The organism is Sabulicella flocculans (genome assembly GCF_045449635.1).
Classification (GTDB): Bacteria; Pseudomonadota; Alphaproteobacteria; order Acetobacterales; family Acetobacteraceae; genus Roseococcus.
Window position 1 is genome coordinate 54,566 of record NZ_JBJJBR010000009.1, and the last position, 54,082, is coordinate 108,647.

Here is a 54,082-nt window from a genome sequence, read left to right on the forward strand (position 1 = left end):
GCCATCCTCGCCCGCCCCGCCACGGAGGAGCGCCGCATGGCCGACGCCATCCGCGCGCTGGCGATGGATGCGGTGGAGGCGGCGAAGTCCGGCCACCCCGGCATGCCCATGGGCATGGCCGACGTGGCGACGGTGCTGTGGACCAAGTTCCTGAAATACGACGCCGCCGACCCGCGCTGGCCGGACCGCGACCGCTTCGTGCTGTCCGCCGGCCACGGCTCCATGCTGCTGTATTCGCTGCTGCACCTGTCCGGCCATGCCGGCATGGGGATGGAGGAGCTGCGCCGCTTCCGCCAGCTGCATTCCCCCGCCGCCGGCCACCCGGAATTCGGCGAGCACCCGGCCATCGAGACCACCACCGGCCCGCTGGGGCAGGGCATCTCCACCGCCGTCGGCATGGCGCTGGCCGAGCGCATGCTGGCCGCGCGCTTCGGCAAGTCGCTGGTGGACCACCGCACCTGGGTCATCGCCTCGGATGGCGACCTGCAGGAAGGCATCTCTCACGAGGCGGCGGCGCTGGCCGGGCACCTGAAGCTGGAGAAGCTGACGGTGCTGTGGGACGACAATCACATCTCCATCGACGGCGACACCGCGCTGAGCTTCAGCGAGGACGTGCTGAAGCGCTTCCAGGCCTATGGCTGGGCGGTGCGCCGGGTGGACGGGCATGACCAGCAGGAGCTGGCCGGGGCGATGTCCCAAGCCATGCGCTCCAAGAAGCCGACGCTGATTGCCTGCCGCACCATCATCGGCTTCGCCGCGCCGAAGAAGGCGGGCACCGCCAGCAGCCACGGCGCGCCGCTGGGCGCGGACGAGATCGCCGCCGCCAAGTCCGCCCTGGGCTGGAACGCCGAGCCCTTCACCGTGCCCGACGGCCTCAAGGCGCGCTGGGAGGAGGCCGGGCGCCGTTCCGCCGGCACCCGCCGCTCCTGGCTCAAGCGCCTGGCCAAGCATCCGGGCCGCGCCGATTTCGAGCGCGCCATGGCCGGCAAGCTGCCCGAGGGCTGGAGCGACGCGCTGAACGCCCTGCGCCAGCAGCACGCCGAGGGGCGCCCGAAGATCGCCAGCCGCATCGCCGGGCAGAAGGCGCTGGAGGCCCTGGTGCCGGCGGTGCCGGAGATGGTGGGCGGCAGCGCCGACCTCACCGGCTCCAACAACACCAACGTGAAGGGCATCCCGGCGGTCAAGCCGGGCGACTATGCCGGGCGCTTCGTCCATTGGGGCGTGCGCGAGCACGGCATGGCGGCGGCGATGAACGGCATGGCGCTGCATGGCGGCGTCATCCCCTATTCCGGCACCTTCCTGGTCTTCGCCGACTACCTGCGCCCGGCGCTGCGCCTCGCCGCGCTGATGCACCAGCGCGTCATCCACGTGCTGACGCATGACAGCATCGGCCTGGGCGAGGATGGGCCGACCCACCAGCCGGTGGAGACCATCGCCTCCCTGCGCGCCATCCCCAACCTCTACGTGTTCCGCCCGGCGGATGCGATGGAGACGGCCGAGGCGTGGGAGATGGCGCTGCGGCTGGACACCGCGCCCTCCGTGCTCGCGCTGTCGCGGCAGAACCTGCCGGCGCTGCGCGGCGAGGCAGGCGAGAACAAGGTGGCCCGCGGCGCCTATGTGCTGGAGGAGGCCGAGGGCGGCGAGCGGCAGGTGACGCTCCTGGCCACCGGATCGGAGGTGCAGGTCGCCGTCGCCGCGCGCGCCGCGCTGGCGGAGCAGGGCATCCGCGCCGCCGTCGTCTCCATGCCCTGCTGGGAGCTCTTCGCGCGGCAGGATGCGGAATACCGCGCCGCCGTGCTGGGCACCGCGCCGCGCGTGGGCGTGGAGGCGGCGCTGCGCTTCGGCTGGGACCAGTGGCTGGGCGAGCGCGCGGCCTTCGTGGGCATGGCGGGCTTCGGCGCCTCGGCGCCGGCGGACCAGCTGTTCGAGCATTTCGGCATCACGCCGGCCGCGGTGGTCGCGGCGGCGCGCAATCTCGTATCGGGGGAGTGAGCAAGTGACGGTGAAGGTTGCCATCAACGGCTTCGGGCGCATCGGGCGCCTGGTGCTGCGCGCCATGGTCGAGAGCGGGCGCACCGACGTGGAATGCGTCGCCATCAACGACCTCGGCTCGGTCGAGGCCAATGCCCACCTGTTCAAGTATGACAGCGTGCATGGCCGCTTCGACGGCGAGGTGAGCGTCGAGGGCGACAGCATCACCATCGTCCGCAACGGCCGCAAGTACGGGCCGATCAAGGTCTCGGCCTCGCGCGACCCTTCCGCCGTGCCCTTCGGCGGCGTGGACGTGGCGCTGGAGTGCACCGGCATCTTCACCACCAAGGCCAAGGCGGCGCCGCTGATGGCGGCGGGCGCGCGCAAGGTGCTGATCTCGGCGCCGGCCGACGAGGTGGATGCGACGGTGGTCTACGGCGTGAACCACCAGGTCCTCACCAAGGACATGACGGTGGTGTCCAACGCCTCCTGCACCACCAACTGCCTGGCGCCGATGGTGCACGTGCTGCACGGCAAGTGGGGCGTGCTGCGCGGCTACATGGTCACCATCCACGCCTACACGGGCGACCAGAACACAGTGGACACGCTGCACAAGGACCTGCGGCGCGCGCGTGCGGCCGCCGTGTCCATGATCCCGACCTCCACGGGCGCGGCCAAGGCCGTGGGCCTGGTGCTGCCGGAACTGGCGGGCAAGCTGGACGGCACCGCCATCCGCGTGCCGACGCCCAATGTCTCGCTGGTCAGCCTGGACGTGAACCTCGCCACCGATGGCGTGACCAAGGACCAGGTGAACGCGGCGATGCTGGAAGCCTCGCAGGGCGCGCTGAAGGGCATCCTGGGCTACGAGACGGCGCCGCTGGTGTCGGTGGACTTCAACACCAACCCGCATTCCTGCACCTTCGACGCCACCCAGACCCAGAGCCTGGATGGCGGCAAGCTGGTGCGCGTGATGGGCTGGTACGACAATGAGTGGGGCTTCTCGAACCGGATGTCGGACACCGCTGCCCTGTTCGGGAAGCTCTAGTTCACGGCCTAAAGAAGCAGTTCTCAAAAGCAGTCCGAGCCAAAGAAAATATGTAATCTGGCTGAGAGGCCTGTTCATACAGTTCGATGCCGCGATCTCGACCCTGAATAATAAGTTGGTTGAGTTCGCGGCCGATATATCGAGATTCTGCACTAACGCAGTCGCAGTATGATACTGGATCTTTTCCGCGCCTCCGTATTGCTGCGAGCGCTTCCGGTACTCGCATTCGTTGTTCGCATAAGCGTTCTGCTCCGTGTGCTAAGCGATTTCCAAGGTCATCTGGCGTGACCTCACGAGCAGATGATTCTGTAGACGTGGCAACAGTAGAGTTGTTTTGAGAAAGCACATTTTGGTGTGACTCGTTTATGCCTTTCCCCATATTCATTAAGATTATTACGCCTCCGACGACGAAAAAGAATAGCAGTAATAATTTCCATCTCATGTGTTGAACTCCAAGAACTAGGGAGCTTACTATCAATGCCCGCCTTCCGCACCCTCGATGACCTGGACGCGCGCGGCAAGCGCGTGCTGCTGCGCGCCGACCTGAACCTGCCGGTGAAGGACGGGCGCATCACCGACATGACGCGCATCACCCGCCTGGTGCCCACGGTGAAGGAGCTGCTGGAGAAGGGCGCGCGCGTCATCATCTGCTCGCATTTCGACCGGCCCAAGGGCCAACGCGTGCCGGAGATGTCGCTGAAGCCCATGCAGGCCGCGCTGGGCGAGGCGCTGGGCCAGCCCGTCGCCTTCGCCGATGACTGCGTGGGCCCCGAGGCCGAGGCCGCCGCCGCCGCGTTGAAGGATGGCGAGGCGCTGCTGCTGGAGAACACCCGCTTCCACAAGGGCGAGGAGAAGAACGACCCCGCCCTGGCGCAGGGCCTGGCCAAGCTGGCCGATGCCTTCGTCAGCGACGCCTTCTCCGCCGCCCACCGCGCCCATGCTTCCACCGAGGGCGTGGCGCGCCTGATTCCCGCCTATGCCGGCCGGCTGATGCAGCAGGAGCTTGAGGCGCTGGACAAGGCGCTGGGCACCCCGCAGCGCCCGGTGGTGGCGATCGTCGGCGGCGCCAAGGTTTCCACCAAGCTGGACCTGCTGGGCAACTTGTCCGGCAAGGTGGACGTGCTGGTGATCGGCGGCGCCATGGCCAATACCTTCCTGGCCGCCCAGGGCCACGCGGTGGGCAAGTCGCTGCAGGAAGCCGAGATGCACGACACCGCCCGGCAGATCATGGCCGAGGCCCAGGGCAAGGGCTGCACCATCATGCTCCCGCTCGACCTCGTCGCCGCCGATGGCTTCGCTGCCCACAGCCCGCACGAGGTGGTGGGGCTGGACGCGGTGCCGGCGGGGCGCATGGCGCTGGATGTCGGCCCGGCGACGGTGGCCGCCGTGGTGGAGGCGCTGCGCACCGCGAAGACGCTGGTGTGGAATGGCCCCTTCGGCGCCTTCGAGATCGCGCCCTTCGACGCCGCGACGGTGGCGGTGGCGCAGGAGGTGGCACGGCTGACCGAGGCCGGCAGCCTGACCAGCGTGGGCGGCGGCGGCGACACCGTCAGCGCCCTGCGCCATGCCGGCGTGGCGGAGCGGATGAGCTACGTCTCCACCGCCGGCGGCGCCTTCCTGGAATGGCTGGAGGGCAAGGCCTTGCCGGGAGTCGAGGCGCTTCGCGTCTGATTAATTTTTCATTGACATATTAACGAGACATGCCCCAGCCTGGGGCATGTCCGCCAATCGCCTGATCGCCGCCGGATTCAGCAAGCCTTCATCCCTTCGCTGGAGAGTGGCGCGCATGATCAGCAGCAACAGCCTCGCGGCCTTCACGCAAGAGATCTCCCGTGCTCGCCCCGCGCAAGGGGCGGCCCCGGCGCAGCGAGCCGACGCCCCGTTCCAGGCGACGGAGGTGGCGGCCCAGCGCAAGCTGGAAGCCGTGCCGCCCGCCCCGGCCACTCCGGTGCCGCGCGGTTCGCTGCTCGACCTGCGTGTCTAGGGTGTGCCTAGCGCCTGGGCAGATGTGGCAAGAAAGCCACGGTTGCGCGTGATCATGATTTGTCTGTGGGCATGGCCCTGGGCAAGCGGCAAGCTTCGTGGCTCTCTTGTTGCAACGCACCCAGCGTTGGCATCAGCGGAAAGTGACCGGCCCATGCGCAAGTTCCTCCTCGCCTCCACCGCCCTCGGCGCCTTCGCGCTGGCGCAGCCGGCGCAGGCCCAGGTCGCCCTGGGTGACACGGGGCTGACCGCCACCGTCACCGGCACCGCCGCCAGCGACTACCTGTTCCGCGGCATCAGCCAGACGCGTTCGCGCTTCGCCACCCAGCTGAACGCCGAGGTCGCGCATTCCTCCGGCTTCTACATCGGCGGCTTCCTGTCCAATGTCCGCTTCCTCGGCACCGACGCCCGGCAGGAGGTGGACCTGTTCGGCGGCTACCGCTTTACCGCGCTGGACTTCAACTTCGACGTCGGCGGCATCTGGTACACCTACCCGGGCTACGACCGGGCGCCGGGCCAGTTCGGGCTGAACTACGCCGAGGCGCAGCTGAAGGTCTCGCGCGAGGTCGGGCCGGTGAACCTGCTGGGCCAGTTCAACTACTCGCCCAACTTCTTCGGCTCCTCCGGCGACGGCTACTACCTGGAAGGCGGCGCGGACTGGAAGACGGGCATCTGGGACCTGACGCTGGGCGGGCGCATCGGCCACCAGTGGATCCAGCGCAACGTGCGCTTCGGCACGCCGGACTATGCGTGGTGGTCGGTCGCCATCTCGCGTGAGTTCGCCATCGAGGGGATCGGCACCATCTCCGCCTCCGTCGGCTACTATGACACCTCCATCAGCCGCGGCGACTGCGCGGGCCGGCAGGACGTGTGCAACGCCCGCGCGCTGGGCTCCATCTCCTTCAAGTTCTGACCCCGCAGCCCCCGGCGGGGGCTGCCTTTCCTCCGTGCCCTCGCCGCCGCCCGCCCATCGCGGGCGGCATCGAAGGGCGCTCCCTCCCCGTCAGCGCCCCCTCCACCTGGCGGTCGCGCCGGGGCTTCGCCCTGGCGCGGAGCAGGCCCCCCAGGACCAGGCACGGCCCGGAGCGCGCGAAGCCGCGCGGCCGCCCCCCCATCCGGCGGCCACCCTCAGGCGTAGCGTGCGCCTGCCCCCGGGGCCCCCGCCGCGGTTTTCCGCCGCCGCACAGCGGCGACGGAAAACTGCGGTGGGGATTCACCCCCGCGCCACCTTCACCGCCTGCTTGGCGGCGTTGACCATCAGCCCGACCTCGTTGGCGATGGTCACCAGCTTGAAGCCCATGCCGATCATCCGGTGGGCGTACTCGGCGGTGCCGTTGTGCAGCCCGGCCGCGATGCCGCGCTGGCCCGTCTTGTCCAGCAGCATCTTGTAGATGTCGAGGACCTCCGGGTCCTCCACGTCCAGCTTCGGCGTCTTGCCGTAGGAGAAGGACAGGTCGGACGGGCCGATGTAGATGCCGTCGATGCCCTCGACCGCCAGGATGGCGTCGATGTTCTCGATGGCCTGCTTGGTCTCGATCATCGGGATGACCAGGATCTCGTCATTCGCCGTCTGCTGGTAGGCGCCGGCGGAGCCATAGGCCCCGGCGCGGATCGGCCCGTTGGAGCGCGTGCCCTTGGGCGGATACTTGGAATACTGCACCAGGGCGCGGGCCTCGGCCTCGGTGTTCACCATCGGGCAGATCACGCCGTAGGCGCCGGCATCCAGCACCTTGCCGATGATGCCGGGCTCGTTCCACGGCACCCGCACCATCGGCACGGCGCCCGAACCGGAGGCGGCGATGCCCTGGAAGCACGCGACGCAGGACAGGTAGTCCTGCACGCCGTGCTGCATGTCCACCGTCACGCTGTCCCAGCCGCACTGGCTGTACATCTCGGCCACGAAGGCGTTGGGCACCGCCAGCCAGCCGTTCACCACCGCCTGGCCCGCTTGCCAAGCCTGCTTCACCTTGTTCGCCAACGCCGCTTCCTTCCCCGGATGCATGGAGTGAGGCGGCGAGGCTAGGCCCGAAGCCTGGGGCGTCCAAGCCCCGCTCAGGCCGCTTCGACCACGTCCCCGCAGGCGATGGCGCCGCCCACCAGCACCCGGGCGCAGATGCCGCCGCGCATGCGCAGGGCGTTGTAGCCGCCCACCCCCAGCGCCTCCTCCATGCGCGAGCACGGGTGGCACTCGGCGCTCCACTCCAGCAGGGCGGCGCCGATGCGGAAGCGGCGGCCCTTCAGCGCGTGCAGGTTCACCCCCGCCACCAGCAGGTTGCGGCGCACTTCCTCCGGCGCCACGGCGCGGCCGAGGAAGGCGCCCACGGCCGCCAGGTCCTCCGCGGCGATGAGCGTCACCTGCCGGCCGGCGCGGCCGGTGCCGGCGTAGCGGTCGCCCTCCAGCCCGGTGCCGGGCACCAGCAAGGCGCGCTCCACCGCCTGCACCGGGGCGCGGCGGGCCGGGCGCAGGCCGATCCAGCGCAGCGCGCCCGGCCGCATCGGCGCGGCGAACAGGCGCGCCAGCGCCGGGCCGGGCTGCGGCACCCGGCTGGTCGTCGTCTCATCGAGGAAAAATGCGCCCGGTCCCTGGTCCATGCCCCGTCATCCTGAAAATCCCGGGGGTTCTTGCCCATCGCGGCGCATCGCGCAGCCTGGGAATTGCCCATAGCGCCATGCGCCTGTCACATTTCCAGGGCGCGGGCATAGACCTGCTTGCGCGGCAGCCCGGTGGCGGCGGCCACGTGGGCGGCGGCGTCGCGGCGGCTCATGGTTTCCATGGCACGGCGCAGCAGGGCGTCCAGTTCGGCCTCCGGCGGCGCCTCGGGGGGCGGGGCGGGGCCGACCAGCAGCACCACCTCGCCGCGCGGCGGGTCGGCCAGGGCGCCTTCGGCCAGGGCGTCCAGCGTGCCGCGGCGCACTTCCTCGAAGGTCTTGGTCAGCTCACGCGCCAGGGCGGCGGGGCGGGCGGGGCCCAGCCCGTCGCGCAGGGCGGCCAGCGCCTCGGCGGCGCGGTGCGGCGCCTCGTAGAACACCAGGGTGGCGGACAGGCCCGCCCCTTCCAGCGCCCGCAGCCGCGCGACCTCGGCGGCGCGGGCGGCCTCCCTGGCCGGCAGGAAGCCCGCGAACAGGAAGGGGTGGGGCGGCAGGCCGCTCAGGGTCAGCGCCAGCAGGGCGGCGTTGGGGCCGGGCACGCCGGTCACCGGCACCCCGGCGGCGATCGCCGCGCGCACCAGGCGGAAGCCGGGGTCGCTCACCAGCGGCGTGCCGGCGTCGCTCACCAGCGCCAGCCGCGCGCCCTCCTGCATGCGCTTGACGAGGCGCACGGCCTCCGCTTCCTCGTTGTGGTCGTGCAGGGCGTGCAGGCGCGCGGCAACGCCGTGCCGCGCGAGCAGTTTGGCCGTCACCCGTGTATCCTCGCACAGCACGGAGTCGGCCGCGCGCAGCGCCTGGAGCGCGCGGGCCGGAACGTCGTCCAGGTTGCCGATCGGCGTGGCCACCAGGGTCAGGCCGCCGGAAGGGGGGTGGGGTGATGCGTCGTCTGCCATGGCTACTGGGCTTCCTGGCCCTGATCGGCTGCGCGCCGCAACCCCAGGGGCCGGGCTTCCCCGCCACCGGCCCGCAGGCGCGCTGGGCGCCGCCGCCCATGCCGGGCGACGCCGCGGCGCCGCGCAGCCGGGTGGCGCTGCTGCTGCCGCTGTCGGGCCCGCAGGCCCCGCTGGGCGAGGCGATGCAGAACGCGGCCACCCTGGCCCTGTTCGAGGGCGGCGACCGCGGCGTGGAGTTCCTGCCGCGCGACACCCGCTCCTCCTCCGCCGGCGCCGCCGACGCGGCGCGGCAGGCGGTGGCGGAGGGCGCGCGCGCCGTCGCCGGGCCGCTGACCCTGCAGGAAACCGCCGCCGTCTCCGCCGCCACCGGCGGGCAGCTGCCGGTGTTCGCCTTCACCTCGGACGAGGCGCAGGCCGGGCCGGCCACCTGGGTGCTGGGCATCACCCCCACCCAGCAGGCGCGGCGGGTAATGCAGGCCGCCCTGGGCCAGGGCGCGCGGCGCTTCGCCCTGCTGGCGCCGGAGGACGCCTTCGGCCAGCGCCTGGCCGACGCGATGCGCCGCGCCGCCGCCGAGGCCGGGCTGCCGCCGCCCGTCATCCAGTTCACCGCCGCCCGCGGCGGCGACCTGGCCGGCGCCGCCGAGGCGCTGGCGGCGCAATTGCCCGACGCCGTGCTGCTGGGCGGCGGCGGCGCCTTCGCCCGGCAGGCCGCCCCGGCCCTGGCCACCGCCTTCGGCGGACGCCCGCCGCGCCTGCTGGGCACCAGCCTGTGGGCCACGGAACCCGGGCTGGGCAACGAGCCCGCCCTGGCCGGCGCGCTGTTCCCCGGCCCCGACCCTGCCGGGCGGGGCCGCTTCGAGGCCGCCTATGCCGGGGCCTTCGGCGCCGCCCCGCCGCGCACCGCGGGCGTGGCCTATGACGGCGCCGCCCTGGCCGCGCGCGCCGCGCGGGCCGGCGCGCCGCCGCTGGGCGAGCCCTTCATGGGCGCCGACGGCCCCATCCAGCTGCGCGAGAACGGCGTGCTGGCGCGGGGCCTGGCGGTCTTCGCCCTGCGCCCCGGCGCCGATCCGCAGCTGGTCCAGGCCGCGCCGGCCGGCGCGGGCAGCTGATGCGGGCATGAACCGCCGCGCCGCCCTGCTGGCCGGCGCGGCGTTGCTGGCGCCGGCCGCCCTGGGCGCGCTGGGCCACGCGCTGCTGGGCTGGCCGGGGGCGGCCCTGGCCGCCGTGCTGGCCGCCGCCGCCCTGGCGCTGCGCTGGGGCGCCGCCGTGGCGCGGCTGGAGGCGCACCTGGTCGCCGGCCGCGGCGGCCCCGCGCCGCTGCCGACCCTGCTGCCGATGGAAGGCGCCCTGGCGCGGGTGGAGCGCGCCCGCGCCGCCCAGCGCACCGCGCTGGAGCGCGCGCGCCTGGCCGGGGAGGCCACCATCGCCGCCCTGCCGGACCCGGTGGTGGTGCTGGACGGCGCCTGCGCCCCGCTGCGCGCCAACCCCGCCGCCGCCCGCCTGCTGGGCGAGGACCTGCCCGCCCTGCTGCGCCACCCCGCCCTGGCCGGCGCCGCCGACCGCGCCCTGGGCGGCGAGGGCGCGCAGGAGGCCGAGGTGGCGCTGCCGGGCCTGCGCGAATGCCTGGCCCAGCTGGTGCCGCTGGACCCGCCGCTGCCGGATGGCGGGCGGCTGCTGCTGGTGCTGGCGGACCGCTCGGCGCCGCGCGCGGCCGAGCGGCGGCGGGCGGAGTTCGTCACCAACGCCTCGCACGAGCTGCGCACGCCGCTGGCCTCCATCATGGGCTTCATCGAGACGCTGCGCGGCCCCGCCGCCGACGACCCGGCGGCGCAGCACCGCTTCCTGGGCATCATGGCCGAGCAGGGCGAGCGCATGCGGCGCCTGATCGAGGACCTGCTCGGCCTGTCGCGCGTGGAGGCCACCGAGCACCTGCCGCCCACCGCCGCCGTGCCGCTGGACGCCGTGCTGCGGGCGGAGGCGGCGGCGCTGGAACCGCTGTTCGCCCGCCGCGGCATCGCCCTGGCGCTGGAGGTGCCGGACGGGCTGGTGGCCCACCCCGCCGATGCCGACCAGATGGCGCAGGTGGCGCGCAACCTGCTGGACAACGCGCTGCGCCACGCCGCCACCCGGGTGGAGCTGCGCGGCTTCGCCGAGGCGGCGCAGGTGGGCTTCACGGTGGTGGATGACGGCCCGGGCTTCGCGCGGGAGCACATCCCGCGGCTGACGGAGCGCTTCTACCGGGTGGACAAGGCGCGCGGGCGCGGCACCGGCAACACCGGGCTGGGGCTGGCCATCGTCAAGCACATCCTCCAGCGCCACCGCGGCAGCCTGCGCATCGCCAGCGAGCCCGGGGCGGGGGCGGAGTTCCGCGTCGCGGTGCCCGGCTACGCCGGAACCCCCGCCGGGTCGTGAGAGCCGGGCCGGAAGCGGTGGGTGGAGCCGCCGAAGGCCAGCAGCGTCCCGTCCTCGTCGCGCACCTCGCCGCGGGCGAAGAACACGGCGCGCCCAGCCGTCACCAGCGTGCCTTCCGCCACCAGCAGCGCGCCGATGCGGCCCGGGGCGGTGAAGCGCGCATCCAGGTCCAGCGTCACGGCGGAGCGGCGGTGGCCGGGCACGGTGCAGAACAGCCCGGCGAAGGCGTTCACCTGGTCCAGCAGGGCCAGCATGACGCCGCCATGCACGATGCCGCCGCGGTTGGCGTGCTGCGGCCCGGCGCGGCACAGCAGCCGGGCGTGGCCTTCCCGCCATTCGGCCATCTCGATGCCCAGCAGGTCGTGGAAGGGGGAATCCGACTGCCTCAGCAGGTGCGCGTCCATGCGCCGGGGGTGCCCCGGCGCGCGGGCGCGGTCAATCGGCGCGGATGCGCGCCTCGCGGATCAGGGGTTCCAGCACCGCCACCTGCGCGGCGATGAAGGCGGCGAACTGCTCGGGGGTGCCGCCGCCCACCACCGCGCCGGTCTCGGCCAGGCGGGGGCCGATCTCCGGCTCGCGCAGGGCGGCGCTCACCGCCTCGGCCATGCGGGCGACGATGTCGGGCGGGGTGCGGGCGGGGGCGGCCAGGCCGAACCAGGTGCCGAACACGAAGCCGGGCAGCCCGGCCTCCTCCGCCGTCGGCACCTCGGGCAGCACGGGCAGGCGGGCGGCGGTGGCCACCGCCAGCGGGCGCACCGTGCCCTCGCGCAGCTGGGGCAGGATGTTGGGGGTGTTGTCGATGATGAGGTCCAGCGTGCCGGCCACCAGGTCGGTGACCGCCGGCGCGGCGCCCCGGTAGGGGACGTGGGTGATCTCCACCCCCGCCAGCCGGTTCAGCAGCGCCAGGGCGATGTGCAGGGAGGAGCCGTTGCCGGCCGAGCCGCCGCGGATGGCGCCGGGCCGGGCGCGGGCGTCGGCCAGCAGGGCGGGCAGGTCGCGCCACGGGCGGCTGGCGTTCACCGCGATGACCTTGGGCGTGCTGATGAGCTGCACGCAGGGCGCGAAGGCGGTGCGCGGGTCGAAGGGCATGTTGGCGAACAGGAAGGGGTTGGCCGCCAGCGGGCCGATGGACCCCAGCAGCCAGGTGGCGCCGTCCGGCGCCGCCTTGGCCACGGCGTCGGCGCCGATGTTGCCGCCGGCGCCGGGCCGGTTCTCCACCACCACCGGCTGGCCCAGCGCGGATTGCAGCCGCAGCGCCAGTGGGCGGGCCAGCAGGTCGGCCAGCCCGCCGGGCGGGAAGGGCACCACGATGCGGATGGGGCGGGCGGGCCAGCCCCCCTGGGCGGCGGCGAGCGCCGGGGCCAGCAGCGGCAGGGCGAGCAGGGAGCGCCGGTCCATGGTCAATGCGCCTTCGCGTAGAGGTGGGGGATGGCCGGGTCCACCGGCACGTCCAGCAGCAGCGGGCCGTCCAGCGCCAGCCCCTCGGCCAGCGCCGCCTCGACCGCGGCCGGGGTGTCGCAGCGGCGGGCCGGCACGCCGAAGCCGCGGGCGATGTCGGCGAAGCCGACCCCCGGCACGTCGATGCCCGGGGCGCCGGTGACGCCCAGCACGCCGGAGAAGGAGCGCATGGCGCCGTAGCCGCCGTTGTTGACCACGACAACCGTGACCGGCAGCCGCCCCTGCGCCGCGTTCCACAGCGCCTGGATGCAGTAGAGCATGGAGCCGTCGCCGATGACCGCGACGACGCGCCGCCCGGCCAGCGCCACCCCCATGGCGGCGGGCAGCCCGTGGCCCAGCCCGCCAGAGGCCATGGTGAGGAAGCCGCCCCATTCGGTGATGGGCAGGTGGCGCTGGATGGCCGGGCGGTGGGAGGGCGCCTCCTCCACCACCACGGCACCGGGCGGCAGGCGGCGGCGGATGGCGGCGAACAGCCATTCGGCGCGCAGCGGGTCGCCCGCCTCCGGCGCGGGGGCGGGCGGGCGCGGGGCGGGGGGCGGGCGGGTGGCGTCCGGCAGCAGCGCCGCCAGCGCCGGCAGGCCCAGCCGCAGCGAGCCGAGCAGGGCGGTGCCGGCGCCGGCCGCCGCCGCGGACTCGCCATCCGTGGTCATCTGGAAGATTGGGGCGGGGCCGGCGAAGGCCGCGCATTCGCCGGCCACGTGGAAGGTGAACACCGGCGCGCCGGCCACCAGCACCGCGTCGAAGGGGGCCAGCGCCGCGCCGATGGCGCCCGGCGCCGCCGGCAGGAAGCCGGCGAACAGCGGATGGTCCTCGGGGAAGCAGACCCGCGCGGCGAAGGGCGCGGCCAGCACGGGGGCGCGCAGCTTCTCCGCCAGGGCCACCAGGGCGGGGCCGGCGCCCTCGGCGTCCACCTCCGCCCCGGCGACCAGCACGGGGCGGGCGGCGGCGGCCAGGGCGGCGGCGCATTCGGCCAGCCCCGCCGGGTCGGGCGCCATGTCGTTGCGGTGGGTCCGCGGCGGCACGGCGGCGGCGGGGCGCGCCCAGTCATCCATGGGGATGGACACCATCACCGGCCCGCGCGGGTGCTGCATGGCGATGGCGTGCGCCTGGGCGATGGCGCGCGGCACGTCCTCCGCCCGCGCCGGCTCCACCGACCACTTCACGTAGGGGCGCGGGAAGGCGGCGGCGTCGGTGGCGCCCAGGAAGGGGTTGCCCGGCAGCAGGGAGCGCGCCTGCTGGCCCACCGTGACCACCACCGGCGCCTGGTTGCGGAAGGCGGTGAACAGGTTGCCCATGGCGTGGCCGATGCCCACCGCCGAATGGAGGTTGCACAGCGCCGCCCGCCCGGTGGCGCGCGCGTGGCCGTCGGCCATCGCCACCGCCACCGCTTCGGCGAGGCAGAGCTCGTAGCGGAAATCCGCCGGCCAGCGGTCCAGGAAGGGCAGCTCGGTGGAGCCGGGGTTGCCGAACACCGTGGTGAGGCCCAGGCGGCGCAGCAGGTCGAACACCGCCTCGCGCACGCTGGTCGCCGCCGGCTCGCCGTCACGCGGCATCCCGTTTCCTTCCCCGTCCGTTCCGCCCAGGGATGCAACGGGCGGCCGCGCCGCGCAAGGATTATCCGGCCACCCGGCGCTCGATGCGCCGCAGCACCGCGCACAGGCGGGAGAACACCAGCCAGAAGGCGCCGTGCCCCGGCGCCGCCGCGGCGTCGCGGCCGGCCAGCTGCGGCTCGCCCCGGCGCAGCACGCCCAGGCGGGATTCCATCCGGCCGCGCATGTTCTCCAGGAAGGCGTCGGAGGCGGACATGTACTGCTCCAGAAGTTCGGCCACCGTCTCGCTCTCCACGCTGCTGCGGCCGGCGGCGGTGAAGCGCTTCAGGCCCCGCGCCTCCTGCGCCATGGCCAGGTGCAGGCGGTGCAGCTCCGCCAGCAGGCGGGCGCAGCGGGCGCGGGCCTCGCGCGCTTCCTCGGGGGCGGGGGTGTCCATGCGCCGCAGCTTGCGGCCCCGCGGGTTAAGGCGCGCTTTCCAGCCGCCCGGCGATGCCCTCCAGCGCGGCGTCGCGCAGCCCCATCTCGCGCAGCATGGCCAGGGTGTTCAGCAGGTAGTCGCGGTTGGAGCCCGCCTGGCCGACCCCCGCGGCGATGACGCGCGCCGCCGTCTCGGCGCAGGGGCGGGCATAGGCGGGGTGGCGGCGGTCGGCCACGTAGCACAGCGCGCGCACCACGCCGCCGGAGGCGAGGCGCACCGGTAGCATGCGCTCATGGTACACGTTCTCGCCGCGCGGGTTCTCGCGCTCGCGCAGGTAGGCGCGGGTGGCGGCCACGTCCCCCGGCGCCACGGTGAAGGCGACGCCGTGGCAGGAGCCGCCGCGGTCCAGCCCCAGCACCAGCCCCGGGCGCTCGGGCGTGCCGCGGTACAGGCGGCTCCACAGGCAGAAGCGGCGGTGGAAGCCGCGCAGCAGCGCCGGCTCGCGCGCCGCGAAGGGAAAGCCCGGCCGCCAGATGAGCGAGCCGTAGGCGAAGACGTGCAGCGGGCTGGACGGGTCCATCGCCTGCGGGTCTAACCCCGGCGTGATGGCAAGAAAATGGTCCCTGTTCCTGCTGGTCCTCCTGCTGCTGGGCGGCGGGGCGGCCTTCGCCTGGCAGGTGGCGCTGAACCGGCTGGAGCGCGGCGTGCTGGCCTGGGCCGAGGCGCGCCGCGCCGAGGGCTGGCAGGTGGCGCACGGCGCGCCGGAGCGCGGCCCGCTGCCCTGGCGGCCGGAGGTGGCGCTGCCGGGCTTCAGCGCCCGCAACCCGCTGGGCCTGGGGCTGGAGGCCGGGACCCTGCGCGTGGCGCTGGACCCGCGCACCCCCCGCCACCTGCGCCTGCGCGCGGAGGGGGAGCTGGCCGCCCTGGCCGGGGCGCAGCGCGTGCCGGTGCAAGCGCAGGCGCTGGAGGGCCTGGCCGGGCTGGAGGCGGAGGACCTGCTGTGGAACGCCGAGGCCCTGGTGGCGCCCGGCCTGGAATCGCGCCGCATCGCCCTGCGCTGGCGCGACGGGCACGCCCAGCTGACGGCCGACGCCACCCGGCTGGGCCCGGTGCGGCTGGACGGCTTCTCCCTGCTGCTGGCGCTGGAGAACCCCGCCGGCACCCCGGCCGCCTTCCGCGCCGGCGGCGGCCGGCTGCGGCTGCTGCAGGCGGAGGCGCGGCGCGGCGAGGCGCGGGCCGAGGCCCAGGCGACGCTGACGCTGGACGCCGCCTTGCAGCCGGAAGGCCGCGGCCAGCTGACGCTGCACGCCCCCGGCGACTGGGTGGCGGCCATGCGCGAGGCCGGGCTGCTGGCGCCGCAGGTGGCTGGGCCGCTGGCCATCGCGGCGCAGCTGGGCGCGCGGGTGCCGCCGGGCGGCGGCCCGCCCCGGCTGGAGATGCCGGTGGAGCTGCGCGCCCGCCGGCTGAGCGTGGCGCGCTTCCCGGTGGCGAACCTGCCCGAGGTGGCATGGCGCTGAGCTTGCGCTAGGCTCCGCGCGTGATCCGCTCCCTGCTCGCGCGCTTCCGCCCGCCGCCGCCGCCGCCGCCGCAGCCCCCGCCGCCGGACCCGCTGGCCCTGGCCGACGCCGCGCGCGACCGCGGCGACCTGGCCGCCGCCGCGGCGCATTACCGCGCCCACCTGGAACGCGCGCCGGAGGACGCGCCGATCCTCGTGCAGCTGGGGCACATGCTGAAGGATGGCGGCGACCCCCGCGCGGCCGAGACCGCCTATCGCCGCGCCATGGCGCTGCGTCCGGCGGACCACGACATCCCGCTGCAACTGGGCCACGCGCTGAAGCTGCAGGGCCGCATGGCGGAGGCGCGCCAGGCCTACGAGCTGTCGGACGCGCTGGCCCCGCCCAACCACGCGGCGGAGGAGCTGGCGGCGCTGGGGCTGCGCCCGGGGGCGCCGCGCCGCGCCGCGGCCCCGCCGGCCGCCCCGCCCGACCTCGCGGGGCTGCGCGCCGCCTTCGAGGCGCGGCCGCGGCGCGACGCCTGGCAGCGCCTGCGCGCCGCCGGCGGCGACGCCCCGCTGGAAGGCTCGCCGGGCGGGCCCTTCCTGCTCGACATCTCCGACCTGCTGTCCATGCTGCACGGCACCGGGCGCGCCACCGGCATCCAGCGCGTGCAGATGGGCATCTGCCGCCACCTGCTGGACCACGCCCCGGGCGAGGCGCGCTTCGTGATGCTGGACGGGCCGCTGGGCCCCATCTGGGCGCTGGAGGACGCGGCGCTGGACGCGGTGCTGCGCCACGCCGAATCCGGCGCGCACGACCCCGCCGTGGCCCGCGCGCTGGTGGACGCGGCGCTGGATTCCGCCGCCCCGGCGCACCTGCCCTCGGCGCGGCTGTACATGACGCTGGGCGCCTTCTGGTTCCACGCCGGGGACGGGCCGCTGCTGGACCGGCTGCGCGCCGCCGGGCTGCGCCTGGGCATGCTGGCCTACGACATGATTCCCCTGACCCACCCGGAGCACGCCGACGCCGCCAACGCCGCGGCGTTCGGGCGCTCGCTCGCCTCCGGCGCGCGGCGCTGGGACTTCGCCCTCGCCATCTCGGAGCATTCGGCGGCGGGCATGCGGGCGGCGCTGGCGGCGCGGGCGGCGGCGGAGGTGCCGGTGCGCGCCGTGCCGCTGGCCCACCGGCTGACCGGGGCGGAGCCCGCGGGCTGGCCGGAGGCGGCGCGTGACCTGCGCGGCCGGCCCTTCGTGCTGTGCGTCGGCACGCTGGAAAGCCGCAAGAACCACCTGGTGCTGTTCCAGGCCTGGAAGCTGCTGCTGGAGGACGGCTTCGCCCCGCCGCCGCTGGTGCTGGTGGGCAAGCCCGGCTGGCGCGTCGGCGATCTGCTGGCCCAGCTGGAGGCGACCGGCTTCCTGGGCGGGCGGATCCGCCTGCTGCCCGGCGTGTCGGACCCCGAGCTGGCGGCCCTTTACCAAGCGGCCGCCTTCACCGTGTTCCCCTCCTTCACCGAGGGCTGGGGGCTGCCGGTGGGCGAGTCCCTCGCGCTCGGCACCCCCTGCCTGGCGGCGATGACGGGCGCGACGCCGGAGGCCGCGGGCGGCTTCGCCGGGGCGCTGGATCCCTTCTCGGCCCGGCAGGTGGCGCAGGCCGTGCGCGCCTGGGCGGAGGACCCGGCGGCGCTGGCCGCCGAGCGCGCCCGCCTGCGCGACGGCTTCCGCCCGCGCGGCTGGGCCGAGGTGGGCGAGGAGGTGCTGGCGGCGCTGCGCGAGGCGGTGGCGCGCCCGGCCCTGCCGCGCCCGCTGCCGCCGCCGCCCGTGCTGGGGCCCGAGCCCGCCCTGCCCGAATCCGCCCTCGGCGCCGGGCTGGTGGCGCCGGAGGACGGGGTGGCCTGGGTGATCGGCCCCGCCGCCACCCTGCACGTGGAGGCGCCGCCCGGGCGCATCCTGGCCGAGCTGGAGGCGCGGCCCTGGGCGGAAGGCAACCTGGTGGCGCTGGGCGAGGACGGCGCGCCCGCGCCGCTGCGCCCAGGCGCCGCGCTGTCCTGCCCCTGGCCGGGCGGGGCGGGCACGCTGGTGCTGCGCGTGATGGGCCCGCTGCACCCGCCGCCGGGCGGCGACCCGCGGCCCATCCGCGCCGGGCTGCGCGTCCTGCGCCACCTGCCCGCCGAGGCCGCGCCCCTGCCGGCCGGGCCTCTGGGCCCGGAGGATGCCGCCGGCTGGGCGGCGCTGCTGCCGGGCGACGGCACGCTGCGCTTCGCCGCCCCGGCGCCGCTGCACCTGCTGCTGGGCCTGGAGGGAGAGGCGGTGCCGCGCCGCCTGCGCCTGGAGCCCGGCGAGCACGCCCTGCCGTTGGAAGGCCGCCGCCCCCTGCTGCTGCGCTGGGCGCGCGACGACGACCTGGAGGGACGGCTGGCACTGCTGGAGGCCACCGCGCCGCCGCTGCCCCTGGCCGCCCGCCTGGCGGCGTTGGAGGCCGCGGCCCCGGCGGGCGCCCCGCTGTCCGGCCCGGCGGCGCGGCTGCTGGGCCGGTGAGGCTGCTGCTTGACCTCCAGGGGGCGCAGGGCGGGGCGCGGCGCGGCGGGCTGGGCCGCTACACCCTGGAACTGGCGCGCGCCCTGCTGCGCCACCCGCGCGGGCACGACCCGCTGGTGCTGGTGAACACCGGCCTGGCCGGGAGCGCGGCGGAGCTGCTGGCGGAGTTCGGCCCCGCGCAATCCGTGCGCTGGACGGCGCCCGCCGGCACCGCGGCGGGCCGCGCGCCGCAGCACGCGCTGCGCCGCGCCGCCGCCCTGCTGCGGGCCGAGGCGGTGCTGGCCGCGCAGCCCGACGCCCTGCACCTGGGCAGCATCTTCGAGGGCTGGGACACCGACGCCGTCACCACCTGGCCGGCGGAGCGCGGGCGCGTCGCCACCGCCGCCACCCTGCACGACCTGCTGCCGCTTTCGCTGCGGCCGCTCTACCTCGACGGGCTGTGGGGGGCGAACGGGCTGCGCCCCTGGTACGCCGCCTGCCTGGCCGAGGCCGCCGCCTGCGACCTGCTGCTGTGCAACAGCGAGCACACGCGCGGCGAGGCGCGCCGCTTCCTGCCGCAGCCGCCGGAGCGCGTGGCCGTCATCGGCGGCGCGCCGGCCGCCCGCTTCCGCCCGCCGGAGCCGGGGGCGGCCTCGCCCCATCCCGGCTGCGTGCTGTTCCTGGGCGCCGGCGACCCGCGCAAGGACGACGCCACGCTGGTGCGCGGCTTCGCCCTGCTGCCGCCCGCGCTGCGCCGCCGCCACCCGCTGTGCATCGGCCACGCCGACCCCGCCGGGCTGCGCGCGCGCTTCGCCGCCGCTGGGCTTGCGGAAGGGGAGGCGGTGGCGCTGCCCTTCGTGCCGGACGACGCGCTGCCCGCCCTGTATGCCGGCGCCGCGCTGGTGGTCATCCCCTCGCTGGGCGAGGGCTACGGCCTGCCGGCGGCGGAGGCGATGGCCTGCGGCGCGCCGGTGCTGGTGGCCCGCGCCGGCGCCCTGCCGGAACTGGCGCCGCGCCCCGACGCGCAATTCCCGCCCGGCGACGCCCCCGCCCTGGCCACCCTGCTGCGCCGCTGGCTGGAGGATCCGGAGGGCCGGGCCGAGCTGGCGGCGCACGGCCTGCGCCGTGCCCGCGAATGGTCCTGGGACGGCGTGGCCGCCCGCGCCTGGGACGCGCTGGAGGCGCTGGCGCCCCGCCGTGCCCCGCCGCGCCGCCTGCCCCGGCTGGCCCTGCTGGCCGAGCGGCCCGACGCCGCCCTGGCCGGCGCCCTGGCCGCCGACTACGCCGTGACCCTGTGCGGCCCGGCGCCGCCGGAGGACGAGGCGCTGGCCGCGCGCTTCCCCTTCCTGGACCAGGCGCGGCTGCCGGCCCGCGCGCGGCTGTTCGACCGCGTGCTGGCGGTGGCCGGGGAAGCGCCGCCCCTGGCCGTGCTGGGCGCGGTGCCCGCCGTGGTGCTGCTGCGCGCCGAGGGCGCGGCGACCGGCGAGGTGCTGGAAGCGGCGCGCGCCGTGCTGGTGCCCGACGCCGCGGCGGCGGACCGGCTGCGCGCCGCGCACGGCGCCGCCGCCACCTTCCACCTGCACGTCCTGGACGCGGCCGGCCTGCCCGCCGCCATCGAGGCCGGCTGGGCCCGGCCACTGCCGGAGGAGGTGCTGGCCGGGCTGGGGCTGGACGCCGCCGGGGCCGCCGCCGCCGCCCCCGCCCTGGCGCGCTCCCTGGCCGAGCGCGGCGGGGCGGGGCCGCGCGTCCCGCGGCTGTGGCTGGACCTCTCGCTGCTGCCGCGGCCGCAGGTGGCGGCGCTGCTGCGCGACGGCGTGCCCGGCCGGCGGGTGGCGGCGCTGCGCCCGCTGGGCGACCGCCCCTGGACCGACCACGCCGGCACCTGGGCCCTGCTGGACCGCCCCGGCGCACCGCCGCCCGAGGAGGAGGCCGCCACCCTGCCGGGCGACGTCCTGCTGACGGAGGACCCGGCGCTGCGCCGGCTGGCCCCGGCCTGGGGGCTGCGGCTGGGCGAATGGCGCGGCGACGCGGCAGCGTTGCGGGCAGCCTGCCCATAGGCTGGGCATCGCCGGGCCGGCGGGGCCTCGGGCGGCCCCCGCCGCGCTTGTGGCGCCGCCCGGGCGGCTGCCACCCTGGCCGTCCCGCCCGGAGCCCTCGCCGATGACGCCGTCCCGCCGCCTCCTCCTCGCCGCGCTGGCGGCACCGGCCGCCGCACGCGCCCAGCCCGCCTGGCCCACGCGGCCGGTGCGCGTCATCAACCCCTATTCGCCCGGCGGCACCACGGACGTGGTGATGCGCCTGATGAACGAGCGGCTGGAGCGCGCCTTCGGCCAGCCCTTCCTGCTGGAGTCGCGGCCGGGCGCCGGCGGCTCCGTCGGCACAGCGGCGGCGCTGCAGGCGACGGACGGGCACACGCTGCTCATCACCAACACCGGGCCGCTGGCGGTGGCGCCGGCCATCCTGCCCAACATCGCCTACCGGCCGGACAGCTTCGGCTACGTCACCATGTTCGGCGGCGCGCCCATCACCTGCGCGGTGCGCGGCGATTCGCCCCATGCGGACATGCGCGCCTACGTGGCGGCGGCGCGGGCGCGGCCCGATGCCATCTCCTTCGGCAACAGCGGCGTCGGCTCCATGGGCCACCTGGCCGCGCTGCTGCTGGAGCAGGAGGTGGGGGTGCGCCTGCTGCACGTGCCCTATCGCGGCGCGCCGGAGGCGCAGGCGGCGGTGCTGGCAGGCGACCTGTCCTCCCTGTGGGACACCATCGGCGCCCATGCGGGGGCGGTGCGCCAGGGCACCCTGCGCGCCCTGGCCTTCACCAGCGAGGCGCGCATCCCGCTGTTTCCCGCCGTGCCCGCCATGCCGGAGGCCGGGTTCCCGGGCGTGGTGTGCTCCAACTGGTTCCTGCTGGCCGCGCCGGCCAGCCTGCCGGAGCCGACGCGCGCGCGCATCAACGAGGTGTGCCAGGCGGCGATGGCCGAGCCCGCGGTGCGCGAGCGCATGGACGCGCTGGGGCTGGTCTCGCTCGGCGCGATGACGCCGGCGCGGATGCTGGAATTCGTGACGGCCGAGCTGGCGCGCTGGACGCCGGTGGCGCGCCGCGCCGCCTGAGTCAGCGGCGGCGGAACACCCAGTAGAAGGGGGTGCGCCCCTCGCGCAGGGCCTTGGCCTCGTAGCGGGTGGCGGGCCAGCCAGCGGGCCGTGCCTCGGCGCGGGAAACGCGTGCGAACAGGTCCTGCGCGCCCATCACCTCCTCCACCCAGCCTTGGTAGGTCGGGTCGTCGGAGGCGATGCGCCACTCAGCGCCCGGGCGCAGCACCCGCGCCAGCACCGGCAGCATGGCGGGATGCACGAAGCGGCGCTTGGCGTGGCGCGACTTCGGCCAGGGGTCGGGGAACATCAGGAACAGCCGGTCCAGGCTGGCATCGGGCAGGGCGGCCAGCAGCTCGCGCGCGTCATGCGGCCACAGGTGCAGGCGCGGCGGCAGCGGGGCGTCGGCCTCGCCGCCCTCGGGCACCAGGCGCGAGAGCAGGGAGCACAGGCCGTTCTCGAACACCTCGGCGGCGATGTAGGTGACATCCGGGTGGGCGGCGTGCTGCTCCAGCGCGTGCTCGCCGCCGCCGAAGCCGACCTCCAGCCACAGGGGGGCGGGGAGGGGACGCAGGGCGGGGTCGAAGCGCAGCCGGGGCAAGGTTTCGGCCAGCAGCCGTTCCTGGCGCGGCCGCAGCGGGTGGCCGCGGCGGCGGCCGTAGAGGCGGTGCGGCACGCCCTCGGGCATGGTGGTCATGCGAAGTCCCCAAACGGAGAAGGGCGGGACCTGCGCCCCGCCCTGAATGGTCCGTGACCCATCACCGGAAGGCCCCGGTCGGAGGCCCGGCTTCGCCGGGCTGACGGAGACGGCCCAACAAGGCCGGCGCCATCAATTGGGGCCCCCGCGGCGACTTCCAGCCAAGCGAAGCGCAGGCTGGAAGTCGTGGTGGGGATCAGCGCCCGAAGGCGCGCTTCAGCTCCTCCACCAGGTCGGTCTTCTCCCAGGTGAAGGTGCCCTTCTCGGCGTCCGGCGTGCGGCCGAAATGGCCGTAGGAGCTGGTGGGCACGTAGATGGGGCGGTTCAGGTGCAGGTGCTCGCGGATCCCGCGGGGCGACAGGTTCACCAGCCCGTCCACCACCTTGGCCAGCTTCGCCTCGTCCACGTCCTTGCCGGTGCCGTGCAGGTCGAAATAGACCGACAGCGGCTTGGACACGCCGATGGCGTAGCTCACCTGGATGGTGCACTTCTCGGCCAGGCCGGCGGCGACCACGTTCTTGGCCACGTAGCGCGCCGCATAGGCGGCCGAGCGGTCCACCTTCGTCGGGTCCTTGCCGGAGAACGCGCCGCCGCCGTGCGGGGCCGCGCCGCCATAGGTGTCCACGATGATCTTGCGCCCCGTGAGGCCGCAATCGCCGTCCGGCCCGCCGATGACGAAGGTGCCGGTCGGGTTCACGTAGAGCTCGGCCTCCGGGCACATCCAGCCCTGCGGCAGCGAGGTCTCGATGATGGGGCGCACCATCGCCTTGATCTGCGCCTGGTCCATGCCCTCGACGTGCTGGGTGGACAGCACGATGGAGGTGGCGCCCACCGGCTTGCCGTCCACGTAGCGCAGCGTGACCTGGCTCTTGGCGTCGGGCAGCAGGCCCTTCACCGCCACGTCGTCGGCGCGGCGCATCTCGCTGATGCGGCGCAGGATCAGGTGCGCGTAGTACAGCGGCGCGGGCATCAGGTCCGGCGTCTCGGTGCAGGCGTAGCCGAACATGATGCCCTGGTCGCCCGCGCCCTCGTCCTTGTTGCCGGCGGCGTCCACGCCCTGGGCGATGTGGGCGGACTGGGCGTGCAGGTGGCACTCGACCTGGGCGTGGCGCCAGTCGAAGCCGTCCTGCTCGTAGCCGATGTCCTGCACGGCCAGGCGGGCCTTGTGCATCAGCAGCTCGGGCGTGATGGAGCCGGGCCCGCGCGTCTCGCCGGCGATGACGATGCGGTTGGTCGTCACCAGCGTCTCGCACGCCACGCGGGCGTAGGGGTCCTCGGCCAGGAAGGTGTCCAGCACCGTGTCGGAGATGCGGTCCGCCACCTTGTCGGGGTGGCCTTCGGAGACGCTCTCCGAGGTGAACAGGTATTCGCCCTTGTCGCGCATGGCGTGGTTCGGCCTCTTGTCGCTTTGATTGGGGAACCGGACACCCCCGGTCGGAGCACCCGCCGGTGGCAGGGGCGCGCCCCCATTGGCAGGGCCTTCCCCCCCGGTCAACCCAGGCGGAAATCGCCGTCCGGGATGGGCGGCTCCCGCCCCTCCAGCCGGGCCGCCAGCACGGCGGCGCTGCCCATGGCGAGGGTGAAGCCCAGGCTGCCCTGGCCCAGGTTCAGCCACAGCCCCGGCACGCCCGGCGCGGCGCCCACCAGCGGCAGCCCGGTGGGGGTGGCCGGCCGCAGCCCGGCCCAGGGCCGCAGCTCGCGCCAGTCGCTGGCGCGGGGGAAGGCGGCGCGGGCCTGGCGCACCAGGGTGGTCAGCCGGCCTTCCTCCATGCGCGGGTCGTGCCCCACCAGGTCGGCCATGCCGGCCACGCGCAGCCGCCGGCCCAGCCGGGCATAGACGATCTTGGCCGCGCTGTCGGTGATGGAGACGCGCGGCGCCTCCGCCTCCTCCAGCACGTCCAGCGTCAGGGAATAGCCCTTGAGGGGGTAGATCGGCAGGTCCAGCCCCAGCGGGCCGGCCAGGGCGCGGGCGCCGTTGCCCAGCGCCAGCACCACGGCGTCCGCCTCGTGCACGCCCTCGTCCGACAGCACGCCGCGCACCCGCCCCTCGGCGCGGATGATCTGGCGCGCGCGCACGCCCATGCGGAAGGCGACGGCGCGGTTGCCCTGCGCCAGCCGCGCCGCCAGCGCCTCGCAGAACAGGCGGGCGTCGCCGGCTTCCTCGCTTTCGGTCCAGATGCCGCCGTGGATGCGGTGCGCCAGGTGGCGCAGCGCCGGCTCCACCGCCAGGCAGCCCTCGCGGTCCAGGGCGCGCTGCACGCTGCCCAGCCGGGCCTGCACCTCCATCTGGCGCACCGCGCCGGCCATGGCGGCGGCGTCGGGCTGCAGCACCAGCTTGCCGGCCGGGGCGAAGTCGAACTTCATGTCCGGCAGGGCCACCACCTCGCGCGTCAGGCTGCGCGACAGCGCGGCGAGCGAGAGCAGCGCCGCCGTGGTGCGCTCGGCCCGGGGGGCGTTGCAGGCGCGCAGGAAGGCCCACAGCCACTTCCACTGGTGCGGGTCGAAGGCGGGGCGGAAGCGCAGCGGCCCGTCCGGGTCCAGCAGCCAGCCCGGCACCTTGCCGGCCACGCCCGGCCCGGCGAAGGGCGCGACGTAGGAGTAGGAAAGCTGCCCCCCGTTGGCGAAGGAGGCCCCGCGCCCCGGCGCGCGCTCGGCGTCCAGCACGGTGACGCGATGGCCCTCGCTCGCCAGGACGTGCGCGGTGGCCAGCCCGACGACGCCGGCACCCAGGATGAGGACGTGCATGGGGGCATGGTGCGGCGCAGCGCCGTTCCGGTCTAGGGTGCGGCCGATGGACGACGAGACCCTCCGTGCCGCGGTGGCCGGGCACCACTGGTTCCACAGCATCGCGCTGCGCCCGGGCATCGTGACGCCCGGCGTCAAGACGCCTGACATCATGGCGGCGGAGGAGGAGGCGCTGTTCGGCCCGCTGGCGCTGGGCGGGCTGTCGGTGCTGGACATCGGCGCCTGGAACGGCGGCTTCTCCCTGGCGGCGCTGCGGCGGGGCGCGGCGCGGGTGCTGGCCACCGACAGCTTCACCTGGGACCACCCCTGGTTCCGCGGCCGCGCCGCCTTCGACCTGGCCTGCGCCGCCACCGGCCTGGTGCCCGAAGCGCGGCGGCTGGACCCCACCGAGCTGCCGGCGGGGCTGGAGCCCTTCGACGTCACGCTGTTCCTGGGCGTGTTCTACCACCTGCGCGACCCCATCCCCGTGGTCGCGGCGCTGGGGGAGGTGACGCGCCTGCTCTGCCTGCTGGAAACGCACGAGGACGCGGCGGAGCACGAGCGCCCCGCCATGGTGTTCTACCCGGGGCGCGAACTGGCGGACGACCCGACCAGCTGGTGGGGCCCCAACCCGCCCCTGGTGCGCGCCCTGCTGGCCCAGGCCGGCTTCGACCGCGTGCTGCGCCGCCCCCACCCGCTGCCGGACGTGGCGCCGAGCCGCGGCATGTACGCCGCCTTCCGCCCCGACGCCCCGGTGGCCATGGTCCAGCCGTTCCGCGACGCCGGATGGAGCTGACGGAGGTCTGCGTCCTCGGCGCCGGCGCGGCCGGGCTGATGGCCGCCGCCGCCGCCGGGGCGCGCGGGCGGCGGGTGCTGGTGCTGGACCACGCGCCCGAGCCGGGGCGCAAGATCCTGATCAGCGGCGGCGGGCGCTGCAACTTCACCAACCTGGACGGCGCGGACCCGGCGCGCTTCCTGTCGGCCAACGGGCGCTTCGCGCGCTCGGCCCTGGCGCGCTACCGCCCGGCCGACTTCGTGGCGCTGGTGCGCCGCCACGCCATCCCCTTCCACGAGAAGACGCTGGGCCAGCTGTTCTGCGACCGCTCGGCGCGCGACATCGTGGCGATGCTGCTGGCCGAATGCGCCGCCGCGGGCGCGCGGGTGCGCTGCGGGGTGCGCGTCACCGCGCTGGACCACGCCGATGGCCACTTCCGCATCGGCACCGACCGCGGCGAGGTGAGGGCGGAATCGCTGGTGCTGGCCACCGGCGGCCCGGCCATCCCCAAGTTGGGCGCCACCGCCTTCGCCGCCGAGGCCGCGGCGCGCTTCGGCCTGCCGGTGGTGCCGCACCGCCCGGCCCTGGTGCCGCTGGCCTTCGGCGGCGCGGCGCTGGAGATGATGCGCCCGCTGGCCGGGGTGGCGCTGCCCGTCATCGCCGCCGCCGCAGGGCCGCGCTTCGCCGAGGCGATGCTGTTCACCCATCGCGGCCTGTCAGGGCCGGCCATCCTGCAGGCATCCTCCTACTGGGCGCCCGGCGGGGCGCTGTCGCTGGACCTGCTGCCCGGGCTGCGGGCCGAGGAATGGCTGCTGGCGGCCAAGCGCCAGGGCGGCCGGGCGGAGCTGCGCCCCACCCTGGCCGCGCGCCTGCCCGCCCGCCTGGCCGCCGCCCTGGCGGCCCCCGGCCAGCGCCTGGCCGACCTGCCCGACCGCGCCCTGCGCGAACTGGCGCAGCGGCTGAACGGCTGGACCCTGCACCCCGACGGCACGGAGGGCTACGCCAAGGCGGAGGTCGCTGCCGGCGGCGTGGACACCGCCGCGCTGGACCAGCGTTCGTTGCAGGCCCGTCACCTGCCTGGCCTGTTCGTGGTGGGCGAGGCGGTGGACGTCACCGGCTGGCTGGGCGGCTACAACTTCCAATGGGCCTGGGCGAGCGGCTGGGCGGCCGGGCAGGCCGCGTGACGCCGCCGTCATCCCGTGCAAACATGCCCCTTCACCCATAAGCGCCCCTGGACGTCCTTGCCCCTCGCCCTCCGAGCCCTGCTGCTCATCCTCGTCGCCCTCATTCCCGCCGCGCTGGTGCAGGTGTGGATGGAACGCGAGGCGCGGGCGGCGCGTACGGGGATGGTGGCGGAGCAGGCGCAGCGCCTGGCGCGGCTGGTGGCCGGGCAGCAGGTCCGCACCATCGAAGGCGCGCGGCAGGTGCTGGCCGCCATGGCGGCGCACGAGGCCGTCCGGCGCCTGCGCCCCGGCGAGGAGTGCAACGCCTTCCTGGGCCGGCTGGTGCAGGCCTACCCGCGCTACACCATCGCCAACGTGTTCGACCTCGAGGGCCAGTCGGTCTGCTCCTCCATCCCGCAGGGCATGGAGGGGGTGAACGTGCGCGACCGCTGGTACTTCGGCGAGGTGCTGCGCAGCCGCGGCTTCGTGGTCGGCACCTACGCCACCGGCCGCGCCTCGGGCGCGGCGACCATCCACCTCGCGGCGCCCCTGCTCGACGCGGCGGAGGCGGTGCGCGGGGTGCTGGTGCTGGGCCTGTCCATCCCCTGGCTGGTCGCCGACCTGCAATCCCTGCAACTGCCCGAGGGCTCCTCCTCCACCATCGCCGACCGCGAGGGCACCATCCTCGCGCGCTCGCTCAACCCCGAGGGCTTCGTGGGCCGGCCGCTGCCGCCCTTCGCCATGGCCCTGCTGGAGCGGCGGGAGGCCACGGTAGTCGACGCCCCGGCGCTGGACGGGGTGCGCCGGGTGGCCGCCGTGGTCCCGGTGACGGAGCCGCCGCAGGGGCTGTTCATCACGCTGGGGCTGGACGCCGGCCGGGTGCTGCGCGACGCCGCGGCGCGCGACCGCCTCGTGATGCTGGCCATCCTCGGCTCCCTGCTGCTGACCTTCTCCCTGGCGGTCTGGGCCTTCGGCGCGGCCATCGAGCGGCCGGTGAAGGCGTTGCTCGCCGCGGCCGGCCGCTGGGGCCGGCAGGATTGGGGGGCGCGGGTGGGCGCCATCGGCGGCGGCCGTGAATTCGCCCGCCTGGCCGCCGCCTTCGACGCCATGGCCGAGGAGGTGCAGCGCCGCGAGGCCGCCCAGGCCGCCAGCGAGCAGCGCCTGTCCGCCCTGCTGGACCTGTCGCCGCAGATCGTGATGACCGCGGACGCGGCGGGGCGCGTCACCTGGCTGAACCGCTGGTGGCACGACTACACCGGCCTGCCGCCCGGCGCCGCGCTGGAGGGGGCCTGGCAGGCCACCTTCCACCCGGAGGACCTGGACGCCTTCGTGGCCGCCTGGACCACCGCCGCCCGCAGCGGCGCGGGCGACTTCCTGGCCGAGGCGCGCATCCGCCACGCCGCCAGCGGCGAGTTCCGCTGGCACGCGCTGCGCGCCCGCCGGCTGCCGCAGGGCGGCTGGGTGGGCGTGGGCGTGGAGGTGGACGCGCTGCGCCAGGCCCAGGCCGAGGCCGCCGAGGCCGCCGGGCGCCTGCGCGCCACCTACGAGAACGCCCCGGTCGGCATGGCCCTGCTGGACCGCGACCTGCGCTTCGTGGCGGCCAACCGCCGGCTGGCCGACCAGGATGGCCGCCGGCCGGAGGAGTATCCCGGCCGCACCCTGGAGGAGATGAACCCCGCCGCCGCCCCCCTGGTGCTGCCGCTGATGCGCACCGTGCTGGACACCGGCCAGCCGGCGGAGGAGGTGGAGCTGCGGCTGCAGGGGCGCACCTTCCTGTGCGCCTACCGCCCGGTGCGCGACGAATCGGGCACGCTGCTGGGCGTGACCTCCGCGGTGCTGGACATCTCCGCCCGCAAGCAGGCCGAGGAGGCGGAGCGCCTGCTCTCGCGCGAGGTGGACCACCGGGCCAAGAACGCGCTGGCGGTGGTGCGCTCCCTGGCGCGGCTGTCGCTCGCGGAATCGCGCGGCGATGCCCAGGGGCTGGTTGAGGCGCTGGAAGGGCGCATCAGCGCCATGGCCCGCGTGCACACCGTGCTGGCGCGCGAGCGCTGGGTGGGCGCGGAGATCGGCGAGCTGGTGCAGGGCGAGCTGGAGGCCTTCGGCGGCGCCGCAATCCTGGACGGCCCGCCGCTGCGCCTATCCACCGAGGCCGCGCAGCCGCTGACCATGGTGCTGCACGAGATGGCCACCAACGCCGCCAAGTACGGCGCGCTGTCGCGCCCCGGCGGCCACGTGGCGGTGCGCTGGCGGCGCGCGGAAGATGGCGGGGCGGTGCTGGAATGGAAGGAAGCCGGCGGGCCGCCGCCGCCGCCCGACCCCGAGCCCGGCTTCGGCACCCGACTGGTGGACGCCAACATGGGCGGGCCGCTGGACGGTGAGGCGCGCTTCGAGTGGCACCCCGAGGGGCTGCGCGCCACGCTGCGCATCGGCGCGGCGGCCATCCGCGGCTGACGCCTACTCCGCGGCGCGCGCGGGCGGCTGGTCCTCCTCCTCCGGGCGCAGCGGGGCCAGTTCCTCGCGCAGGCGGTCCATGCCGGGCAGGAAGGGGTGGGCGCCGGCGATGGCGGCCTCGGCCTCCTCCGTGGCGGCCAGCAGGATGACGCGCGGCGCCAGGGCGCGGGCGGCGCGCAGGGCGCGCTCCAGCCGCGGGCGCGCCGCGGCGCTGGCCATCACCAGCACCACGGCCTGGGCGCGCCGCGCCTCCAGCGTGGGGGCGTGGCCGTCCTCGGCCAGCAGCAGGGCCACGGCGGCGGCGGCGGCGTGGTCCAGCGCGCCGGCCACCGGGCGCACCGCCAGGCTGGGCTCGGCCGGCTCCTCGTCGCGCTCCTCCAGCACGCGCAGCAGGGTGCGCGCGGCGCGCAACGCCACGGCGGGGCCGAAGCCGTCCTGGCCGCGGTCGGCCTCCACCTGCGCGATGGCGGGCAGGGCCAGGGTTTCCAGCGCCTCGCGCTCGCCCGACGCCGCGGCCTCGGCGTCCAGCAGGCTGGCGGCGCCCTCGCCGTCGCCGGCCAGCAGGCGCGACAGGAAGCGCGCGGGCAGCGGCAGCGGCGGCGCGTCGCCCAGCAGCACGTCCAGGAAGCCGAAGCCGGGCACGTGCCGGCCCAGGATGACGATGCACGCCGTCAGCGCCGGCGCCAGGATCAGCCCCAGCGGGCCCCACAGCACCGCCCAGAACGCGGTGGACAGCACCAGCGCGATGGGGGTGACGCCGATGGTGTGGCCGAACAGCAGCGGCTCCAGCACGTAGGTGATGATGCCGTCCACCGCCACGAACAGCGCCACGATGCCCAGCACCGTCCACCAGCCTTCCGTGGTGGCGAAGGCCAGCATCATGGGGAACACCACGGACAGCGGCGCGCCCAGGTAGGGGATGAAGCGCAGGGTGAAGCACAGCGCGCCCCACAGCGGCGCGTTGGGCAGGCCCAGCGCCCACAGCCCGGCGCCCATCAGCAGGCCGAAGGCGGCGTTGGTCATCGCCTGGGTCAGCAGGAAGCGGCCCACCCGGTCGGTGGCGTCCAGCATGGCGCCGGTGGTGCGGTGCAGCTCCTGCGTGCCGGCCAGGCGCAGCACGCGGTCGCGCAGGTCCTCGCGCTGCACCAGCAGGAAGCCCATCAGCAGCAGGGTGATCAGCACGGTGGCCAGCGGCGCCAGCACCACGTGCACCGCGGCCAGCAGCGCGGCGAAGGGAGAGGAGGCGCCGGCCGCCACCGCCACCGTCGCCGCCGGCGGCGCCTCCGTCGGCGACAGGCCGGAGGACAGGCGCTCGAACAGATCCATCACGCCTTGGATGGGCCCGGAGGAGGAGGCGATGGACGCCAGCTTGGCGCGCAGCGTGCCTTCGTAGGCGGGCAGCTCGGCCGCCAGGGCCAGCGCCTGGGTGCCCACCACCCAGGCGACCCCGCCGATCAGCGCCAGCACCATCAGCAGCACCAGCAGCACCGCCGGCACCCGCGGCAGGCCGTGGCGCTCCAGGAAGGCGGCCACCGGAAGGCAGGCGATGGTGAGCAGCAGCGCCAGCGCCAGCGGCGCCAGCACCTCCTGGCCCAGCCACAGCACGGCGATGACGCCGCCGACGATGAGGAGCCGCGCGCCGAGCGCGAGGCGGGGACGGGGCTCGTAGGGTCGGAAGGGCGCCATGGCGAAGCCTGCAACGCTTCCCGCGATGGGTGCGTTTCGGGGCCGAACCCACCCCAGGACCGGAGAGATGGACATGGCCCTCAAGAACGACGACGTCCCCGCGAAGCTGAAGGGCTTCCTGGCCGACACCTACGTGCTGCTCGCCAAGACCCAGGGCTGCCACTGGAACGCCCGCGGGGGGAACTTCTTCGGCGTGCACAAGCTGACGGAGGAGCAGTACGAGGAGCTGTTCAAGGCGGTGGACGAGATCGCCGAGCGGCTGCGCGCCCTGGGCGAGGAGGCGCCTGTCTCCCTGGCCGACATGCTGGGCCTGGCCTCGCTGGACGAGGCCAAGGAGGTGCACGCCACCGAGGACGCGGTGCGCCTGCTGGCCGGCGACAACCGCGCCATGGCCGCGCGCGCCAAGGAGCTGGCGCTGGACGCCGACGAGGCGGACGACCTGGCCACGCACGACATGCTCGTGAAGCGCATCGAGGTGCACGACAAGGCCGCCTGGCTGCTGGAAAGCCACCTCGGCTGAAACCGCCGGGGCGCGCGCCCCGTTTCCTGTCCACCCGACCGAAGGAACCGACAGATGGAAAGCGCCACCCAGGGCGACATGACGGACGAAGGCAAGGGCGTGATGGCCCAGGCCCAGGACAGGGCCAGCGCCCTGGCCGCGGACGCCCAGGCCGAGATCGCGGCGCTGCGCGCCAAGGTCGAGACCCTGATGAACGAGCGCGTGACGCCCGCGCTGAGCCAGGCCGCCGACCAGGCCGAGGCGACCTACCACACGGTGCGCGAGCGCCTGGGCGAGCGCGGCGAGCAGGTGAGCGAGCGCGTGCGCGAGCAGCCGTTGCTGGCGCTGGCGCTGGCGGCCCTGGCCGGCTTCGTGGTCGCGGCGATGTTCCGCCGCGGCTGATGCTTCCACGGAAAGGAGACGCAGACATGAACAAGATGCACACCACCCTGGGCATGACCGTGCTCGCCGGCGCGCTGGTGGCGCCCATGCTGGCCTTCGGCCAGGCCGCCAACAACAGCACCGGCACCGCCGCCCCCGCGCCGATGGTGCAGCGCGCCCCCGACGGCACCCCCGGCAACCCGCCCGGCACGGCAGCGACCCGCGCGCTGGACCGCGCGGCGGGCACCAACACCTCCGGCGCCTATCCGAGCCAGAGCGACGGCACCCCCGGCAACCCGCCGGGCACCGCGCTGGGCCGCGCGGCGGACCGCGCGACGGATGGCGCCAACAACGCCGCGCGCTCCGTGGCGCCGAACAGCCCTGACGGCACCCCCGGCAACCCGCCCGGCACGGCGGCGACCCGCGCGCTGGACCGCGCGGCGGGCACCAACACCTCCGGCGCCTACCCGAGCCAGAGCGATGGCACGCCGGCCAACCCGCCGGGCACCGCGCTGGGCCGCGCGGCGGACCGCGCCGGCGACGCCGCGCGCAGCGCCACCACCGCGCCGGCGACCGATGGCCGCGCCAACGTCGCCACCACCGGCGCGATGACGGGCGGCGCCATGGCCGGCATCTTCTCCGAGCGGCAGCGCGTCTCGCAGATCATCGGCTCGCGCGTCTACAACGACCGCAACGAGGCGATCGGCGAGGTGGACGACATCATCATGACCGGCACCACGCCCACGGCCATCGTCTCGGTCGGCGGCTTCCTGGGCATCGGCGCGCGGCTGGTGGCGGTGCCGATGACCGACCTGCAGTGGAACGGCGAGCGCGAGCGCATCATGCTGCCCGGCGCGACCAAGGAGCAGCTGCAGTCCCGCCCGGCCTTCGACTACGGCTCGCTGCGCCGCTCGTAACGCGGGCGTGGCGGAACGGGGTGGCGCGGCGACGCGCCACCCTTTCGCGCATCCAGGGGGCCGGACAAGATGAGCGACCTCGCTTTGGCGGAGCAGCGGCGGCCCGGCGTGTGGCGCCGCGCCTGGGCGGTCGCGACCTCGGACAAGATCTCGCTCACCTCCGCCGGCTGCGCCTTCTACGCCATGCTGGCGCTGTTCCCGGCGCTGTCGCTGCTGGTGACGGTGTACGGGCTGTGGTTCGACCCGGTGACGGTGGAGCCGCAGCTGGACGTGCTGCGCCGCGTGGTGCCCGAGAGCACCTTCTTCCTGATCGCCGGCCGCGTGCACGACCTCGTCTCGCAGCCGCGGCCGACGCTGGGGGCGAAGTTCCTGGTTTCGCTCGCCATCGCGCTGTGGTCGGCCTCCTCCGGCATCCGCGCCATGATGGGGGCGCTGAACTTGGCGCACAGCCAGGCGGAGGAGCGCGGGGTGCTGGCCTACTACGGCACCGCCTTCGGGGTGACGCTGGGGGCGGTGGTGGCGGTGGCGGTGGGCATCGCGCTGCTGGTCGGGCTGCCCAAGGTGCTGGACCTGCTGGAGCTGGACGTCATCTCCGCCTTCCTGGTGCGCTTCGCCTCCATGACGCTGCTGCTGGGCTTCGTGCTGGTGGCGATCTCGGTGCTGTACCGCTTCGGCCCGGCGCACCCGCCGGAGGGCTGGCGGCTGTTCGGGCCCGGCGCGGTGTCGGCGACGGTGCTGTGGGCGGCGGGCTCGTCGCTGTTCTCGCTCTACGTCGGCAACTTCGCGGGCTACGACGCCACCTACGGCGCGCTGGGCGCGGCGGTGGCGCTGCTGATGTGGTTCTACGTCTCCACCTACGTCATCCTGCTGGGCGCGGAGCTGGACGCGGAGATCGCCCGCAGCGGCGGCTGACGGGCGCCCGCGTGCCCGCCCGGCGCGGGCCTGGCCTCAGCCCAGGACGCCGAACAGCCACAGCAGCAGGATGATGGGAATGGGGATGCCGATGAGCCACAGGAGGATGCCGCGCATCTGATGGGTCCTTTCCGCCGGGCGGGATGCCCGTGCGCCGGCAACGTGCCCCGCAAGCTTGCGGTTGCCCGCAACCGGAAGGCGACGGGCGGCGTTCCCCGGGGCGTTCGGATCAACACCGGAAGGAAAGCCACCATGCGTCACCTGTTCCTCCTGCCGCTCGGCGTCCTCGCGCTCGGCACCGCCGCCTGCACCGACCCCGGCGACGGCCGCCGCGGCAACCCGCCGGGCACCGAGGCCTCGCGTGCCCTCGACCGCGCCGCTGGCACCAACACCTCCGGCGCGTATCCGCAGCAGGCCGACGGCACCCGGGCCAACCCCGCGGGCACCGAGGCCACCCGCGCCTTCGACCGCGCGGCGGGCACCAACACCTCCGGCGCCTACCCCTCGCAGCGCGACGGCACGGCGGTGAACCCGCGCGGCACCGCGGTCAGCCGCGCCCTGGGCACCACCAACCGCTGATGCGCGGCTGACGGGAAGGGGCCGGTTCCCGCACGGGGCCGGCCCCTTTCGCTTGCCATGAAGGCTGCGCTCATCCTCAACACCCGGGCCGGGCGCCTGGCGCAGATGGAAGCGCCGCGCGCCGCCATCGAGGCGGCGATGCGCGCGGGCGGCTTCGACCCGCTGCCCCTGCCGGATGGCGACCTGGACGCGCAATGGGCGGCGGCGCAGGGGGCGGAGGCCGTGTTCATCTGCGGCGGCGACGGCACCCTGCGCGGCTTCGCCAAGCGGCTGATGGCCGCCGGCCTGCCCTTCGCGCCGCTGCCGGGCGGCACCATGAACCGTGTCTGCACCCGGCTGGGCCTGCCGGATGACCCGGTGGCCGCCGCCGCCCTGTACCGCCCCGGCCCGCCCGAGCCCATGGCGGCCGCCCTGCTGAACGGCGAGCCCCTGCTGTACCAGAGCCTGATCGGCCGGCCGGCGCGCATGCTGCGCTTCCGCGAGATGCAGCGCGAGGGCGGCTCCTGGTGGCCCTTGCTGAAGGCGGGGCTGCGCGTGCTGTTCCGCGCGCCCTGGCGCGACGTGACGGTGCCGGTCGGCCCGGATTCGCGCGCCACCGGCCTGGCCGCGGTGGTGACGCTGCCCGAGCCGGGCGAGGCGCCGGCCCTGACCATGCAGCTGGTGCGGGCGCTGGGCCCGCTGGCGCGGCTGCGCCAGGCCTGGGCCTGGTTCCGCGGGCGCCTGGGCGAGGATTCGGGCGTGGTGACGCTGCACGCGCCGCGCTTCGTGGTGCATGGGCGGGCGCGCCGCATGCGCGTCTCCCTGGATGGCGAGATGCGCACCGTGGCCCCGCCGCTGCGCTATCGCCTGAAGCCCGGCGCGCTGCGCGTGCTGCCACGCGCATGATCCGCCTGGGTCTGCTGGCCGACCTGCATTTCGGCGAAGGCACGCCGGAGGGCGCGGCCGCCCTGCGCGCCGACATCCTGGCCCAGGACCCCGCGGCGCTGCTGGTGGCGGGCGACCTGACGCGCCGCGCCCGCGCCGCCGAGTTCGCGGCCGCGCGCGGCTTCCTGGCCGGGCTGGAGCGCCCGGTGCTGGTGGTGCCGGGCAACCACGACATCCCGCGCGGCGACCTGTGGCGGCGCTTCACCAGCCCCCGCGCCGCCTGGACCGAGGCTGGGCTGCCGGTGGCCGACGGCGAGCTGGTCATCGGCTCCTGGGCGGTGCTGGGGCTGGACAGCGTCCGGCGGCTGCAGGCGCACCTGGACTGGTCGGCCGGCGGCGTGTCCCGCGCGCAGCTGGCCACGCTGCGCGGGCGGGTGGCGGCGATGGGCGGGCGGCGATGCCTGCTGGTGTGCCACCACCCGCTGCGCCATCCCCCCGGCTTCGCCCGCCGGCAGCGCCCCCGCCGCGCCGACCTGGCGCTGGAGGCGATGGGCCGGCTGGGCATCGAGGCGGTGCTGTCCGGCCACCTGCACGTGGCGGCGCGCATCGCCGGGCGCCCGGCGCAGGTGATCGCGCCCACCGCGCTGTCGCCCCGCCGGCGGGGCGTGCCGGGCGGCTGGGTGCTGCTGCGCCTGGGCGACGGCCCGCTGGAGGCCGAGGCGCGCGAGGCGACGGACAACGGCTTCGCGGCGCGCGACCTCTAGAGCACGATCCGCCTTGATGGAGTCATCAAGGCGGTGAACCGTCCTCTCAGCAAAGGCTGGATCATGGTCCGCGTTTGCGGATCATGATCTAGCCCAGCCGCGCCTCGATGGCCTGGCGGGCGCGGGCATCCAGCTTCAGCGCCGCGCCCAGCCCGTCCAGCCAGGCGCGCTCGGCGGCGCTGACCTCGCCGGCGCCGGCGCAGGCGGCGGCGTAGAGCTGGGCCGCCAGCATCGGGTCGCGCGCCTCCCGCGCCAGCTCCGCCGCGGTGGCGGGGGCGTCGAAATCGGCCAGCACGCGGTCGCGCTCCGCCGCGGTCAGCCCGGCGGCGTCGAGCTGCGCGGCGATGGCGGCGCGCTCCGCCCGGTCCAGCGCGCCATCGGCGCGGGCGGCGGCGATCATGGCGCGCAGCATCAGCAGCGCCTCGCTGGTCTCGGCGGCGGCGACGGGGCGGGGGGCGGCGGTCTCGGGCAGGCGGCGGGCCGGGGCGGGGGCGCGCTGCACCGGGGGAACGGGTGCTGGCGCGGGGGCCGGGGCCGGGGCGGGGCGGCTCAGCGCGTCGGCGGCGACGCCGGCCAGGGCGCCGACCACGCGGCCGATCTGCCGCGCCTCCGTCTGAGTCAGGCCGAAGGGCAGGGCGCCGCGCCGCGCGGCCGGGCGGCGGCGCGCGGGGCGGGCGGCGGCGCCGTTCAGCACCGCGCCGAGGATGCGTCCGAGGTCCATGCGGCTAGTGTAGGCCCTGCGCCACCGCCGGGGCCAGGGCCCGGAACTCGGCCGCGCGCGGCGAATGCGGCCGCCAGGCGAGCGCGAGGGTGCGCCCGGGGGCGCCGCCGGCCAGCGGGCGGGTCACCAGGTCGGTGCCGCCCAGCACCCCGCCTTCCACCGCCAGGCGCGGCAGGATGGTCACGCCCAGGCCGCTGGCCACCATCTGCACCAGCGTGTGCAGCGAGGTGGCGGCGAAGCCCTCGCCGCCGCCCAGGCCGCGGGGCAGGCCGCAGCTTTCCTGCGCCTGGGCGCGAAGGCAATGGCCGTCCTCCAGCAGCAGCACCCGCTCGGCCGACAGCGCGCCGGGCGGCACCTCCTCCAGCGCGGCGAGGCGGTGGCCGGGGGGCACCGCCAGCAGGAAGGGGTCGGGCCCCAGGGGCTCCACCTCCGCCCCCTCGCAGTCGCAGGGCAGGGCCAGCAGCAGCAGGTCCAGCCGCCCGGCCTCCAGCTGGCGCAGCAGGGCGGCGGTCTGGTCCTCGCGCAGCCACAGGCGCAGCCGGGGGAAGCGGGCGCGCAGCGCGGGCATCAGCCGCGGCAGCAGGAAGGGGCCGATGGTGGGGATCACCCCCAGGCGCAGCGGCCCGGCCAGGGGGTCGCGCGCCGCGGCGGCGGCCTGCGTCACGCCCTCCAGCGCGGCCAGGGCGGCGCGGGCGCGCGCCGTCACCTCCACCCCCAGCGGCGTGAAGACAGGGCGCTTGGTCGGCCCGCGCTCGATCAGCGCGACGTCGAGCTGGCGCTCCAGCGCCAGGATGCCGGCCGAGAGGGTGGATTGCGTCACCGCGCAGGCCTCGGCGGCGCGGCCGAAATGCCCGTGCTCAGCCAGGGCGACGAGGTAGCGCAGGTTCTGCGGGGAGGGCAGGATCATCGAGGCCTTCGATCATCACGGGCAAAATTCTTCATTGGCGCAGTGCAGCATGAAAGTCTAACTGCTTCGGCAGCGGCCCGCACCCGGGCGCGCCCCAACCCAAGGATGACCCCTGCATGCTGACCGTCGGCGACACCTTCCCCGCCTTCGCCCTGACCGCCGTCAAGGGCGGCGCCGAGGGCCTGGCTGGCCCTGGCAAGTCCTTCGAGGAGATCACCTCGGACAGCAACCCGGGCAAGTGGAAGATCGTGTTCTTCTGGCCCAAGGACTTCACCTTCGTCTGCCCGACCGAGATCGCCGCCTTCGGCAAGCTGAACGGCGAGTTCGCCGACCGCGACGCGGTGGTCTACGGCGTGTCCTGCGACAGCGAGTTCGTTCACCTGAACTGGCGCGTGCACAACGCCGACATCCGCGACCTGCCCTTCCCCATGCTGGCGGACGTGAAGCGCGAGCTGGCGACCGCCCTGGGCGTGCTGGACAAGCAGGCCGGCGTGCCGCTGCGCGTCACCTACATCGTGGACCCCGAGGGCACCATCCAGCACGTGACGGTGAACGGCCTGAACGTGGGCCGCAACCCGCAGGAGACGGTGCGCATCCTCGACGCGCTGCAGACCGACGAGCTGTGCCCCTGCAACTGGAACAAGGGCGAGGAGGCCCTGAAGCCGCAGGAGCTGTTCGACAAGGCGGCCTGACCGGCCAATCCCTTCCCGGACGGGGGGCATCCGGCCCCCCGTCCCTCCTCGGCGCCTCCCGGTGCCGGAACCCGCGCGCCGCCCTTCCTGGAGCCCCCGATGTCCCTTGAGACCCTCCGCAGCCTGCTGCCCGACTACGCCAAGGACCAGAAGCTGAACCTGGGCAGCCTGAGCGCCGAGCCGGCGCTGACGCCGCAGCAACGCGCCGGCACCTTCGTCGTCTCGGCGCTGGCCAGCCGCAACCCGACCGTCATCAAGCACGTGCTGGCGGAGTTCGGCCCGCAGCTCTCGTCCGAGGCGCTGGACGCGGCCAAGGCCGCCGCCTCCATCATGGGCATGAACAACATCTACTACCGCTTCACCCACCTGGTGCATGGCGACTACGCGAACATGCCGGCCAAGCTGCGCATGAACGTGATGGCCAAGCCGGGCGTGGAGAAGGTGGATTTCGAGCTGTGGTCGCTCGCCGTCTCCGCCATCAACGGCTGCGGCATGTGCATGGAGAGCCACGAGAAGGTGCTGCTCCAGCACGGCGTGGGCAAGGAAGCCGTGCAGGCCGCCGTGCGCATCGCCGCCGTGGTCCACGCCACCGCCGCCACGCTGGACGGCGAGGAAGCCCTGGCGGCCTGAGCTACTCGGCCGCCAGCCGTTCCAGCGCCCAGCCGCCCCCGGCCTCGCCGGTGGCGAGGCGGGCGTGCAGGGCGGCGAGGATGTCCCTCGCCGCCGCCTCGAATCCCCAGGGGGGGTTCATCACCACCAGCCCCGAGCCGTTCAGCCGCGCCGCATCCGTCGGCTCGCGCAGGTGCAGCTCGCAGGCCAGCAGGTCCCGCAGGCCGGCGTCGCGCAGCGCCTGGTGGAAGGCGCGCACCGGCGCGCGGCCCTTGATGGGGTACCAGCCCGCCTGCACGTGGCCGCGCGCGCGGCGCGCCACCTCCGCCATCGTGGCCGCCATGCGCGCGAAGTCGTCGCCGGCCTCGAAGGGCGGGTCCATCAGCAGCAGGCCGCGCTTCTCGGGGAAGGGGGTCAGGGCGCGCGCCGCCTCCCAGCCGTCGCGCGCGTGCACCGCCACCCGGCGGTCGGCGCGGAACAGCCGGCGCAGGGTGGCGTGGTCCTCCGGGTGCTTCTCCACCAGCACCAGCCGGTCCTCGGCGCGCAGCATCGCCGCCGCCAGCGCGGGCGAGCCGGGATAGCCGCCATCGGCGCGCACCAGCGACAGCCACTCCGCCAGCGGGCCGTCCGCCACCTCGGCCAGCCGGCCGATGCCGGCGCGCCACTCGCCGGTGCGCTGCGCCTCCGCCGCCGCCAGGTCGTAGCGGCCGGTGCCGGCATGGGTGTCCAGCACCCGCAGCGGCGCCGGCTTGCGCAGCAGCAGGCGCAGCAGCGCGTGCAGCAGCGCGTGCTTCAGGCAGTCGGCATGGTTGCCGGCGTGGAAGGCGTGGCGGTAGTTCACCCGCCGATCAGTTCCGCGATGCGCTCCCCGGCCGCCTCGGCCGTCCTGAGGGTGGCGGCGTCCTCGCCCGGCATGGCGACGCGGCGCAGGTAGGTGGCGGTGGGGCCGGGGTCGTGCAGCAGCACGCGCAGGGGGGTGTTCGCCACCTCCTGCGCCCAGGTGGCGGCCAGGTGGTGCTGCGCGGCCTTGGCGGCGCCGTACAGGCCCCAATAGGCCAGCGGCTCGCCCGCCCGCGCGTCGGTGAGGATGACGGCGCGGCCGGCGGGGGCTGCGCGCAGCAGCGGGTCGGTGGAGCGGATGAGGCGCCAGCAGGCGGTGACGTTCACCGCCAGGCTGTCGGCCCAGTCCTTGGGCATGATGTGCGCCACCGGCGTCAGCTTCGGCAGCAGGCCGGCGGCGTGCACCAGCGCGTCCAGCCGGCCGAAGCGCTCCAGCAGGGAGGGGCCGATGGCGTCCACCTGCTCGGCTTCCTTCACCAGGTCCAGCGGCAGCAGCGTGGCCCCGTCGCCGGTGCGGGCGCGGATGGCGTCGTCCAGCTCCTCCAGCGCGCCGACGGTGCGGGCGGTGGCGACCACGTGGAAGCCGCGCGCGGCCAGCGCCAGCGCCGCGGCGCGCCCGATGCCGCGCGAGGCGCCGGTGACCAGGGCGACCGGGCGGCTCACAGGCTGGGCTGCAACAGCTTGGCCCGCTGCTCCTCGTTGGTGGGCCAGTCGGTCAGCGGGATGGCGTAGTCGCCGGTGAAGCAGGCGTCGCAGTAGCCGGGGTTGGCGGCGTCGCGCCCCGGTCGGTTCAGCGCGCGGTACAGGCCATCGAGCGAGATGAAGGCCAGGCTGTCCACGCCGATCAGCTTCGCCATCTCCGCCACGTCGTGCTGCGCGGCCAGCAGGTGGGCGCGGTCCGGCGTGTCGATGCCGTAGAAGCAGGAATGAGTGGTGGGCGGCGAGGAGATGCGCATGTGCACCTCCGCCGCGCCGGCCTGGCGCACCATCTCCACGATCTTCTTGCTGGTGGTGCCGCGCACGATGCTGTCATCCACCAGGATGACGCGCTTGCCTTCCAGCGCCGGGCGGTTGGCGCTGTGCTTCAGCTTCACGCCCAGGTGGCGGATCTGATCGGTCGGCTCGATGAAGGTGCGGCCGACATAGTGGTTGCGGATGATGCCCAGCTCGAACGGGATGCCGGCCTCGGCGGCGTAGCCCATGGCGGCCGGCACGCCGGAATCCGGCACCGGCACCACCAGGTCGGCCCCCACGTGGCTCTCGCGCGCCAGCTCGGCGCCGATGCGCTTGCGGGTGTCGTAGACCGGCGTGCCCTCCACCACCGAATCCGGGCGGGCGAAGTAGATGTACTCGAAGATGCAGAAGCGCTCCGGGGCGGGGGTGAAGGGCTTGATGCTCTTCACGCCGGCATCGTCGATGACGACGATCTCGCCCGGCTCGACGTCGCGCACGAACTCGGCGCCCACGATGTCCAGCGCGCAGGTCTCGCTCGCCAGCACCCAGCCGTCGTTCAGCCGGCCCAGCACCAGGGGGCGCACCCCCAGCGGGTCCCGCGCGCCGACCAGCGCGCCGTTGTGCAGCCCCACCAGGGAATAGGCGCCCTGCACCTGCTTCAGCGCGTCGATCAGCCGGTCGAGCACGTTGGAATACAGGCTGATGGCGATGAGGTGGACGAACACCTCCGAATCGGTGGTGGACTGGAACAGGCAGCCGCGGCGCACCAGGGCCCGGCGCAGCTGCGCGGCATTGGTGAGGTTGCCGTTGTGCGCCACCGCGAAGCCGCCGAACTCGAAATCGGCGAACAGCGGCTGGACGTTGCGGATCGCCGTCTCGCCCGTGGTGGCGTAGCGGTTGTGGCCCACCGCGGCCGGGCCGGGCAGGCCGGCCATCACCTTGGCGTCGCCGAAGATGTCGCCCACCAGCCCCAGCCCCTTGTGGGCGTGGAAACCGCCGCCGTCATCGAGGGTGACGATGCCCGAGGCCTCCTGCCCGCGGTGCTGCAGGGCGTGCAGGCCCAGCGCCACCAGGGCGGCGGCGTCCTTGGCGTTCCAGACGCCCATGACGCCGCATTCCTCGTGGAACTTGTCGTCGTCGGAAAGGGGGAGGGACATGGGTGGCGTGGCCCTTCAGGTCCGGTTCCGGGCGGGCGGGCGCAGCAGGTCCTCCTGCCTGGGCACGCGGCGCTCCGGCGGGGCGGCGATGCGCGGGCGATACTCCTCCGGCAGGAGACCCACAACCCAGCGCGCGCCATCGGCGGCATGCGGCAGGCTCCGGGCTTCGCGGACCGGGGCCGGCCATTGCGCGGTGTCGGGCTCCAGCAGTCCCGCCAACGCGTAGGCGCATATGGCGATGAAGAAGCCCCGCGCCAAGCCGAACACCGCGCCCAGCGAGCGGTCCACCCCGCCCAGCGGCGAGGCCTGGACGCTGCCGGCCAGCACGTGGATGACCAGCTTCAGCAAGATCAGCACCACCAGGAAGATGGCGGCCACCGAAAGCCCGTCGGCCAGCCAGTCGGCCTGGACCAGCTCGTCCATGAAGGGACGGACCAGGCCGCGCAGGGCGAAGCCGGCGAAGGCGGCGCCGATCCAGGCGGCGATGCCCAGCACCTCGCGCACGAAGCCGCGCAGGAAGGCCAGGATGGCCGAGAGCACCATCACCAGCAGCAGCACGCCATCCACCCAGGTCATGCCGACTCCTTGCCGCTCCTCGGGAAGCGGACAGGGTTAGCGGGATTCCCCGGGCGCTTGAAGCGGGCGCCTCAGCCCACCCCCAGCAGCTCCACCTCGAACACCAGGGTGGCGTTGGGCGGGATGACGCCGCCGGCGCCGCGCGCGCCGTAGCCCATCTCGGGCGGGATGGTCAGGATGCGCCGGCCGCCCACGCGCATGCCGGCTACCCCGCGGTCCCACCCGGCGATCACGTGGCCGGCGCCCAGCGGGAACACGAAGGGGTCGTTGCGGTCCAGCGAGCTGTCGAACTTGCGCCCGCGCGCGCCTTCCGCCTGCGGGTCGTGCAGCCAGCCGGTGTAGTGCACCGTCACGGTCTTGCCGGCGAGCGCCATCGGCCCCTCGCCCACGGTGACGTCGTCGAACTTCAGCCCCATCGCCGTCACTCCGCCGCCGCGGCGTGGGAAACGAGGCGCGGCTGCGCCCGCATCCAGGCGAAGTAAAGGTCGCGCGCCTGGGTGGCGAAGGGCCCCACCGGCAGGGCGCGGCCGTTCACCGCCGTGCAGGGCTGCACTTTGCCGTAGTTGCCGGTGCTCCAGACCTCGTCGGCGCCGTCCAGCTCCTCCGGGCGCACCGCGCGTTCCTCCACCGTGACGCCGGCTTCGCGCAGCAGGGCCAGCACGCGCTGGCGGGTGATGCCGTTCAGGAAGGTGAAGTTGGGCGCCGGCGTGACCACGACGCCGTCCTTGGCCAGCCACAGGTTGGAGCTGGCGAACTCGGCCAGGTTGCCGGCGGCGTCGCACAGGATGGCCTGGTCGGCCCCGCGCTCGTTCGCCCAGGCGCTGGCCCGCGCGCCGTTGGGATACAGGCAGGCGGCCTTGGCGTCGGTCGGCGCCATGTCGGTGGCCGGGCGGCGGAACGGCGTCAGCATGGCGCTGAAGCCGGTGAAGCCGGGCAGCGGCGCGTCATACACCGAAAGGATGAAGTCGGTGCTGTCCGGGTCCGGCCGGGCGGCGCCCAGGCCGTTGCGCACGAAGAACATCGGCCGGACGTAGAGGGTGGCGTCCGGCCCCATGCGGCGGATGCCCTCGCGGCACAGCGCCTCGATCTCCTCGGGCGACTTGCCGGGCTTCATGCCCATCACGCGCGCCGAGCGCACGGCGCGCGCGCAGTGGCGGTCGAGGTCGGGCGCCCAGCCGGTGATGGCCCGCGCCCCGTCGAACACCACGGAGGCGAGCCAGAAGGCGTGGTCCATCGGGCCGAGAATCTTGGGCTCCTCGGTGAACCACTGCCCGTCATACCAGTACACGCCGGCCATCGCGCCCTCCCGTCGCCCTGTCCCGGCCATGATGCCATGGCCGGGCGCGGGCGCGAAGCCGCGTTCAGCCCTTGGCCTTGCCGTAGAGCTTGCGGGCGATCTCCAGGATCTCCTCCGGCGCGTAGTCGGGGGTGAAGCTGGAGGCCGAGCCTTCCATCGCCTTCAGGCTGTCCGGGCCGGGATCGGGCGGCAGGTCCACCACCTCCAGCGGGCCGGTCTTGTCGTAGGTGGTCTCGTCCTCGCTCCAGATGCCCGCGATGTCGGCGTAGTCGCGGTCGCTGAAGCGGTAGAGGACGCGGTGCCGCCCCTCCACCTCGAACTTGCGCGCCTCGGGGATGTTGTCGTGGGTGATGTTGGGCACCGGCAGCAGGTTGGTCATCTCCACGCCGGTCAGCTTCTTCAGCGCCAGCGCGAAGGCCTGGGCGTGCACGGAGCCGCGCACCAGCAGGTAGCCCAGCACCTCGCGGCCCACCGGGTCGGTCTGCATCTCGTAGACGCGCAGCTTGTGCATGCGCGCGCCGCATTCGAGGAAGAAGTTGTGCAGCAGGTCCAGCACTAGGTTGCCGGTGTGGAAGGTGAAGGTGGCGTTCCAGGGCCGCCCGTTGGAATCAAAGGGCAGGCCGGCGCCGGCGCCCATGGCGAAGCCGGCGACGTCGCGCGCCTTGCGCATGTGGGCGTAGGGCGCGTCCGCCGGGTGCGCCGTCGGCGCCTTGGAAGGCGGGCCGTTGTTCAGCAGGGAGATGCCGGTGGTCACCAGCTCCACATGGCCCAGCTCCTCCGCGGTGATGCTCGCCACCAGCGAGTGGAAGGGCTTGAGCTTCGTCTTGTCGCGGAAGTTGAAGCTCTGGAACATGTAGTTGTTCAGGGTGGACATCTCGCCGAACTGCCCGCCCAGGATCTCGTTCAGGGCGGCGCCCGCGTCGGGGTCGGCGTCCTTGGGCTCCGGCAGGTCGATGAGAAGGGAATCACGTCGCATGAACATCGGCATCTTCTCCAACCCGGCAGGGATGCAACCGATGACGACGCTGAAAGGATGCCCGGTGATAGATGACGATTTCGCCATCACCCCGGCAGGCAGGCCACCGCCAGCACGGACATCACCTGCTCCTCGGTCGCGCGCCGGTCATGCACGCCCAGCGGCACCACCTGGGCCTGACGCGGCTGCAGCAGCAGCGGCTGCCCGGCGCCCGGCGGCGGCGAGAGGTTGGCGAAGCCCAGCGCCACGGTGAAGCGCCGCGGTCGCGGCCCGCTGTTCACCACCATGACGCGATAGCCGAAGCGCCCGGCCTCCGGCGTGATCCAGATCCGGGGCAGTTCCAGCGCACCGGGGCCCAGGCAGCGCGGCGCGGCGGAGGGCGGCGCCCCCGCCCGCCCGCGCGGCTGCGCCAGGGCCGGCGCCGCCAGCAGCAGGGCCGCGCCGAGCAGGGCGGGGAAGGAGGCACGCATCGCCCATCCTCATGCCCTGGCCGGCGCCGCCCCGCCATCCGGTCATCTGCGGCGTGCCTCCACCAGCACCCCGGCTTCCGCCAGCCGCGCGATCTCCTCCTCCGAGAAGCCCTTGGCCGCGAGCACGGAGCGCGTGTGCTCGCCGAAGCGCGGCGGGGCGGCGCGGGTGCCGCCCGGCGTGCGCGACAGCTTGATGGGCGTGCCCAGCCCGCGGAAGCCGTCCTTCTCCGTCACCATCTGGCGGTGGGCGGTGTGAGCGGCGGCCATGGCCTCGTCCACGCCCAGCACCGGGCCGGCGGGCAGGCCGGCGGCCAGCATGCGCTGGCAGAAGGCGTGCCCGTCCTCCTGCGCCAGCCGCTCCTCCAGGATGGCCATCAGCGCCGGCTTGTTGGTCACCCGCGCGCCGTTGGTGGCGAAGCGCGGGTCCTGCGCCAGCGCTTCCAGCCCCAGGAAGCCGCACAGCTTGCGCCAGGTCGGGTCGTTGCCCACGCCCAGGAAGATCTCGCCGGTGGCGGTGCGGAACTTGGCGTAGGGGGCCAGGTTGGGGTGCGGGTTGCCGGTGGCGCGCGGCCGCTTGCCGTTCAGGAAGAAGTTGGCGGCATGCGGGTGCAGCAGCGCCATGCCGCAATCGTGCAGCGTCATGTCGCAGTATTGCCCCAGCCCGGAGCGCTCGCGCTCGTGCAGCGCCAGCAGGATGGCGATGGCCGAGTACAGCCCGGTGGCGATGTCCACGATGGGCGTGCCCATGCGGGTGGGGCCGGAATCCTCCGTGCCGTTGATGCTCATCAGCCCCACCATCGCCTGCACGATGGCGTCGTAGCCGGGGAAGCCGCCCAGCGGCCCCTCGCCGCCGAAGCCGGAGACGCGGCAATGGACCAGCCGGGGGAAGCGCGCCTTCAGCACCGCCTCGTAGCCCAGGCCCCACTTCTCCATGGAGCCGGGCTTGAAGTTCTCCACCAGCACGTCGGCGCCTTCCAGCAGGCGCAGCAGCACCTCGCGCCCCTCCGGCTTCGCCAGGTCCAGCCCGACCGACTTCTTGTTGCGGTTGACCCCCACGAAGTAGGAGGCGTCGCCGTGGCCGTCGAAGGGCGGGCCCCAGTCGCGCACCTCGTCGCCCTGCGGCGGCTCCAGCTTGATGACCTCGGCGCCGTGGTCGCTGAGGATCATGGTGCAGTAGGGGCCGCCCAGCACGCGCGTCAGGTCCACCACCCGCAGCCCCGCCAGGGCGCCGGGGCCGGTGGCCAGCCCCTTGCCGTCGTTGACCGTCATGCCGTCCATCACGCCGCGCTCCTCCTGCCGAACACCCGGGCGCAGAAATCCGGGTAGGTCTCCATCATCTCGTCGCAGACCGGGCCGCGCAGCAGCGCCAGCTCGGCCGCCGTGGGGGCCGGCGTCTCGCGCACGTCACGGGCCACGTCGAAGCCGAAGCCGGTGGCGGCGCGCACCGAATCCACCGTCTCGCCCGGGTGCACGCTGTCCAGCGTGAAGCGGGCGCGGGCGGGGTCGAAGCCGAACACGCAGCGGCCGGTCACCAGCGCCTGGGCGTGGCCGCGCCGGAACACGCCGGCCTCGCTGACCCCGGGCGCCGAGACGTGCTCCACCCGCTCCACCAGCACGCGCGGGGAGTGCTCCTCGCGGAACAGGATGGTGCGCCCGGCCATGAAGTACATGAAGGCCGAGCCGAAGGAGCCCGGGAAGCGCACCCCGCGCCCCGGCCACTCGCCGGTGCCGATCAGGTTCAGGTCGGCGTTGCCGCCGATCTGGCCGCCGCCCAGGAAGAACAGGTCCACCCGTCCCTGCCCCGTCAGGTCGAACAGCTCGCGCGAGCCCTCGGTGAACGGGTTGCCCGAGCGCTTGTGCAGCAGCGACAGCCGCAGGGGCGCGCCCTGCTTCACCGCCAGCCAGCACGCGGCGGCCGGAATCGGCGAGGCCGCGCCGACCGCGACGTGGCGCGTCGGCCGCGCCACGATCAGCCGCGCCAGGGTGGTGGCCAGCAGCTCCTCCGGGGCGAGGGCCCCGCCCGCCGCCGCGCTCATGCCGCCCTCCGGGCACCGGACACGTGCTCGGCCACCCAGGCGTCGAAGCCCTCCTGCGTGCGGGCGGCGCGGGCGTAGGCGGCCACGTAGGCGGCGTCGAAGCCGTACTCGTCCAGCAGCGCCACCGGGTGGGCCCCGCGCTCGGCCAGGGCGATGCCGCTGACGTAGGTGGCGCTGATGGTGCCGGGCGCCAGGCGCTCATCCTCCAGGAAGTTGCCGGGCATCACGCGCTCCACCGTCACCAGGGCGCGCTGGCTGGCATGGGCCAGGGTGGCGCATTCCCGCCGCCGGCCCAGCCAGACATTGCCCGCCTCGTCGGCCATGGCGGCGTGGAAGGCGGCGACGTCGGGCGACAGCGCGGGCAGGCAGACGATGCGCTCCCCGGTGAAGGGTGCCTCGATCACCTGCCAGTCGGGTCGGTGGCGCAGGATGTCGCTGCCGATGATGCCGCGCAGCGGCATGAAGGGCACGCCCTTCTCGCTGGCCTGCAGCATGGCGTGGATGGCCGGGCAGGTGGCGTCCACCACGCGGATGCCGCCGGCCTTGACCGCGGCGGTGAAGCGCGGCGCGAAGCCCGCCTCGCCCAGCGAGCAGGCGGAGGTCTGCACCTCCGCCACGCAGCCGGCGCCGATCAGCAGGTCGGTCGCGAAGCCCGAGACGGGCACGCCCAGCAGGCGCAGGTCGCGCGCCCCGCGCCGCACCAGCGCCTTGGCCAGCGCCACCGAGGGCAGGGAGTTGTCGGGCGGCAGGGCCACCAGCGCCCCATCGGGCACGGAAGCGGCCATCTCCTCCAGCGTCATCATGCGCCGTGATCCTTCAGGGACGTCGCCTCCTTCGTAGTCCCGCCGGGCGCCGGCGTCACGCCCACCCCATGCCGGGCCAGCCGCCCCTACCGGGGCGGGGCGCGCCCCGCCCCCAGCCCCCACCACAGCGCCCCGCCGGCCAGCAGCCCCCAGAAGGCCGCGCCGATGCCCGCCACGCTGAGGCCCGAGGCGGCGACCAGGAAGCACGCCACCGCCGGCACCTGCGTCGCCTCCTCGGCCAGGGCGGCGCGCAGCGCCCCGGCCAGGGCGCCCAGCAGCGCCAGCCCCGCCACAGCCTGGATCAGCAGCGGCGGCGCCGCGGCGGCGAAGGCGGTGGCCGTGCCCGCCAGCAGCGCGAAGCCCAGGTAGGCGGCGCCGGCCACCACCGCCGCCACCCAGCGCCGAGCCGGGTCCGGATGCGCCTCCGGCCCCGCGCACAGCGCGGCGGTGATGGCGGCGAGGTTCACCAGCTGCCCGCCGAACAAGGCCCCGGCGGCGGAGCCCGCCCCGGTGGCCACCAGCGCCGGCCCCAGCGGCGCGGCGTAGCCATTGGCCCGCAGCACCGCCAGCCCGGGCAGGTTCTGCGAGGCCATGGTGACCAGGAACAGCGGCAGCGCGATGCCCACCACCGCGCCCCAGTGGAAGTCCGGCCGGACGAACTCCAGCGACGGCGCGCTCCAGCCCAGCCCGGCCGGCAGGCCCGGCCCGGCCAGGAAGGCCGCCGCCGCCACGGCCACCGCCGCCGGCACCGCCCACAGCCGGTTGAGGCGCAGCATCACCGCCCAGGCCCCCACCACCGGCAGCGCCAGCCACGGGATGCCGCCCACCGCCCGCACCGGCGCCAGGCACAGGTCCAGCAGCACCCCGGCCAGCATGGCGGCGGCCAGGGGGCGGGGTATGGCTTCCACCGCGCGGGCGAAGGGGCGGAACAGCCCCGCCGCCACCACCAGACCCGCCGCCACCAGGAAGGCGCCCACCGCCGCCGGGAAGCCGCCCTCCGGCGCCGCCGAGGCCGCGAGCAGCGCGCCGCCGGGCGTGCTCCAGGCCACGGAAACCGGCATGCGGAACCGCCACGACAGCCCGATGCCCAGCCCCCCCATCAGCGCGCACAGCACGGTGAGGCCGGAAGCCGCCTGCGCCGGGCTGGCCCCCATGGCCGCGAACCCCGCCAGCACCACCGCGAAGGAGGAGGCGAAGCCCACCAGCCCCGCCAGCAGCCCCATCACCACCGACTGCATCAGCGCGCCCAGGCCCCCAGCATGTCGCCCCAGTGGCGCGACAACGGGTGGCCCGACTGCCCGGTGGCGACCTCCATCCGCACCGCCCCTTCCGCCGAAAGGTCGGCCGCGAAGCGCAGCCCGGCGCCGTGCACGGCGATGTAGCCCTCGCCGCGCATGCCCTCGCGCCGCACCGTGTCGTTGTCGCCGTCCACCGGGGCCTCCAGCCGGGCCAGGCGGCCCAGCCCGGGCAGGAAGCGCAGCACCGGGTGCTCGAACCGCGCGAGGTGGGCGTCGCCCCAGCGCCAGGCGGCCGGGTCGGGGCCGAAGCGGGCCTGCAGCGCGGCGACCGCCTCGCCCAGCGCCAGCGCGGCGGGGGCGCGGCAGTCGCCGGCGCACCAGAAGGCGCGGGCGGCCGGGTCGGCCAGGGCGTGGCGCAGGAACTCCATCCCGGCCGGGGCGTCGGGCACGCCCTGGCCGCGCAGCAGGGCGGCGCGGAAGCGGCGGGTCCATTCGGTCCAGACCAGGGGCTGCGGCAGGCCCTGCGCCATGGTGCCGTCCCACTCGGCCAGCAGCGCCTGGGCGCGGCCCACCGCGCCGTCGCCGCGCGGCAGGGCGTTCAGGAAGGGCAGCGCCTCGCGCGCCGGCAGGGAAACGGCGTCGCGCTGGATGGCGGCCATGCGCGCCAGGTCGTGCGGCCCTTCGGCCAGCAGGGCGTGGATGCGGCGGAAGCGCCAGTCGCCGCGCCAGTCGCGGCCGAGGAAGACCGGGTGCCCCTCGGGCTGCACCCGGTTGTTGGCGTTCGCCACCACGCCGGATGCCGGCGCGACCACGTGCGGCATCTCCTCGAAGGGCACGAAGCCGCGCCAGCCCTCGCCGGCCCAGGGAAGCGCGCCGTCATGCCCCTCGGCGCGCAGCGGGGTGCGCCCGGTGAGGAACAGGGCGATGCCCCCGGCGCGGTCCGCCACCACCAGGTTCTGCGGCGGCGAGGTGATGAGGGCGGCGGCCGCCCGCGCCTCCGCCACGCTGCGGGCGCGGTTCAGCCGCAGCAGGCCGGCGGCGGCGGTGTCGCCCGGCTCCAGGTTGGCCATGCGCACCGACAGCCCCTCGCCCACCACCGGGCCATGGGCGGTTTCGCGCACCCGCAGCGTCTCGGTGGCGCCGCCGCGGCTGCGGATGGTTTCCTCGCGCTCGCGCAGCACGGGGGCGCCGGCGAAGACGTCCTGGGTGTCGGAATGGGTGGTGGTGAAGCCCCAGGCGAGGTCGCGGTTCCGCCCGATGACCAGGAAGGGCACGCCGGGCGCGGTGGCGCCGGCGCGCGAATCGTCCGGCAGCACCAGGCGGGCCAGGTACCAGGGGGTGGGCGCGCCGTAGCCCAGGTGCGGGTCGCTCGCCAGCATGGGCGCGCCGCCGGCGCCGCGCGCCACCGCCCAGGCGTTGGAGGCGCTGTCCGGCAGCGGCGCGTCGCGCGGGAACACAGGCACGGCGGCCAGGGCGCGGCGCGCGGCCTCGGCCAGCCCGGGGCGGGAAAGCCGGGCCACGTCCGCCCGGCCGCTGCCGTCGTCGCCGCCCGGCCACAGGTCCCACAGGCGGTCCTCCGGCAGGCGGGGCGCCAGGGCGGCGCGCTCCAGCTCCACCTGCCAGTTGCCCGACAGCCACAGCCCCATCACCTTGGCCCAGAGCAGCGAGTGCACCGGCTCCCACCGCTCGGGCGCGCCCAGCAGCAGGAACTCGGGCGCCACGAAGCGGCCGCGCTCGGCCAGGCGGGCGTTCACCCCGTCGGCGTAGCGGCGCAGCAGGGCCTGGGTCTCGCCGTCCAGCGCCGCGAGGTCGGCCTCGGCGCGCGGCCGCAGGCCCAGGGTGCGGCTCATCCGGTCCAGCCGCAGGGCGGAAGCGCCGAGGGTCTCGGCCAGCCGGCCTTCGGCGCCGCGGCGCATCGTTTCCATCTGGAACATGCGCTCGCGCGCGTGCAGCCAGCCCAGGGCGAAGGCGGCGTCGGCCTCGCTGGCCGCGGTGACGGTGGGGATGGCGCGCTCGTCGAACGCCAGCGCCACCGGGGCGGACAGCCCGTGCCCCTCCAGCCGCGCCACCGCGCCGGGCAGCGTCAGCCAGGCCAGCAGGGCGGGCAGCGCCAGCAGCAGCGCCAGCACCCCCAGCAGGGCGCGCCCCCAGCGCCAGCGCCGCCGCCGGTGCGGGCGCCGGGCCATGGCTATTCCGGCTCGATGCCGGCGCCGCGGATCATCTCGCCCCAGGCGGCGATCTGCGCGCGCACGAAGGCTTCCAGCTCTGCCGGGGTGGAGGTGCCGGCGTCGAAGCCCAGCTCCGCCAGTCGCCGGCGGAATTCCGGGTTGGCGCCGACGCGGGCGGTGGCGGCGGCCAGCGCCGCGTGGGCGGCGGGGTCCATGCGCGCCGGGCCCAGCAGGATGCAGAAGCTCAGCAGGTCGAAGCCGTCCAGCCCCTGCTCGGCCAGGGTGGGCACCTCCGGCAGCAGGACGGAACGCCGGCCGGAGGTGACGCCCAGCGCCCGCAGCCGCCCGTCGCGCACGTGGCCCAGGGTGGGCGTCAGGTCCACCACGATGGAATCCACCCGCCCGGCGATGACGTCGGTGATGGCCGGCGGCGTGGAGCGGTAGGGGACGTGGAGCATCTGCACGCCGCCCATCCGCGCCACCGTGGCCCCGGCGACGATGCCGGTGCCGTTGCCCGAGGCGTAGGACACCTGCCGCGTCCGCGCCAGTGCCAGGAACTCCCGCAAGTTGCCCACCGGGGCCGAGGGGCCGACCGTCAGCCAGAACACGAAGTTGCCCAGGCGGGACACCGGGGTGAAGTCGTTGATGGGGTCGTAGTCCAGCCGGCGCATCAGCCAGGGATTGGCGGCGTGGGTGGTGTTGGTGGTGACGAACAGGGTGTGCCCGTCCGGCGCCGCCTGCGTCACCGCCCGCGCGGCGATGGTGCCGTTGGCGCCGGCGCGGTTGTCCACCGTGATGGCGGCCCCGCCGAGCTCGGCGCCCAGCATCTGCGCCAGCACGCGCGCCACCGCGTCGGTGCCCGAGCCGGCGGCGAAGGGCACCACGAAGGTGATGGGGCGCGCCGGCCGCCATTCCGCCTGCGCGAGGGCGGGCATGGCCGGCAGGGCGGCCATGCCGCCCGCGAGGCCCAGACCGGCCGGCAGGGCGGCCATGCCGCCCGCGAGGCCCCGACGGGCCAGCGGCACGGCCAGCAGGGAACGGCGCAGCATCATCCTATCCTCCCTGGCGGACCACCTTGGCGGGGTCCTCTCCATAGGGGGGCGAATAGACCACCAGCAGGCGCACGGCGGTATCCCCCAGCACCTCGAAGGTGTGCATCTCGCCCTGCGGGAAGAAGCAGGCGTCGCCCGGCCCCATCTCCGCCACCTCGCCGCGGCAGGAGACGCGGGCGCGGCCTTCCAGGAGAAAGCATATCTGGTCCATGCCGGGGTGCGCGTGCGGCAGCGCCGCCCCGCCCGGCTCCAGCCGGCCGTGCAGCATCTCCATGCTGGTGGCGCCCACCGTCTCCGGGCCGATCAGCCGGTGGTTCAGCGTGCCGTGGTGGTTGGCGGGGGAATAGGGCGCGACGTCGCCCATGCGGACCACCAGCGCCATCAGCCCGCCTCCATCCCCGCCGCCGCCAGGATGGTCAGCAGGGAGGCGCGCATGCCGCGCAGGCTTTCCGTCTCCTCCACGTCGATCCATTCCTCCAGGCTGTGCGCCCGCCCGCCCTTGCCGCCCGAGCCGATGCGCAGCGCCGGCACGCCGAGCGCCATCGGCACGTTGGCATCGGTGGAGGACCATTCAAAGGAGGGCTGGTAGCCCTCGCTGGCCACCGCCGCCTGCGCCAGCCGCGCGAAGGCCGAGCCGTTGGGGGTGTGCCCCGCCGGCCGGTCGCCGACCGGCACCACCTCCACGGCAAGCCCGCCGGAGCGCGCGGCGTTCTCCGCCGCCACCGCGGCGTCCACCGCGCGCAGGAACTCGCCCTCGATGCGGGCCAGCACCTCGGCGGAGGCGGAGCGCAGGTCCACCTCCATGGTCGCCATCTCCGGGATGGCGTTGATGGAGGTGCCGCCGCCGACCACGGAGACGCAATGCGTCGTCACCGGCTCGCGCGGGGCCCTGATGGCGGCCACGGCGCGCGCGGCGTCGGCCAGGGCGTAGACCGGGTTCACCAGCCCGAAGGCGGCGAAGGAATGCCCGCCCGGCCCACGGAAGGTGACGCGGTAGCGCTTGGAGCCGATGCCGCCGGTGACGATGCGCTCCACCTCCGGGCTGTCCACCGTCAGGAAGCCCGTCACCTGGTGGCGGCGCGGGTGCTGCGCGAAGAAGTGGCGCACGCCGCGCAGGTCGCCCAGCCCTTCCTCCCCCACGTCGCCCAGGAACAGGATGTCGGCGCGGGTGCGGATGCCCGCCTGGTCCATCGCGCGCAGGAAGGCGAGGTTGACGGCCAGGGAGCGCGTGTCGTCCCCCACCCCGGGGGCGAAGAGCTTCGTGCCTTCGCGCCGCACGCGCACATCGGTGCCGGCGGGGAACACGGTGTCCAGGTGGGCGGCCACCACCAGCACCTCGCCATTGCCGAAGCCGCGGCGGGTGCCCATCACGTTGCCCACCGCGTCCTCCGCGCAATCCTCCAGCCCGTGGGCGCGCAGCATCTCCAGGTAGGCCGCGGCGCGCGGGCCCTCGCCGAAGGGCGGGGCGGGGATCTCCGTCAGGCGGATGATGTCGTCCACGGTGCGGTCGTGTTCCTGCGCCATCACCGCGCAGGCGGCGGCGAAGCGCGCATCCTGGCGGATGGCGCGGATGCGCTCCTCCATGCTCAGCCCACCACCTGGTTCAGCAGCGGCTGCCCGGCCTGCAGGCGGCGCAGGTTCTCCTCCAGCATGTCCAGCACGTTGTCCTCGTAGCGCCGCGTCTCGCCGGCCGTGT

The 54,082-nt window shown here is 75.2% G+C and carries 55 protein-coding genes (2 of these 55 cut by a window edge); 23 read left to right on the forward strand and 32 right to left on the reverse strand.

Annotated features, from left to right (window positions below; all coding sequences use genetic code 11):
- From tkt to ACI6QG_RS10705, 5 genes are all read left to right on the forward strand, one after another.
- Positions 1-1,992 carry the 3' portion of a transketolase gene (gene tkt / locus ACI6QG_RS10685; protein ID WP_407024541.1) on the forward strand. 66 nt of this gene lie to the left of the window's left edge, so 1,992 of the gene's 2,058 nt are visible here — the last part of the coding sequence; the start codon falls outside the window, past its left edge; the stop codon is at positions 1,990-1,992.
- Between the two features lie 4 nt (positions 1,993-1,996).
- Positions 1,997-3,016, forward strand: coding sequence for a type I glyceraldehyde-3-phosphate dehydrogenase (gene gap / locus ACI6QG_RS10690; protein WP_407024542.1), 1,020 nt, complete (start codon positions 1,997-1,999; stop codon positions 3,014-3,016).
- Between the two features lie 477 nt (positions 3,017-3,493).
- Positions 3,494-4,687 (forward strand): phosphoglycerate kinase, encoded by a 1,194-nt coding sequence (locus ACI6QG_RS10695; protein WP_407024543.1) that lies wholly within the window; start codon positions 3,494-3,496, stop codon positions 4,685-4,687.
- Between the two features lie 115 nt (positions 4,688-4,802).
- The gene (locus ACI6QG_RS10700; RefSeq protein ID WP_407024544.1) at positions 4,803-5,000 is read left to right on the forward strand and encodes a hypothetical protein; all 198 of its coding nucleotides are present in this window, start codon (positions 4,803-4,805) and stop codon (positions 4,998-5,000) included.
- 153 nt (positions 5,001-5,153) lie between these two features.
- The gene (locus ACI6QG_RS10705; RefSeq protein WP_407024545.1) at positions 5,154-5,912 is read left to right on the forward strand and encodes a TorF family putative porin; all 759 of its coding nucleotides are present in this window, start codon (positions 5,154-5,156) and stop codon (positions 5,910-5,912) included.
- Positions 5,913-6,212: 300 nt separating this feature from the next.
- Here ACI6QG_RS10705 and ACI6QG_RS10710 read toward each other — a convergent pair whose 3' ends face one another.
- The 3 genes from ACI6QG_RS10710 to rsmI all read right to left on the reverse strand — a co-directional run bounded on the left by ACI6QG_RS10710 (position 6,213) and on the right by rsmI (position 8,541).
- On the reverse strand, positions 6,213-6,977 hold the full coding sequence (locus ACI6QG_RS10710; protein ID WP_407024546.1) for an HpcH/HpaI aldolase family protein: 765 nt from the start codon (positions 6,975-6,977) through the stop codon (positions 6,213-6,215).
- A 74-nt stretch (positions 6,978-7,051) separates the two neighbouring features.
- Entirely contained in the window at positions 7,052-7,591 is a 540-nt protein-coding gene (locus tag ACI6QG_RS10715; protein WP_407024547.1) for an MOSC domain-containing protein, read from the reverse strand.
- A gap of 86 nt (positions 7,592-7,677) precedes the next feature.
- A complete protein-coding gene (gene rsmI, locus ACI6QG_RS10720) occupies positions 7,678-8,541 on the reverse strand; it encodes a 16S rRNA (cytidine(1402)-2'-O)-methyltransferase (RefSeq protein ID WP_407024548.1) in 864 nt (287 codons plus the stop codon).
- Between rsmI and ACI6QG_RS10725 the strand changes: the two genes are divergently transcribed.
- Entirely contained in the window at positions 8,526-9,650 is a 1,125-nt protein-coding gene (locus ACI6QG_RS10725) for a penicillin-binding protein activator (protein WP_407024549.1), read from the forward strand. The two genes, rsmI and ACI6QG_RS10725, sit on opposite strands and share 16 nt — an antisense overlap.
- Before the next feature lie 7 nt (positions 9,651-9,657).
- Positions 9,658-10,953, forward strand: a complete 1,296-nt coding sequence (locus ACI6QG_RS10730; RefSeq protein ID WP_407024550.1) for an ATP-binding protein — start codon at positions 9,658-9,660, stop codon at positions 10,951-10,953.
- On the opposite strand, the gene ACI6QG_RS10735 is transcribed toward ACI6QG_RS10730, so the two are convergent.
- The 5 genes from ACI6QG_RS10735 to ACI6QG_RS10755 form a co-directional block, all read right to left on the reverse strand.
- Positions 10,926-11,357 (reverse strand): PaaI family thioesterase, encoded by a 432-nt coding sequence (locus ACI6QG_RS10735; RefSeq protein ID WP_407024551.1) that lies wholly within the window; start codon positions 11,355-11,357, stop codon positions 10,926-10,928. The genes ACI6QG_RS10730 and ACI6QG_RS10735 overlap by 28 nt on opposite strands.
- A gap of 31 nt (positions 11,358-11,388) precedes the next feature.
- Positions 11,389-12,351 carry a Bug family tripartite tricarboxylate transporter substrate binding protein gene (locus ACI6QG_RS10740; protein ID WP_407024552.1) on the reverse strand — a complete coding sequence of 321 codons (963 nt, stop codon included), beginning with the start codon at positions 12,349-12,351 and terminating at the stop codon, positions 11,389-11,391.
- Between the two features lie 2 nt (positions 12,352-12,353).
- Positions 12,354-13,964 (reverse strand): benzoylformate decarboxylase, encoded by a 1,611-nt coding sequence (mdlC, locus tag ACI6QG_RS10745; RefSeq protein WP_407024553.1) that lies wholly within the window; start codon positions 13,962-13,964, stop codon positions 12,354-12,356.
- A gap of 61 nt (positions 13,965-14,025) precedes the next feature.
- Positions 14,026-14,397 (reverse strand): hypothetical protein, encoded by a 372-nt coding sequence (locus ACI6QG_RS10750; RefSeq protein WP_407024554.1) that lies wholly within the window; start codon positions 14,395-14,397, stop codon positions 14,026-14,028.
- Between the two features lie 25 nt (positions 14,398-14,422).
- A complete protein-coding gene (locus tag ACI6QG_RS10755) occupies positions 14,423-14,959 on the reverse strand; it encodes a gamma-glutamylcyclotransferase (protein WP_407024555.1) in 537 nt (178 codons plus the stop codon).
- A gap of 25 nt (positions 14,960-14,984) precedes the next feature.
- On the opposite strand from ACI6QG_RS10755, the gene ACI6QG_RS10760 reads away from it, so the two are divergent.
- The 4 genes from ACI6QG_RS10760 to ACI6QG_RS10775 all read left to right on the forward strand — a co-directional run bounded on the left by ACI6QG_RS10760 (position 14,985) and on the right by ACI6QG_RS10775 (position 21,499).
- Positions 14,985-15,896 carry a DUF2125 domain-containing protein gene (locus ACI6QG_RS10760; RefSeq protein WP_407024556.1) on the forward strand — a complete coding sequence of 304 codons (912 nt, stop codon included), beginning with the start codon at positions 14,985-14,987 and terminating at the stop codon, positions 15,894-15,896.
- A 20-nt stretch (positions 15,897-15,916) separates the two neighbouring features.
- Positions 15,917-18,409 carry a glycosyltransferase family 4 protein gene (locus ACI6QG_RS10765; RefSeq protein WP_407024557.1) on the forward strand — a complete coding sequence of 831 codons (2,493 nt, stop codon included), beginning with the start codon at positions 15,917-15,919 and terminating at the stop codon, positions 18,407-18,409.
- Positions 18,406-20,445, forward strand: a complete 2,040-nt coding sequence (locus ACI6QG_RS10770; RefSeq protein WP_407024558.1) for a glycosyltransferase — start codon at positions 18,406-18,408, stop codon at positions 20,443-20,445. The genes ACI6QG_RS10765 and ACI6QG_RS10770 overlap by 4 nt, the downstream gene beginning before the upstream one ends.
- Before the next feature lie 103 nt (positions 20,446-20,548).
- Complete coding sequence (locus ACI6QG_RS10775; RefSeq protein WP_407024559.1) at positions 20,549-21,499, forward strand: tripartite tricarboxylate transporter substrate binding protein; 951 nt, start codon at positions 20,549-20,551, stop codon at positions 21,497-21,499.
- Position 21,500: 1 nt separating this feature from the next.
- On the opposite strand, the gene trmB is transcribed toward ACI6QG_RS10775, so the two are convergent.
- From trmB to ACI6QG_RS10790, 3 genes are all read right to left on the reverse strand, one after another.
- A complete protein-coding gene (gene trmB, locus ACI6QG_RS10780) occupies positions 21,501-22,175 on the reverse strand; it encodes a tRNA (guanine(46)-N(7))-methyltransferase TrmB (protein ID WP_407024560.1) in 675 nt (224 codons plus the stop codon).
- A 196-nt stretch (positions 22,176-22,371) separates the two neighbouring features.
- A complete protein-coding gene (gene metK, locus ACI6QG_RS10785) occupies positions 22,372-23,559 on the reverse strand; it encodes a methionine adenosyltransferase (protein ID WP_407024561.1) in 1,188 nt (395 codons plus the stop codon).
- A 107-nt stretch (positions 23,560-23,666) separates the two neighbouring features.
- Positions 23,667-24,920 carry a D-amino acid dehydrogenase gene (locus ACI6QG_RS10790; protein ID WP_407024562.1) on the reverse strand — a complete coding sequence of 418 codons (1,254 nt, stop codon included), beginning with the start codon at positions 24,918-24,920 and terminating at the stop codon, positions 23,667-23,669.
- 46 nt (positions 24,921-24,966) lie between these two features.
- Between ACI6QG_RS10790 and ACI6QG_RS10795 the strand changes: the two genes are divergently transcribed.
- The 3 genes from ACI6QG_RS10795 to ACI6QG_RS10805 are packed head-to-tail and all read left to right on the forward strand — an operon-like array spanning position 24,967 to position 29,288.
- Positions 24,967-25,695 carry a class I SAM-dependent methyltransferase gene (locus tag ACI6QG_RS10795; RefSeq protein ID WP_407024563.1) on the forward strand — a complete coding sequence of 243 codons (729 nt, stop codon included), beginning with the start codon at positions 24,967-24,969 and terminating at the stop codon, positions 25,693-25,695.
- A complete protein-coding gene (locus tag ACI6QG_RS10800; protein WP_407024564.1) occupies positions 25,686-26,858 on the forward strand; it encodes a BaiN/RdsA family NAD(P)/FAD-dependent oxidoreductase in 1,173 nt (390 codons plus the stop codon). Before ACI6QG_RS10795 ends, ACI6QG_RS10800 begins: the two co-directional genes overlap by 10 nt.
- Positions 26,859-26,915: 57 nt before the next feature.
- Positions 26,916-29,288: a PAS domain-containing protein gene (locus tag ACI6QG_RS10805; RefSeq protein WP_407024565.1), complete on the forward strand. Its 2,373-nt coding sequence runs from the start codon at positions 26,916-26,918 to the stop codon at positions 29,286-29,288.
- Positions 29,289-29,291: 3 nt separating this feature from the next.
- Here ACI6QG_RS10805 and ACI6QG_RS10810 read toward each other — a convergent pair whose 3' ends face one another.
- Positions 29,292-30,974, reverse strand: coding sequence for an AI-2E family transporter (locus ACI6QG_RS10810; protein ID WP_407024566.1), 1,683 nt, complete (start codon positions 30,972-30,974; stop codon positions 29,292-29,294).
- Between the two features lie 67 nt (positions 30,975-31,041).
- On the opposite strand from ACI6QG_RS10810, the gene ACI6QG_RS10815 reads away from it, so the two are divergent.
- The 4 genes from ACI6QG_RS10815 (at position 31,042) to ACI6QG_RS10830 (ending at position 33,683) form a co-directional block, all read left to right on the forward strand.
- The gene (locus tag ACI6QG_RS10815) at positions 31,042-31,494 is read left to right on the forward strand and encodes a Dps family protein (protein WP_407024567.1); all 453 of its coding nucleotides are present in this window, start codon (positions 31,042-31,044) and stop codon (positions 31,492-31,494) included.
- 54 nt (positions 31,495-31,548) lie between these two features.
- The gene (locus ACI6QG_RS10820; protein WP_407024568.1) at positions 31,549-31,875 is read left to right on the forward strand and encodes a hypothetical protein; all 327 of its coding nucleotides are present in this window, start codon (positions 31,549-31,551) and stop codon (positions 31,873-31,875) included.
- Positions 31,876-31,901: 26 nt separating this feature from the next.
- Entirely contained in the window at positions 31,902-32,771 is an 870-nt protein-coding gene (locus ACI6QG_RS10825; RefSeq protein ID WP_407024569.1) for a PRC-barrel domain-containing protein, read from the forward strand.
- 69 nt (positions 32,772-32,840) lie between these two features.
- Complete coding sequence (locus ACI6QG_RS10830; RefSeq protein ID WP_407024570.1) at positions 32,841-33,683, forward strand: YihY/virulence factor BrkB family protein; 843 nt, start codon at positions 32,841-32,843, stop codon at positions 33,681-33,683.
- Positions 33,684-33,719: 36 nt separating this feature from the next.
- Here ACI6QG_RS10830 and ACI6QG_RS10835 read toward each other — a convergent pair whose 3' ends face one another.
- Positions 33,720-33,944 (reverse strand): hypothetical protein, encoded by a 225-nt coding sequence (locus ACI6QG_RS10835; RefSeq protein WP_407024571.1) that lies wholly within the window; start codon positions 33,942-33,944, stop codon positions 33,720-33,722.
- Between ACI6QG_RS10835 and ACI6QG_RS10840 the strand changes: the two genes are divergently transcribed.
- From ACI6QG_RS10840 to ACI6QG_RS10850, 3 genes are read left to right on the forward strand one after another with little or no spacing between them, the layout of a single operon-like run.
- Entirely contained in the window at positions 33,936-34,262 is a 327-nt protein-coding gene (locus tag ACI6QG_RS10840) for a hypothetical protein (protein ID WP_407024572.1), read from the forward strand. The two genes, ACI6QG_RS10835 and ACI6QG_RS10840, sit on opposite strands and share 9 nt — an antisense overlap.
- A gap of 57 nt (positions 34,263-34,319) precedes the next feature.
- On the forward strand, positions 34,320-35,147 hold the full coding sequence (locus ACI6QG_RS10845) for a diacylglycerol/lipid kinase family protein (RefSeq protein WP_407024573.1): 828 nt from the start codon (positions 34,320-34,322) through the stop codon (positions 35,145-35,147).
- Positions 35,144-35,890, forward strand: coding sequence for a metallophosphoesterase family protein (locus ACI6QG_RS10850; protein ID WP_407024574.1), 747 nt, complete (start codon positions 35,144-35,146; stop codon positions 35,888-35,890). The genes ACI6QG_RS10845 and ACI6QG_RS10850 overlap by 4 nt, the downstream gene beginning before the upstream one ends.
- Positions 35,891-35,978: 88 nt before the next feature.
- Here ACI6QG_RS10850 and ACI6QG_RS10855 read toward each other — a convergent pair whose 3' ends face one another.
- Complete coding sequence (locus ACI6QG_RS10855; RefSeq protein ID WP_407024575.1) at positions 35,979-36,611, reverse strand: DUF533 domain-containing protein; 633 nt, start codon at positions 36,609-36,611, stop codon at positions 35,979-35,981.
- Positions 36,612-36,615: 4 nt separating this feature from the next.
- Positions 36,616-37,518: a hydrogen peroxide-inducible genes activator gene (locus ACI6QG_RS10860; protein ID WP_407024576.1), complete on the reverse strand. Its 903-nt coding sequence runs from the start codon at positions 37,516-37,518 to the stop codon at positions 36,616-36,618.
- Positions 37,519-37,634: 116 nt separating this feature from the next.
- Here ACI6QG_RS10860 and ACI6QG_RS10865 point away from each other — a divergent pair, with 116 nt between their 5' ends.
- Together ACI6QG_RS10865 and ahpD are read left to right on the forward strand one after the other, a co-directional pair.
- On the forward strand, positions 37,635-38,210 hold the full coding sequence (locus tag ACI6QG_RS10865) for a peroxiredoxin (protein WP_407024577.1): 576 nt from the start codon (positions 37,635-37,637) through the stop codon (positions 38,208-38,210).
- Between the two features lie 99 nt (positions 38,211-38,309).
- Positions 38,310-38,840 carry an alkylhydroperoxidase, AhpD family gene (gene ahpD / locus ACI6QG_RS10870; RefSeq protein ID WP_407024578.1) on the forward strand — a complete coding sequence of 177 codons (531 nt, stop codon included), beginning with the start codon at positions 38,310-38,312 and terminating at the stop codon, positions 38,838-38,840.
- Between the two features lies 1 nt (position 38,841).
- On the opposite strand, the gene ACI6QG_RS10875 is transcribed toward ahpD, so the two are convergent.
- The 17 genes from ACI6QG_RS10875 to ACI6QG_RS10955 form a co-directional block, all read right to left on the reverse strand.
- The gene (locus tag ACI6QG_RS10875; protein ID WP_407024579.1) at positions 38,842-39,660 is read right to left on the reverse strand and encodes a 23S rRNA (adenine(2030)-N(6))-methyltransferase RlmJ; all 819 of its coding nucleotides are present in this window, start codon (positions 39,658-39,660) and stop codon (positions 38,842-38,844) included.
- Entirely contained in the window at positions 39,657-40,322 is a 666-nt protein-coding gene (locus ACI6QG_RS10880) for an SDR family NAD(P)-dependent oxidoreductase (protein ID WP_407024580.1), read from the reverse strand. The genes ACI6QG_RS10875 and ACI6QG_RS10880 overlap by 4 nt, the downstream gene beginning before the upstream one ends.
- The gene (gene purF, locus ACI6QG_RS10885) at positions 40,319-41,770 is read right to left on the reverse strand and encodes an amidophosphoribosyltransferase (protein ID WP_407024581.1); all 1,452 of its coding nucleotides are present in this window, start codon (positions 41,768-41,770) and stop codon (positions 40,319-40,321) included. The genes ACI6QG_RS10880 and purF overlap by 4 nt, the downstream gene beginning before the upstream one ends.
- Positions 41,771-41,785: 15 nt before the next feature.
- Positions 41,786-42,346 (reverse strand): CvpA family protein, encoded by a 561-nt coding sequence (locus ACI6QG_RS10890; protein WP_407024582.1) that lies wholly within the window; start codon positions 42,344-42,346, stop codon positions 41,786-41,788.
- A 71-nt stretch (positions 42,347-42,417) separates the two neighbouring features.
- Positions 42,418-42,762 carry an FKBP-type peptidyl-prolyl cis-trans isomerase gene (locus ACI6QG_RS10895; protein WP_407024583.1) on the reverse strand — a complete coding sequence of 115 codons (345 nt, stop codon included), beginning with the start codon at positions 42,760-42,762 and terminating at the stop codon, positions 42,418-42,420.
- 5 nt (positions 42,763-42,767) lie between these two features.
- On the reverse strand, positions 42,768-43,643 hold the full coding sequence (locus tag ACI6QG_RS10900; protein ID WP_407024584.1) for a branched-chain amino acid aminotransferase: 876 nt from the start codon (positions 43,641-43,643) through the stop codon (positions 42,768-42,770).
- A gap of 64 nt (positions 43,644-43,707) precedes the next feature.
- Positions 43,708-44,619 (reverse strand): manganese catalase family protein, encoded by a 912-nt coding sequence (locus tag ACI6QG_RS10905; protein ID WP_407024585.1) that lies wholly within the window; start codon positions 44,617-44,619, stop codon positions 43,708-43,710.
- Positions 44,620-44,705: 86 nt separating this feature from the next.
- Positions 44,706-45,089 (reverse strand): hypothetical protein, encoded by a 384-nt coding sequence (locus tag ACI6QG_RS10910; RefSeq protein ID WP_407024586.1) that lies wholly within the window; start codon positions 45,087-45,089, stop codon positions 44,706-44,708.
- A 42-nt stretch (positions 45,090-45,131) separates the two neighbouring features.
- Entirely contained in the window at positions 45,132-46,367 is a 1,236-nt protein-coding gene (locus tag ACI6QG_RS10915) for a CaiB/BaiF CoA transferase family protein (protein ID WP_407024587.1), read from the reverse strand.
- The gene (locus ACI6QG_RS10920) at positions 46,367-47,125 is read right to left on the reverse strand and encodes a CoA-transferase (RefSeq protein WP_407024588.1); all 759 of its coding nucleotides are present in this window, start codon (positions 47,123-47,125) and stop codon (positions 46,367-46,369) included. Before ACI6QG_RS10920 ends, ACI6QG_RS10915 begins: the two co-directional genes overlap by 1 nt.
- Complete coding sequence (locus ACI6QG_RS10925) at positions 47,122-47,928, reverse strand: CoA transferase subunit A (RefSeq protein WP_407024589.1); 807 nt, start codon at positions 47,926-47,928, stop codon at positions 47,122-47,124. The genes ACI6QG_RS10920 and ACI6QG_RS10925 overlap by 4 nt, the downstream gene beginning before the upstream one ends.
- Before the next feature lie 86 nt (positions 47,929-48,014).
- Positions 48,015-49,166, reverse strand: a complete 1,152-nt coding sequence (locus ACI6QG_RS10930) for a benzoate/H(+) symporter BenE family transporter (protein ID WP_407024590.1) — start codon at positions 49,164-49,166, stop codon at positions 48,015-48,017.
- Entirely contained in the window at positions 49,166-51,352 is a 2,187-nt protein-coding gene (locus ACI6QG_RS10935) for a penicillin acylase family protein (protein ID WP_407024591.1), read from the reverse strand. Before ACI6QG_RS10935 ends, ACI6QG_RS10930 begins: the two co-directional genes overlap by 1 nt.
- Positions 51,353-51,354: 2 nt before the next feature.
- The gene (locus ACI6QG_RS10940; RefSeq protein WP_407024592.1) at positions 51,355-52,383 is read right to left on the reverse strand and encodes a Bug family tripartite tricarboxylate transporter substrate binding protein; all 1,029 of its coding nucleotides are present in this window, start codon (positions 52,381-52,383) and stop codon (positions 51,355-51,357) included.
- A gap of 4 nt (positions 52,384-52,387) precedes the next feature.
- Positions 52,388-52,768: a cupin domain-containing protein gene (locus ACI6QG_RS10945; RefSeq protein WP_407024593.1), complete on the reverse strand. Its 381-nt coding sequence runs from the start codon at positions 52,766-52,768 to the stop codon at positions 52,388-52,390.
- The gene (locus ACI6QG_RS10950) at positions 52,768-53,970 is read right to left on the reverse strand and encodes a M20/M25/M40 family metallo-hydrolase (protein ID WP_407024594.1); all 1,203 of its coding nucleotides are present in this window, start codon (positions 53,968-53,970) and stop codon (positions 52,768-52,770) included. Before ACI6QG_RS10950 ends, ACI6QG_RS10945 begins: the two co-directional genes overlap by 1 nt.
- A 2-nt stretch (positions 53,971-53,972) precedes the next feature.
- Positions 53,973-54,082 carry the 3' end of a D-2-hydroxyacid dehydrogenase gene (locus tag ACI6QG_RS10955; RefSeq protein ID WP_407024595.1) on the reverse strand. It continues 844 nt past the right edge of the window, so only the last 110 of its 954 coding nucleotides appear in the window; its start codon lies beyond the right edge, outside the window — the gene reads right to left on this strand; it ends in the stop codon at positions 53,973-53,975.

Coding starts and splice junctions, on each gene's coding strand:
- ACI6QG_RS10695 (WP_407024543.1), top strand. CDS start 3,494: ATGCCCGCCTTCCGCACCCTCGATGACCTGGACGCGCGCGGCAAGCGC.
- ACI6QG_RS10700 (WP_407024544.1), top strand. CDS start 4,803: ATGATCAGCAGCAACAGCCTCGCGGCCTTCACGCAAGAGATCTCCCGT.
- ACI6QG_RS10705 (WP_407024545.1), top strand. CDS start 5,154: ATGCGCAAGTTCCTCCTCGCCTCCACCGCCCTCGGCGCCTTCGCGCTG.
- ACI6QG_RS10715 (WP_407024547.1), bottom strand. CDS start 7,591: ATGGACCAGGGACCGGGCGCATTTTTCCTCGATGAGACGACGACCAGC.
- ACI6QG_RS10725 (WP_407024549.1), top strand. CDS start 8,526: ATGCGTCGTCTGCCATGGCTACTGGGCTTCCTGGCCCTGATCGGCTGC.
- rsmI (WP_407024548.1), bottom strand. CDS start 8,541: ATGGCAGACGACGCATCACCCCACCCCCCTTCCGGCGGCCTGACCCTG.
- ACI6QG_RS10730 (WP_407024550.1), top strand. CDS start 9,658: ATGAACCGCCGCGCCGCCCTGCTGGCCGGCGCGGCGTTGCTGGCGCCG.
- ACI6QG_RS10735 (WP_407024551.1), bottom strand. CDS start 11,357: ATGGACGCGCACCTGCTGAGGCAGTCGGATTCCCCCTTCCACGACCTG.
- ACI6QG_RS10740 (WP_407024552.1), bottom strand. CDS start 12,351: ATGGACCGGCGCTCCCTGCTCGCCCTGCCGCTGCTGGCCCCGGCGCTC.
- mdlC (WP_407024553.1), bottom strand. CDS start 13,964: ATGCCGCGTGACGGCGAGCCGGCGGCGACCAGCGTGCGCGAGGCGGTG.
- ACI6QG_RS10750 (WP_407024554.1), bottom strand. CDS start 14,397: ATGGACACCCCCGCCCCCGAGGAAGCGCGCGAGGCCCGCGCCCGCTGC.
- ACI6QG_RS10755 (WP_407024555.1), bottom strand. CDS start 14,959: ATGGACCCGTCCAGCCCGCTGCACGTCTTCGCCTACGGCTCGCTCATC.
- ACI6QG_RS10760 (WP_407024556.1), top strand. CDS start 14,985: ATGGCAAGAAAATGGTCCCTGTTCCTGCTGGTCCTCCTGCTGCTGGGC.
- ACI6QG_RS10775 (WP_407024559.1), top strand. CDS start 20,549: ATGACGCCGTCCCGCCGCCTCCTCCTCGCCGCGCTGGCGGCACCGGCC.
- trmB (WP_407024560.1), bottom strand. CDS start 22,175: ATGACCACCATGCCCGAGGGCGTGCCGCACCGCCTCTACGGCCGCCGC.
- metK (WP_407024561.1), bottom strand. CDS start 23,559: ATGCGCGACAAGGGCGAATACCTGTTCACCTCGGAGAGCGTCTCCGAA.
- ACI6QG_RS10790 (WP_407024562.1), bottom strand. CDS start 24,920: ATGCACGTCCTCATCCTGGGTGCCGGCGTCGTCGGGCTGGCCACCGCG.
- ACI6QG_RS10795 (WP_407024563.1), top strand. CDS start 24,967: ATGGACGACGAGACCCTCCGTGCCGCGGTGGCCGGGCACCACTGGTTC.
- ACI6QG_RS10800 (WP_407024564.1), top strand. CDS start 25,686: ATGGAGCTGACGGAGGTCTGCGTCCTCGGCGCCGGCGCGGCCGGGCTG.
- ACI6QG_RS10810 (WP_407024566.1), bottom strand. CDS start 30,974: ATGGCGCCCTTCCGACCCTACGAGCCCCGTCCCCGCCTCGCGCTCGGC.
- ACI6QG_RS10815 (WP_407024567.1), top strand. CDS start 31,042: ATGGACATGGCCCTCAAGAACGACGACGTCCCCGCGAAGCTGAAGGGC.
- ACI6QG_RS10820 (WP_407024568.1), top strand. CDS start 31,549: ATGGAAAGCGCCACCCAGGGCGACATGACGGACGAAGGCAAGGGCGTG.
- ACI6QG_RS10825 (WP_407024569.1), top strand. CDS start 31,902: ATGAACAAGATGCACACCACCCTGGGCATGACCGTGCTCGCCGGCGCG.
- ACI6QG_RS10830 (WP_407024570.1), top strand. CDS start 32,841: ATGAGCGACCTCGCTTTGGCGGAGCAGCGGCGGCCCGGCGTGTGGCGC.
- ACI6QG_RS10840 (WP_407024572.1), top strand. CDS start 33,936: ATGCGTCACCTGTTCCTCCTGCCGCTCGGCGTCCTCGCGCTCGGCACC.
- ACI6QG_RS10845 (WP_407024573.1), top strand. CDS start 34,320: ATGAAGGCTGCGCTCATCCTCAACACCCGGGCCGGGCGCCTGGCGCAG.
- ACI6QG_RS10850 (WP_407024574.1), top strand. CDS start 35,144: ATGATCCGCCTGGGTCTGCTGGCCGACCTGCATTTCGGCGAAGGCACG.
- ACI6QG_RS10855 (WP_407024575.1), bottom strand. CDS start 36,611: ATGGACCTCGGACGCATCCTCGGCGCGGTGCTGAACGGCGCCGCCGCC.
- ACI6QG_RS10860 (WP_407024576.1), bottom strand. CDS start 37,518: ATGATCCTGCCCTCCCCGCAGAACCTGCGCTACCTCGTCGCCCTGGCT.
- ACI6QG_RS10865 (WP_407024577.1), top strand. CDS start 37,635: ATGCTGACCGTCGGCGACACCTTCCCCGCCTTCGCCCTGACCGCCGTC.
- ahpD (WP_407024578.1), top strand. CDS start 38,310: ATGTCCCTTGAGACCCTCCGCAGCCTGCTGCCCGACTACGCCAAGGAC.
- purF (WP_407024581.1), bottom strand. CDS start 41,770: ATGTCCCTCCCCCTTTCCGACGACGACAAGTTCCACGAGGAATGCGGC.
- ACI6QG_RS10890 (WP_407024582.1), bottom strand. CDS start 42,346: ATGACCTGGGTGGATGGCGTGCTGCTGCTGGTGATGGTGCTCTCGGCC.
- ACI6QG_RS10895 (WP_407024583.1), bottom strand. CDS start 42,762: ATGGGGCTGAAGTTCGACGACGTCACCGTGGGCGAGGGGCCGATGGCG.
- ACI6QG_RS10900 (WP_407024584.1), bottom strand. CDS start 43,643: ATGGCCGGCGTGTACTGGTATGACGGGCAGTGGTTCACCGAGGAGCCC.
- ACI6QG_RS10905 (WP_407024585.1), bottom strand. CDS start 44,619: ATGCGACGTGATTCCCTTCTCATCGACCTGCCGGAGCCCAAGGACGCC.
- ACI6QG_RS10910 (WP_407024586.1), bottom strand. CDS start 45,089: ATGCGTGCCTCCTTCCCCGCCCTGCTCGGCGCGGCCCTGCTGCTGGCG.
- ACI6QG_RS10915 (WP_407024587.1), bottom strand. CDS start 46,367: ATGGACGGCATGACGGTCAACGACGGCAAGGGGCTGGCCACCGGCCCC.
- ACI6QG_RS10920 (WP_407024588.1), bottom strand. CDS start 47,125: ATGAGCGCGGCGGCGGGCGGGGCCCTCGCCCCGGAGGAGCTGCTGGCC.
- ACI6QG_RS10925 (WP_407024589.1), bottom strand. CDS start 47,928: ATGATGACGCTGGAGGAGATGGCCGCTTCCGTGCCCGATGGGGCGCTG.
- ACI6QG_RS10930 (WP_407024590.1), bottom strand. CDS start 49,166: ATGCAGTCGGTGGTGATGGGGCTGCTGGCGGGGCTGGTGGGCTTCGCC.
- ACI6QG_RS10935 (WP_407024591.1), bottom strand. CDS start 51,352: ATGGCCCGGCGCCCGCACCGGCGGCGGCGCTGGCGCTGGGGGCGCGCC.
- ACI6QG_RS10940 (WP_407024592.1), bottom strand. CDS start 52,383: ATGCTGCGCCGTTCCCTGCTGGCCGTGCCGCTGGCCCGTCGGGGCCTC.
- ACI6QG_RS10945 (WP_407024593.1), bottom strand. CDS start 52,768: ATGGCGCTGGTGGTCCGCATGGGCGACGTCGCGCCCTATTCCCCCGCC.
- ACI6QG_RS10950 (WP_407024594.1), bottom strand. CDS start 53,970: ATGGAGGAGCGCATCCGCGCCATCCGCCAGGATGCGCGCTTCGCCGCC.